The sequence below is a fragment of the Pseudovibrio exalbescens genome (assembly GCF_028737195.1).
Classification (GTDB): Bacteria; Pseudomonadota; Alphaproteobacteria; order Rhizobiales; family Stappiaceae; genus Pseudovibrio; species Pseudovibrio zosterae.
In genome coordinates this window covers 454,909-511,434 of the sequence record NZ_JAQZAJ010000002.1, presented here as the reverse complement: position 1 = coordinate 511,434, position 56,526 = coordinate 454,909, and the positions used below count along the sequence as shown (strand labels likewise).

The window sequence follows — 56,526 nt, the reverse complement described above, 5'->3', positions numbered from 1 at the left end:
GAAAGTTCATCCATGCCAAGGATGGCGATGATGTCCTGAAGAGACTTGTAGCGCTGCAGGGTTTCCTGAACCGCGGTCGCAACTTCGTAGTGCTCTTCACCAACGATACGTGGATCAAGCATACGGGAGTTGGAGTCGAGCGGGTCCACAGCTGGGTAGATGCCCTTTTCCGCGATTGAACGGTTCAACACGGTGGTTGCGTCCAAGTGAGCGAAGGTGGATGCAGGTGCAGGGTCGGTCAAGTCATCCGCTGGTACGTACACAGCCTGAACGGAGGTAATGGAACCCTTCGTTGTGGTTGTAATACGTTCCTGCATGGCGCCCATGTCGGTTGCCAGAGTAGGCTGATAGCCCACAGCAGAAGGAATACGGCCGAGCAGCGCGGACACCTCAGAACCAGCCTGAGTAAAGCGGAAGATGTTGTCCACGAAGAACAGAACGTCCTGGCCCTTGTCACGGAAGTGCTCAGCAACGGTCAGACCGGTCAGAGCAACACGTGCACGTGCTCCTGGAGGTTCGTTCATCTGACCGTAAACTAGAGCGGCCTTGGAGCCTTCGCCCTTGCCAGCTTCCTTGTTCACGCCAGATTCGATCATTTCCCAGTAAAGGTCGTTACCTTCACGGGTACGCTCACCAACGCCAGCGAATACGGAGTAGCCGCCGTGTGCCTTAGCAACGTTGTTGATGAGTTCCATGATCAGAACGGTCTTACCAACACCAGCACCGCCGAACAGACCGATCTTACCACCCTTTGCGTAAGGTGCGATCAGGTCAACGACCTTGATGCCGGTTACCAGGATTTCAGCTTCGGTGGACTGTTCCACGAATGCTGGAGCTTCCTGGTGGATAGCGCGCTTGGTGTCCGCAACGATTGGACCAGCTTCATCAACTGGCTCACCGATTACGTTCATGATGCGGCCCAGAGTGCCGTCACCCACTGGCACGGAAATCGCCTCGCCAGTGTCTTTAACTTCCTGACCGCGAACGAGACCTTCGGTTCCGTCCATAGCGATCGTGCGTACTTCGTTTTCGCCCAGGTGCTGAGCAACCTCGAGTACCAGACGGTTCCCGCCGTTGTCAGTTTCCAGAGCGTTCAGGATCGCAGGAAGCTCGCCGTCGAAGTGTACGTCGACAACAGCACCGATAACCTGCGTGATCCGTCCGACTTTCGTGTCAGCCATCACTTAAATCCTCGTCTCAACTCGGTCAGAGCGCTTCTGCGCCTGAAATGATTTCAATCAGTTCCTTGGTGATCTGTGCCTGACGCTGACGGTTGTAGCTCAGTGTCAGTTTATTGATCATCTCGCCGGCGTTGCGGGTCGCGTTGTCCATTGCGGACATGCGTGCACCCTGCTCGGACGCAGCGTTTTCAAGAATTGCGCTGTAGATCTGTACTGAAATGTTCCGAGGAAGCAGGGTCTCAAGGATTTCCTGCTCATCCGGCTCATAATCGTAGAGCGCATTCTCGCCCGCAGCTGCCTGATCGTCTTCAGCATCAAAAGTTGCCGGGATGATCTGAGTTGCGGTTGGAATCTGACTAATTACTGACCGGAACTTCGAATAGAACAGTGTGCAAACGTCGAACTTTTCCTCATCATACATGGTGAGGATCTTGTCGGCGATCTGCTTAACGCTGCTGTACTCAACGTTCTTATCAGTCAGCTCGATCTTCTCAATAATGTGCTGACCCAAATCACGCTTCAGTGCATCGAAGCCCTTCTTGCCAACGGTGACGATCTTAACCGTCTTACCTTCAGCAATCAGCTTCTTGGCGTGTTCACGCGCCAGCTTGGCGATGGAGGAGTTGAAACCACCACACAAACCACGCTCTGCGGTGCAGACGAGAAGCAGGTGTACCTGTTCCTTGCCCGTGCCTGCCATCAGCTTTGGCGCATCGTCACGACCCTGTACTCCGGAAGCCAAGTTGCTCAGCACCGCCCCCATGCGCTCGGCATAGGGACGAGATGCTTCTGCGGATTCCTGAGCACGACGCAGCTTAGCCGCGGCCACCATCTGCATGGCCTTGGTAATCTTCTGCGTCGCTTTGACCGAAGCGATGCGGTTTTTTAGGTCCTTAAGGCTCGCCATGGGCGCCCCCGTTCCTTATGCCGTTGCTTCGATTAACCGAGGGTCTTGACGAACGCGTCAATAGCAGCCTTCAGTTTCTCAGTGAGTTCTGCATCCAGAGCCTTCTTCTCCCAGATAGCGGAGAGAAGTTCTGCATGGTCTGCACGCAGGAAGCGCAGCAGGCCTTCTTCGAACTCGCGAACCTGGTCAACAGGGATACCGTCAAGGTAGCCGTTCACACCAGCGTAGATCACAGCGACCTGTTCTTCCGTCTTGAGCGGAGAGAACTGAGGCTGCTTCAGCAGTTCAGTCAGGCGCGCACCGCGGGCCAGAAGGCGCTGGGTGGTCGCATCCAGATCAGAGCCGAACTGAGCAAATGCCGCCATTTCGCGGTACTGCGCAAGCTCACCCTTAATTGGACCAGCAACCTGCTTCATTGCCTTGATCTGCGCGGAAGAACCCACGCGAGACACTGACAGACCAACGTTCACAGCAGGGCGGATACCCTGGAAGAACAGATCGGTTTCCAGGAAGATCTGACCATCGGTAATGGAGATAACGTTGGTCGGAATAAACGCCGACACGTCGTTACCCTGTGTTTCAATTACCGGCAGAGCAGTCAGGGAGCCTTTACCGTTCTCTTCGTTCAGCTTTGCAGAACGCTCGAGCAGACGGGAGTGCAGGTAGAAAACGTCACCTGGGAAAGCTTCACGTCCTGGTGGACGACGGAGAAGCAGAGACATCTGGCGGTAAGCCACAGCCTGCTTGGACAGATCGTCGTAACCAATCACAGCATGCATGCTGTTGTCACGGAAGAACTCACCCATTGTTGTACCGGCAAACGGTGCCAGGTACTGGAGAGGTGCTGGATCGGAAGCGGTCGCAGCGACAACGATGGAGTACTCAAGAGCACCAGCGTCTTCCAGTGCCTTAACGAACTGAGCAACGGTAGAGCGCTTCTGACCAACTGCAACGTAGATGCAGTAGAGCTTGGCGTCTTCATCGTCACCAGCGTGCAGAGGCTTCTGGTTGAGGAAGGTGTCGAGAATGATCGCGGTTTTACCGGTCTGGCGGTCACCAATAACCAGTTCGCGCTGACCACGGCCGATCGGGATCAGGGCATCGATTGCCTTGAGGCCGGTAGACATTGGCTCGTGCACGGACTTACGTGGCAGAATGCCAGGCGCTTTAACGTCCACACGACGGCGCTCAGTCGCCTCGATCGGGCCTTTGCCGTCGATCGGGTTACCGAGTGGATCCACGACGCGACCCAGCAGGCCTTTACCTACCGGTACGTCAACGATGGCACCGGTACGTTTTACGGTGTCACCTTCTTTAATGTCACGGTCGTTACCGAAGATAACGACACCGACGTTGTCAGATTCTAGGTTGAGTGCCATGCCCCGGATTCCTCCAGGGAACTCGACCATTTCACCCGCCTGGACTTGGTCCAGACCGTAAACGCGGGCAATCCCGTCACCTACGGAAAGAACCTGACCTACTTCAGTAACTTCGGCTTCTTGACCGAAGTTCTTGATCTGGTCCTTTAGGATGGCGGAAATTTCCGCGGCCCGAATATCCATCAGCCGACCTCTTTCATCGCGAACTTAAGAGAGTTGAGCTTGGTACGCAGTGAAGTGTCGATCATCCGGCTGCCGATCTTCACGATCAGACCGCCAATGATGGATGGGTCCACTTTCACTACCACGTTAACGTCTTTGCCTGTGGAAGCGTTGAGAGCTTCTTTCAGGGCAGCAGTGTGATCAGCCGATAGTTCGGTAGCGGAAGTCACCTCAGCGGTGACTTCGCCGCGCTTGGCAGCAAGCAGCGAACGGAAGGCTGAAATCATACCTGGGATCGCAAAGAGGCGCCGATTCTTGGCAACCAACTTTACAAAATTTGCGGTCAGGCCAGAAATGCCGGCCTTTTCCAATATATCTGTGAGCGCTTTAAGCTGCGCGTCTGCACTAAAAACGGGGCTCTTGATGAGGCGTTCTAGATCAGAGCTCTCTTTGATGAGCGCTTCAAAACGATCGAGTGCAGCCTCAACCTCCGCAATTGCATTCTGCTCTTCAGCAAGGTCTAGCAACGCGGATGCGTAACGCAAGGCCACGCCTGAAATGAGAGATACGTTGTCAGTCACTGGATCCGTGCTCTCCGGCGCATTCAAGGTTGGTAGCGAGACTCGCCAAGATTCCAACACCTTGAAAAGTCGCTTCTAATTCAGTTTCTTGGAAACAGAGTTGAGTGGTCTGTATCCTTAAAGCCGCGCTTCGCATAGCACAGGCATGACAGCCATGCAATACGGGCTAAGTATTCCAACGCACAGCCCATGGATTGTATCGGCGTTGGAGTGCTACATGAAGCTCTGCGGATCGATGTCCACCTGTAGGCGGACTGCATTTCTAGGCTGATCTACTCTTTGTAGCCAAGCTCGCAGAAACCCTTGCAAATCAAACCCTCTACGGGCAATCACTAATACACGAAAACGAAATCTGCCACGCACCTGAGCCATTGCCGCCTCTGCCGGACCAAGGATGGACACCGGGCTATCAACAGGTGCGGCGCGCACCACATGTCGTGCATAACTTTCAGCAGTCGGTCGATCCGGGCCGGAAATGATGAGCGCAGCGAGTCTTCCAAAAGGCGGCAAACCCGCGTGTTCGCGCGACTCAATCTCGACGCCGTAAAAGTTATCTGGCTTACCGGAGAGCAGCGCCTTGATGACGGGCTGGTCGGGATTGTAGGTCTGCAGGAAGCCTTTTCCGCCTCCGCTGATGCGTCCTGCACGCCCTGTCACCTGCGCTAAAAGCTGAAATGTTTTTTCAGCGGCCCTAGGGTCACCATTGGCAAGCCCAAGATCGGCATCAATCACCCCAACAAGCGTCATGAGGGGGAAGTTGTGACCCTTTGCCACAAGCTGAGTGCCGATCACGATGTCCACTTCGCCCTTTTCGATGAGCTCCATTTCTCGTTTGATTCGCTCATTTCCGCCCGGCAGGTCCGACGACAGCACCAAAACACGGGCTTCAGGGAAGAGATCTGCGACATCTTCACCTATTCTTTCCACGCCTGGGCCGCAGGCCACCAGCGTATCAGGCTTGCTGCATTCCGGGCATTTGTCTGGAATCGGCTGCGAATAGCCACAGTGGTGACAAACGAGTCGCCCCTTGAACCGGTGCTCCACCAGCCATGCCGAGCAGTTTTCGCAGTGGAACCGGTGTCCACACGAGCGGCATAGCGTTAGCGGTGCATAACCGCGCCGGTTCAGGAACAGGAGCACCTGATTGCCATCTGTCAGCGTTTCCTGAATCTCACGCACAAGGGTGGGAGCCAGCCAGCGGCCCCGCTCCGGTCCATCCGTTCGCATGTCGATGCCGACCAGCTCAGGCAGCTCAGCGCCGGACGCCCGCTCTGGCAGGGACACTAATTCATAGCGGCCAAGCTGCGCGTTCACCCGGCTTTCCACGGAGGGCGTTGCGCTGGCCAAGATTACGGGAAACCCAGATATGTGTCCGCGAACGACGGCCATATCGCGTGCATTATAAGGAACACGGTCATCCTGCTTGTACGCCCCGTCGTGTTCTTCATCGACCACGGCAAGACCCAGATTGCAGAACGGCAGGAACAACGCAGACCGGGCACCGACAACAACCTTCACCTCGCCATTGGCGACACCTCGCCATGTCCGTTCACGCCGCCTGGCGGGCACTTGTGAATGCCACTCGGCAGGCCGTACACCAAAGCGCCGTTCAAAACGCTCAAGGAACTGACTGGTGAGAGCAATTTCCGGCAGCAAAATGAGAGCCTGCTGTCCGTTGCGCATGGTTTCTGCCAGCGCTTCAAAATAGACCTCGGTTTTACCGGAGCCCGTGACGCCATCTATCAGGAAGCACTTGAAGCCGTGGCCGACGGCAGCCACAAGGCGCTCGGCAGCCTCGGACTGCATCGGGGTGAGCGTTGGTCCGGGCAGGTTGGGGTCAGGATCCGGCAAGGGCGGCGTTGCCGGGAGAAATGTTGTCTCAAGGACACCCTGCTCTTTCAGACCATCCACAACAGAAGGGCTCACGCCCGCAGCACCAGCCAAGCCGGCCTTGGTCCAGGCCATGCCCTCGTCCAACAGCTCAAGCACGCGCTTTCGGGCGGCGGTTTGCCGTTCCGGCTCCTTGCCAGAGATGCGGCGAAAGCCGAGCACCTGCTTTTCAGACTCCAGCGCCTCTTCTGAGCGCAGCACCATGCGCAGCACCATGCCCGGCGCACCAAGTGTCCAATTTGCCACCCAGTCCACAAAGCGGCGCAGGTCTTCTCCAAGAGGAGCGGCGTCGTAAACGTGTTCGATGCTCTTCAATTTCTTGGGGTTAACCGATCCATCCGGCTCCCCGTCCCAGACCGCACCGACAACCGTGCGGGTGCCCAGCGGTACTCGCACGATTGAGCCCGGCCGAACCTGCATTCCCTGTGGGACTTTATAGGAATAAGGGCCTGCGACAGCGACTGGAACCAGCACAGGCACAATTAGCGCTTGATTTCCAAGAGGTAGGTCGCCAAAAATTTCCGCAGTTCCTTCCAAGCCTCAAGTCCTTTTGTTGGTTTGCATATAGAAGACTGTAGGATCAATGCAGTCTAGGCTAAAGAAGGCACGTCATAGACTCATTTCTGGATAACCTCCCCATCTAACAACAGGTTGGGGCTGGAAGAATGAAAACAGGAGCCATTTTGGCATGAAGTTCTTCGTCGACACTGCTGACACTGCAGAAATTCGTGAGCTGGCAGAAACAGGCCTTCTCGACGGTGTTACCACCAACCCGTCACTGATCATGAAGGCTGGCCGCCCAATGAAAGAGGTCATTGCTGAGATCTGCGATATCGTAGACGGCCCTGTCTCCGCAGAAGTGGTTGCCATGGAAAAAGAAGCCATGCTGACCGAAGCGAAAGAGTTGTCTGCCATTGCCGACAACATTTGCATCAAGCTTCCGCTGACCCTTGATGGCCTGAAGGCTTGCCGCGTTCTTTCCGACAAGGGCGTGCAGACCAACGTGACCCTTTGCTTCTCGGCAAATCAGGCACTGCTGGCAGCCAAGGCCGGGGCGACTTTCATCTCTCCATTCATTGGCCGTCTTGACGACATCAACGTCGAAGGGCTGGACCTGATTGCTGAGATCCGTCAGATCTATGACAACTACGCGTTCGAAACCGAAATTCTGGCAGCTTCCATCCGCTCCGTGAACCACGTGAAGGATTGCGCCTTGATCGGTGCCGATGTGGCGACCATTCCACCTGCAACACTGAAGTCTCTCGTGAAGCACCCGCTCACCGACAAGGGGCTGGAAGCCTTCATGAAGGATTGGGAAAAGACCGGTCAGAGCATCGTCTGATCAGCTCGCCGATCACAATTGAGTTTGTTGGAGCGCAGGTTTTCGGGCCTGCGCTTTTTCATTTTGCGACGCTCTTACACAGAAGAATGCAGGCCATTCAAAAGTCAGCGGCATGCTTAACACATTCTTAAGCGCCCTGCGTCCACCTCTCTTGAAAGCAACAAGACTGCACAAGACAGGTTTAAACGATAATGGCAACGTTCCGCCTTTGGCTCTGCACGCTTCTTCTCATCCTGCTGAGCGGCCCCTCACTTGCTCAGCCAGATTTCTCATTCAGCACCGCAAAAAAGCATCTTGAGCGCTCCATCTATAAAGAAGTGTCCGAGCGCACCAGCTTTTACTGTGGCTGCAGCTACTCCGACGAGAAACAAGTAGACGCGGCGTCCTGCGGCTATGAGCCTCGCAAGAATGCAAAACGCGGCAGCCGGATCGAGTGGGAGCACATCGTGCCCGCTTCCCGGTTTGGCAAGGACCGGGTCTGTTGGAGCGAAGGGCATGAGGCCTGCGTCACTTCAAAGGGCAAGACCTACAAGGGGCGTCGATGCTGTGGCAAAGTGGATGATGAGTTCCGAGCCATGGAAGCCGACCTTCACAATCTTGTCCCCGCTGTTGGCGAATTGAACGGAGATCGTTCCAACTTCCGCATCTCTTCTTTGGAAGGCGAGCCACGCGCTTATGGCGCTTGTGACTTCGAGATAGATTTCACGGCTAAGGTCATGGAGCCCCAAGAGGGGATAAGAGGGGACATCGCCCGAGCTTACCTTTATATGAATGCGACCTACAACATGCCGCTGACCGATGAGGAGCGCGACATGTACCTGAACTGGAATGAGATGGATCCGCCCTCCGATTGGGAGCTTGAACGCAACCAACGTATCCTTTTTATTCAAAACAACGCAAATCCGCTCATCGCGCCGGCTTCCTGATTTCGCAAGGCTTCGGTAACCATTCCTAGAGTGTTTTCGGGTTAGCTCGTGTCATGGCAAATCCTGCAGACAACACCGACCAACTGCTGATCATCGCGCAACCGGACCTGAACGCCGGGATTGATGATTGGCTTGATCATCTGGGGTCAGAACGGCGGCTTTCAGAGAACACACTGGAAGCCTATGAGCGCGACGTTCGCCAATTCCTGCGGTTTTTGACGGATCATTTGGGCGGCGCGCCTGCCATCAACGACCTCAAGGACTTGAGACCCTCCGATTTCCGTGGCTTTCTGGCCCGCCGTCGCCAAACCGGGGCGCAGACCCGCACTCTGGCGCGCGGCCTTGCAGGTGTACGCTCATTCCTCTCATTCTTGGAGCGCCGGGGCGAGGTCAATGCTGCCGGAGCAGCGGCTGTCCGCACCCCGCGTCTGCCCCGCAGCCTGCCGAAACCCATCAACGTGGAAGACGCAAAAACGATTGTCAGCAAGGACTTAGCCTTTGAAGACACCCCTTGGGTGGAAGCGCGCAATGCCGCCGTCTTCACGCTGCTTTATGGATGTGGACTTCGTATTTCTGAGGCCCTTTCCCTGACACCGGCAACAGCACCAAAGGCGAGCGACAAGTCCATTCGCATTCGCGGCAAGGGCGGCAAGGAGCGGCTCGTTCCTGTTCTGCCCGTAATTGTTGAGGCAATCGAAGACTATAAGGCTCAGTGCCCGCACACCCTGGAGCCAACGGGACCGTTGTTCGTTGGCGTGCGCGGCGGCAAGCTGAACCCGCGCGCGATCCAGCTCGCCATGCAGAAAATCCGCGGCGCTCTTGGCCTGCCGGACACGGCGACGCCCCATGCCTTGCGCCACTCCTTCGCAACGCATCTGCTTTCTGGCGGCGGCGACCTGCGCTCCATTCAGGAACTGCTTGGCCACGCCAGCCTTTCAACCACGCAGATTTATACGGAAGTCAACAGCGCTCGCTTGCTTGATGCATATGACAAGGCGCATCCACGTCGGTAATCCTCACCTTTCGGGCTGAAGCCCGTTGAATTTCCGGGGTTTCACACCTAGTCTATTCCCTGTGAACCGGGGTGCCCGAAAGGGCTGAGATTAGACCCGTATGACCTGATCTGGATAATGCCAGCGAAGGGAGCGATCACAAACTTAGGCGGCAAATACGCTTGAGCCCTCTTCTTTCTCGCTCTCCTCGCTCACAAAGGAAGTATCGATGAACCTGATCGAGAGCGCTTGTGAGACCCTCACCAAAATTCGACAGACCAGCCCGCTGGTCCACAACATGACCAATATTGTGGTGGCTAACACCACTGCGAACGCTTTGCTCGCCATTGGCGCTTCCCCTGCGATGGTTGATGGCCCTGAGGAAGCGCCTGAACTGGCTTCGGTAGCAGGCGCGCTGGTTGTAAATGTGGGTACCGTGACCCCAGCGCAGGCAGAAGCCATGAAGCTGGCCTGTGCCGCCGCGCAAAAAGCTGGCCGCCCCTGGGTGCTAGATCCTGTGGCTGTTGGCGCACTGACGTTCCGCACCAACCTTGCCAAAGAGCTACTGGCCTTCAAGCCTACCGTCATTCGGGGTAACGCCTCCGAGATCATGGCTTTAGCCGGCGAAGGTTCAGGCGGAAAAGGCGTCGACAGCACCGACAGCTCCGAGGCGGCGTTGGTTGCGGCCAAAACACTGGCCAGAACGAGCGGGGCCGTGGTCGCGGTCTCCGGACCAACCGACTACATCACTGACGGAGAACGTACTCTGACCGTGAAAAATGGCCACGAGCTCATGCCGTTCGTGACGGGTCTCGGCTGTACTGCAACCGCACTGACTGGTGCTGCGGTTGCCGTGGCAGAAGACAAGTTGGAGGCTGCGGCACATGCGCTGCTGTTCCTGGGTCTGGCTGGCGAAACTGCCGCTCAAGACACGGCAGGGCCTGCCAGCCTCCAGGTCGACATCATCAATCAGCTTTATCACCTGACGCCTGAACAGGTGAAGGAAGCCGGCAAACTGGATAGTCTCTGATGCCCCAAATTGACCTTTCCGTCTATCTCATCATTGGCCCTCAGGACTGCCCCGGACAAGATCCAGTGGCAGTGGTGGAAGCGGCAGTGAATAATGGTACGACGCTGGTGCAGCTTCGTGACAAAACTGGCTCTACTCGTGAGCAAGTTGACCTTGCGCGGCGCATGATGGCTGTTCTGGAGCCAAAGGGCATCCCACTCATTGTAAATGATCGTGTGGATGTTGCTCTGGCGGTAGATGCGCCCGGTGTTCATGTGGGCCAGAGTGACATGAGTGCAGCCGATGCGCGGCGCCTGATTGGCCCTGAGAAGGTCTTGGGCCTTTCCGTTTCCAGCCAGGCAGATCTTGATGCCGCTGATCCGGCAATCCTGCAGTATCTTGGCATAGGCGCTTGCTATCCAACCGGCTCCAAGGCTGACGCCGATGATGTTGGAATCAAGTCTTTCGGTGCGCTCACCGTGCAAAGCAGCCTTCCTGTGGTGGGAATCGGCGGAATCAATCACAGCAATGCCGAGGAAGTAATCGCCCATGGCGCGGCAGGAGTTGCTGTGATTTCGGCGATATGCGGGGATCATATGCCAGGAAAAGCGTCCGCTGATCTGGCAAAACTGGTATTTCAGGCAAAACAGCGTTACGCTTGATCAGCACAACTGTCTAGGGGCGCGCCCACGCCCCTAGATGTGCAAGGGGAGCATGACATGATTGGCCTTACGCTTATTTTGACCATTCTCGTGGCAACGAGCTTTTTAGTTGCGGATACGGATAGTGTTCATGCAACGGAGCGCGGCCAATGCCCGACCCATATTGCCGGCGAGTGGTACAATCCAGAGGCGGAACTTCACGATCTGAGCCGAATGCACCTGAAAGTCGACTGCACTGGGTCCGCACCTGAAATCAGTGCACGGGTGCAAACCTCTTGCCGCCCGCGCGATTGTTCTTGGGGCTGGAGTGATGGATTGCTCCATCAATCCGGCATCATGCTGTTCCAGTACGGCGGCATCTTCAAGTCTCAGCACCTCAATGTTTTGCCAGGTCAAGACCGCCTTGAGGTGCACATGAAGACAAGCGTGCATGGCGACGAGAGCAAGAACCTAAAACGTAATTTCATCTTGCTGAGAGACTGAAACCCTTCAGCCTCCGCCCAGAACCGCAAATGCCACAAGGGCCAGACCGCCCAAGATTGCCGCCCACAGCAGCATGTGTGAGAGTGCGCGTAAGACCAGCAAACTGAAAGCGCCGATCCCTGCACCGGCTGCGGCGACCAGAAGCTGGCCATCAGGCTGTGCGTTTGGCGCAAATACAGTTACCGCGACTACTGCTCCGATCGCGGCAAAGACCGCATAAACCCACCAAGGCATCATGTCCCACATGTTGTCGATGGCATCGGAAGTTCCCCCGATTATCGTTGGGGTTTGATGTACTGGAGTACGCTGCCCAGAAGCCGTATCTTCAAGGTAAATGCCCTTCATCGCCGCTTGTGCGCGAACGGCCGGGTCGGCATGCGAATTCGTTCCCGAATGGACCGCTTTTCGTATTTGGTCATCGACATACTTGTCGTACCCATCTGACATTTCCGTTCCCCCGATCTCAGTGCTGAATGCTGATCAACCTAAAGGTGCAAATGTGAACAGGGGATGAAGACAGCCCCCTCATAGAAAAAGGCCGCTACGCATGACGTATCGGCCTTTTCTCTGTCTTTTACTTTTAGGTAGCCAACTACATATGAATTGGCTTGGCGAACACTGCCATAGCAGCTTCCTTGACCGCTTCGGACATGGTCGGGTGCGCGTGACAGGTGCGAGCCAGATCTTCCGAAGACCCGCCAAACTCCATCAGTACGCAGGCCTCATGAATCATGTCGCCTGCGCCATGGCCAATGATATGAACGCCAAGTACCTGATCGGTCTCAGCATCGGAAAGCACCTTGACCATCCCATCGGTTGACAGCATCGCCTTTGCGCGGCCGTTCGCCGTGAACGGGAACTTGCCTGCCTTGTACTTGACGCCGTCAGCTTTAAGCTCGTCCTCGGTCTTGCCAACAGACGCCACTTCCGGGGCCGTGTATACAACGCTCGGAATCACATTGTAGTTCACGTGACCGGCTTGACCGGCGAGGATCTCGGCAACAGCAACGCCTTCATCTTCAGCTTTGTGAGCCAGCATAGGACCCGTGATCACATCACCGATGGCGTAGATACCATTCACGTTGGTCTTGAAGTGCGCATCCGTTTTCACCCGGCCACGCTCATCCAGCTCAACGCCGGCTTCCTGAAGGCCGAGGCCTTCCGTGTAAGGGCGGCGACCGATTGCAACCAGAACCACATCAGCGTCAATGGTCTCAGCATGCGCTTCCCCTTCGGCTGGTTCTACTGTCACTTCCAGACCGCGCCCCTTCTTGGTAACGCCTGTTACCTTGGAAGACATCTTGAACTCGATGCCTTGCTTTTTCAGCATGCGCATGAACTGGCGAGAGACGTCGGCATCCATTGGGCCAAGGATCTTGTCCATGAACTCAACAACGGTGACTTGAGAACCAAGGCGCGCGTAAACAGAGCCCAGTTCCAGACCAATCACACCAGCGCCGACGACAACCAGCTTACCTGGAATCTTCTCCAGTTCCAGAGCGCCCGTGGAAGAAACGATCTGCTTTTCATCGATCTCGATGCCCGGCAGAGACATCACGTCAGAGCCAGTCGCAATGACAATGTTCTTTGTCTCAAGAATAGAGGTTGAGCCGTCTTCAGCGGTGACTTCCACCTTACCGGCACTCAGGATGCGGCCCGTGCCGTGATGCGCTTCAACCTTGTTTTTCTTGAACAGGAAGTCGATGCCGGTCACGTTGCTCTCAACAACGTTTTCCTTGTTGGCAAGCATTGCCTTCCAGTCAACCTTAGGCTTGGAGGTCTTGATGCCGAGCTTCTCAAAATTGTGCGTCGCATCTTCAAACACTTCGGAGGAGTGCAGCAGTGCTTTGGACGGAATGCAGCCAATGTTCAGGCAGGTGCCGCCGTGGGTTTTGCGCTTTTCGACAACGGCCACCTTCATACCAAGCTGAGCCGCCTTGATGGCGCACACGTAGCCGCCAGGACCTGTGCCGATAACGACGAGATCGTAGGACATATTCTAATCCCTATGTAAATCGTGAGCCCGAGGACGGGAAAGCGAGATGCCCGGCGCGAAGGCCGGGCAACGCTGAATTTTCTTAGAGATCCAGAACCAGACGCTGCGGATCTTCGAGGCTTTCCTTGACGCGAACGAGGAAGGTTACAGCCTCTTTGCCGTCAACGATGCGGTGATCATAAGAGAGCGCAAGGTACATCATCGGACGAATGACGACCTGACCATTCATGGCTACAGGACGCTCCTGAATCTTGTGCATGCCCAGAATACCAGACTGCGGTGCATTCAGAATTGGAGACGACATCAGAGAGCCGTAGACACCGCCGTTGGAGATGGTGAATGTTCCACCCTGCATGTCGGCCATGCCGAGCTTGCCATCACGCGCCTTGCGGCCCAGGTTGCCGATCTCTTTTTCAATCTCTGCAATGGACATCTGGTCGGCATCGCGAACGATAGGTACAACCAGGCCCTTGTCCGTGCCAACAGCAACGCCAATGTGGGCGTAGTTCTTGTAGATGATGTCCGTGCCATCGATCTCTGCGTTGACCGCAGGAATTTCCTTGAGCGCATGGGTTACAGCCTTCGTGAAGAAGCCCATGAAGCCCAACTTCACGCCGTGCTTCTTCTCAAAGATGTCCTTGTACTGCTTGCGCAGATCCATCACCGGCTTCATGTCCACTTCGTTGTAAGTGGTCAGCATTGCTGCGGTGTTCTGGGCATCCTTCAAGCGGCGGGCGATGGTCTGGCGCAGCTTGGTCATGCGGACACGTTCTTCGCGAACTTCATCTTCAGGAGACGATGGTGCGCGTGCAACAACAGGTGCGGCCTGTGCTGCCGGTGCGGCGGAGATACCTGATGCAACAGCTGCAATCACATCTCCCTTGAGAACCTGACCACGCTTGCCGGAACCTGCGACCTGATCTGGGGACAGGCCTTTTTCTGCCAGCATCTTGGAGGCGGACGGTGCCGGAGGCATCGAAGTAGACGGCGCAGGGCTGGAAGCAGCAGGTTGCGCTGGCGCAGCAGCTGCGGCGGCAGGGGCAGGTGTACTTACAGCAGCGCCTTCACCCGGGGCGATCTTGCAAAGCAGGTTACCCGGCTCAACGGTAGACCCTGTTGCCTGCGCAATCTCGATGACCGTACCCGCTACAGGGCTTGGCACTTCCTGAGCCGCCTTATCAGTTTCCAGTTCAACAAGGGTATCGTCCGCCTTTACGGCATCTCCTACCTTCACGAACCATTCACCGACTTCAGCTTCAGTGACGCTTTCACCAGCAGACGGCACTACAACGCTAACGGGCTCAGCAGACTTGAGCGCATCAGAAGAGCTTGGAGCTGCTTCTTCTTTTTTCGCAGGGGCAGGTGCAGCAGCGGCTGTGCCTTCCAGAATGGCACCAAGGAGCGCACCAACTTCCACGGTATCGCCTTCCTTGACCACGATGTTTTCTAGAGTACCCGCCGCCGGCGCTGGCACCTCTACAGTGACCTTGTCGGTTTCAAGTTCAACCAGTGGCTCATCCGCGGAAACGGCATCGCCTGGCTTCTTGAACCATTGAGCAATGGTCGCTTCGGTTACGGATTCACCCAGAGTGGGCACACGAATTTCCGTCGCCATAATCTAATCTCTTCTCAATTCAGGGCCCAATGGGCCGCTCGGACTGTATCTGTTAGCGTAGGATCTTACTCAGCGAACGCGTCGTCGAGGAAAGCCTGAAGCTGCGCAAGGTGCTTGGACATGAGACCTGTTGCTGTTGCCGCAGCAGCCGGACGACCGACATAACGCGGACGGCTCACCTTTGCGTTCACATGCTCCAGTACCCACTCGATGTACTCCTGAACGAAGAACCATGACCCCATGTTCTTCGGCTCTTCCTGACACCAGACCACATCTGCGTTCTTGAAGCGAGCCATCTCAACGCAAAGCGATTTGGTTGGGAACGGATAGAGCTGCTCCACACGAAGAATGTAGACATCATCAATACCGCGCTTCTCGCGATCTTCCAGGAGGTCATAGTAGACCTTACCAGTACAAAGGATCACACGGCGGATTTTGTCGTCTGGCTTCAGCGCGATGGTTGAGCCCGGATTGGTCTCGGCATCATCGTGCAGCAGACGGTGGAAGCAGCTGTCCGCAGCCATTTCTTCCAGCTTAGACACGGCGCGCTTGTGGCGCAGCAGTGACTTCGGCGTCATCAGGATCAGCGGCTTACGAATGTCACGCTTCAACTGACGGCGTAGAATGTGGAAGTAGTTGGCTGGCGTGGAGCAGTTTGCCACCTGCATGTTGTCTTCTGCACACATCTGCAAGAAGCGTTCAAGACGTGCAGAGGAGTGCTCTGGGCCCTGCCCCTCATAGCCGTGTGGCAGCAGACAAACGAGGCCGGACATACGCAGCCACTTGCGCTCACCCGAGGAGATGAACTGGTCGAACAGAACCTGTGCACCGTTGGCAAAGTCGCCGAACTGAGCCTCCCACAACGTCAACGCGTTTGGCTCTGCCAACGAGTAGCCATACTCAAAGCCAAGAACCGCTTCCTCGGAAAGCATGGAGTTGATGACTTCGTACCGCGCCTGCTTTTCTGCCAGATTGTTCAGCGGAATAAATCGGTCTTCGTTGTCCTGATCATAAAGAACGGAATGGCGCTGAGAGAAGGTGCCTCGCTCACAGTCCTGACCGGACAGACGCACCGCATGCCCTTCACGCAACAAACCTGCAAAGGCAAGGGCTTCACCCGTTGCCCAATCGATCCCCTCGCCGGTCTCGATCATTTTTGCGCGGTTGTTCTGAAACCGGCGGATTGTGCGGTGTGCATTGAAGTCTTTCGGGATTTCGGTCAGCTTTTGACCAAGTTCCTTGAGAACATCCATGTCGATGCCGGTGCTGCCACGCCGAGGCTCGTCAACCTCTTTCGCCACCTTCATGCCAGACCACTTACCGTCGAGCCAGTCCGCCTTGTTCGGCTTGTAGGCCATGCCGGATTCAAACTCGCGGTCCAGATGAGAACGCCAGTTCTGGCGCGCCTCATCCACACTCTCGGCGGTGACCAGACCTTCCTTGACCAGCTTGTCTGCGTAGAGCTGCAGAGTCGTCGCGTGTTTGCGGATCTTGCGATACATGATCGGCTGGGTAAACGCAGGCTCATCACCTTCGTTGTGACCGTAGCGGCGGTAACAGATCATGTCGATCACCACCGGGCGGTGGAACCGCTGGCGGAACTCGATCGCGACCTTGGCCGCAAAAGTCACTGCTTCCGGGTCATCTGCGTTTACGTGGAAGATCGGTGCCTCAATCACTTTCGCCACATCGGATGGATATGGAGACGAGCGTGAGAAACGCGGATTGGTGGTGAAACCAATCTGGTTGTTGATGATCACGTGAATTGAGCCGCCGGTGCGGTGACCGCGCAGAGCGGACAAACCGAAACACTCAGCCACAACGCCCTGCCCTGCAAATGCGGCATCACCATGGATGAGCAAAGGCAGCACGGAACTTCGGTTTACTTCCGTGGTTTCAACCCAATCAGATAGCTGATCCTGCTTGGCGCGAGCCTTACCCAGCACAACCGGGTTCACGATTTCAAGGTGAGACGGGTTCGCAGTCAAAGACAGGTGAACGTTGTTGTCATCAAAGGAGCGATCGGAAGATGCTCCAAGGTGGTACTTCACGTCGCCTGAGCCTTCCACATCGTCCGGGGCATAGGAGCCGCCCTTGAACTCGTGGAAGATGGCACGGTGCGGTTTACCCATCACCTGCGACAGCACGTTCAACCGGCCGCGGTGGGCCATGCCAAGAACGATTTCTTCAATACCAAGCGCACCACCCCGCTTGATGATCTGCTCAAGTGCCGGGATGAGTGCTTCACCACCATCAAGACCGAAGCGCTTGGTGCCGGTGTACTTCACATCCAGAAACTTCTCGAAACCTTCGGCTTCGATCAACTTGTTCAGGATTGCCTTCTTCCCTTCTGGGGTAAAGGCAACCTGCTTGTCCGGACCTTCAATGCGTTCCTGAATCCAGGCCTTTGCCGCCGGATCCGAGATGTGCATGAACTCAACACCAAGGGTGGAGCAATAGGTCCGCTTCAGGATGTCCAGCATCTGACGAATGCTGGCGAACTCCATGCCAAGCACATTGTCCAGGAAGATCTTGCGATCCCAGTCGTCCTCGGAAAACCCGTAGGTGGCAGGGTGCAGCTCTTCATGATCGCCCGGCTCAGCCAGGCTGAGCGGATCAAGGTCGGCATGCAAGTGACCGCGCATACGGTAAGCGCGGATCATCATGAGCGCACGCACACTGTCTCGGGTCGCCTGAAGCACGTCGGCCTCAGTCATCTCAACGCCAGTCTTTTTCGCCTTGGCCTTGATTTTGTCGCCAACTTCCTTCTCGGAGGGCCAGTCGCCATCCAGAGCGGAAATCAGTTCTCCGTTTGCCTGAACAGGCCAGTCCTTGCGTCCCCAAGTCGCCCCACGGGCCTCCTTGATGACGTCGTCAGGATTGTCCTGCAGTGTAGAGAAGAATTCCTGCCACTCTGGTTCGAGGGAACGAGGGTTCTCTTGGTACTGAGCGTAAAGCTCTTCGATATAGGAAGCGTTGGCGCCGTATAGGAACGACGTCAGCGCGAAGACATTGTTCGCGTCCTGCCGTGCCATGTTTTTTCAAGCGGACTTTTGATCCGCCTTCTTTGCTATGGGCTGGTGTTACCACTCGAGCCCTGACCCGCGACTGGCAGCAGAGTGGGTCTCGGCTACCTCTCATTTTTATCGGCGGCTGGCGCCAAGCAGAGCGCCAACCGCGTGTTCAGTAAGCCATTTGCGCTCAGCGCGGCGGGCTTATGCGGTTTCTTTCAGAAGTTCGACAAGCGTCTTGCCGAGCTTTGCCGGAGACGGAGAAACGCGGATGCCCGCTGCTTCCATCGCCGCAATCTTGTCTTCTGCACCGCCCTTGCCGCCGGAAATCACAGCACCTGCGTGACCCATGGTACGACCTGGAGGGGCTGTACGGCCCGCAATGAAGCCAACCATCGGCTTTTTGCGGCCCTTCTTTGCCTGCTCCTGAAGCCATTCGGCAGCTTCTTCTTCGGCGGAACCACCGATTTCGCCGATCATGATGATGGATTCTGTTTCTGGATCGTCCAGGAACATGTCCAGCATGTCGATGAACTCGGTGCCCTTTACAGGGTCACCACCGATGCCAACGGCAGTTGTCTGGCCGAGACCTTCCTGAGAAGTCTGGAACACAGCTTCATAGGTCAGCGTGCCGGAACGGGAAACGATACCAACCGAACCCTTTTTGAAGATTGAGCCCGGCATGATGCCGATCTTGCACTCTTCAGGGGTCAGAACGCCTGGGCAGTTTGGGCCCAGAAGGCGGGAGTTGGAGTTGTCGAGGCGTGCCTTCACCTTGACCATGTCCGCGACCGGAATGCCTTCGGTGATGCAGACGATGAACGGGATTTCCGCATCAATTGCTTCGATGATCGCAGCGGCCGCGCCTGCTGGCGGGACGTAAACAACGGAAGCATTCGCCCCTGTTGCGTCCTTTGCTTCCTTTACAGAAGCAAAGATTGGCAGCTCGGCTGCGCCTTCGATCCCGCTGGACCAGGTTTCGCCACCCTTCTTAGGGTGTACACCTGCAACCATCTTGGTGCCAAAATACTCAAGCGCCTGCTCAGTGTGGAATGTGCCGGTTTTACCGGTCAGACCCTGAACGATGATTTTTGTGTCTTTATCGACGAGGATGGACATTAGTTGGCCTCCTTCACAGCAGCCACAATCTTCTGCGCTGCATCGTCAAGGTCGTCAGCCGGAATAACATTCAAGCCGCTCTCACTGATGATCTTCTTACCAAGTTCAACATTGGTACCTTCAAGACGAACAACAAGAGGTACCTGCAGACCAACTTCCTTCACCGCTGCAAGAACACCTTCCGCAATCACGTCACAACGCATGATGCCGCCGAAAATGTTAACGAGAATACCCTTAACATTTGGATCGGAAGTGATGATCTTGAAAGCTGCGGTCACTTTTTCTTTAGAAGCGCCACCGCCCACATCGAGGAAGTTGGCAGGCTCTGCACCGTACAGCTTGATGATGTCCATGGTTGCCATGGCCAGACCAGCGCCGTTCACCATGCAGCCGATGTTGCCATCAAGAGCTACGTAAGCCAGATCGTGCTTGGAGGCTTCGATTTCCTTCTCGTCTTCCTCAGTCTTGTCGCGAAGGGCGACAATGTCTTCGTGACGGAAGAGCGCATTGCCATCAAAGGAGACCTTGGCGTCCAGAACGCGCAGGTGACCATCCTTCATGACGATAAGCGGGTTGATTTCGAGAAGAGACATGTCCTTCTCGACGAACGCCTTGTAGAGGATCGGGAACAGCTTCAGGCCATCCGCACGCGCATCGCCTTCCAGCTTCAGCGCATCACACAACTGACCAGCCTTCTCGTCGGTGACACCATCGAGCGGGTTGATTGGCAGGGTGAGGATCTTCTCTGGGGTGGAATGGGCCACTTCTTCAATGTCCATACCGCCTTCGGTAGACGCAACAAACGCCACCTGACCGGAGGAACGGTCTACCAGAAGAGAGAGATACAGTTCGCGCTCGATGTCGGCACCGTCTTCAATGTAGAGACGGTTTACGACCTTCCCTGCGTCGCCGGTCTGAGCGGTGACGAGAGTGTTGCCGAGCATGTCTTTTGCGTTCGCGATGACTTCATCAATGCTGAACGCCAGACGAACACCACCTTTGGCATCTGCAGGCAGTTCTTTAAACTTACCCTTACCACGGCCACCGGCATGGATCTGAGACTTTACAACCCAAAGCGGGCCAGGGAGTTTTTTGGCTGCGGCTTCTGCTTCGTCAGCAGAAAAGATCGCAACACCTTCAGCAACAGGAGCGCCGTACTCTTTCAGCACTGCCTTTGCCTGATATTCATGAATATTCATATGCTCTGCCTATTCCTAGGTGGGTGGAGCGCAGCTTGCACCGCTACGCTCCCGTCAGATCATGGTGTTATGCAAGAGCTGGCTGGATCTTTTTACAAGCTTCCACCAGACCCTCGACTGCGGATACGGAGTTGTCGAACATCGCCTTTTCGTCATTGTTGAGTTCGATCTCGACAATGCGCTCGATGCCGTTGGAACCGATTACGCAAGGCACGCCTACATACATATCCTTCTGGCCATACTGACCATCCAGGTGCGCTGCACATGGCAGAACGCGCTTTTTGTCCTTCAGGTAGCTTTCAGCCATCTGGATTGCAGAAGCGGCTGGGGCGTAGAAAGCAGAGCCCGTCTTGAGCAGGCCAACAATTTCCGCGCCGCCATCACGGGTGCGCTGAACAATTTCTTCCATACGCTCAGCAGTGCACCAGCCCATCTTGACCAGATCGGTGAGCGGAATGCCGGCAACAGTGGAGTAACGGGTCAGCGGAACCATGGTGTCGCCATGACCACCAAGAACGAACGCTGTGACATCTTCCACGGAGACCTTAAACTCTTCAGCCAGGAAGTAGCGGAAGCGTGCGCTGTCCAGAACGCCTGCCATGCCAACAACCTTGTTTGCAGGCAAACCGGAGAACTTCTGCAGCGCCCAGACCATGGCATCAAGCGGGTTGGTGATGCAGATGACGAATGCATTTGGGGCATACTTCTTGATGCCGGCGCCAACCTGCTCCATGACCTTCAGGTTGATTTCAAGAAGGTCATCGCGGCTCATGCCTGGCTTGCGCGGAACACCGGCGGTTACGATGACAACGTCAGCACCTTCGATTGCTTCGTAGGTGTTTGCGCCGGAAAGTGCAGAGTCAAAACCATCTACTGGAGAAGACTCCGCGAGATCGAGCGCTTTGCCCTGCGGCGTGCCCTCGGCGATGTCGAACAACACGACGTCACCCAGTTCTTTCAGGCCTGCCAGGTGAGCAAGCGTGCCACCAATTTGGCCTGCGCCAATCAAAGCAATCTTGTTCCGTGCCATATCAATTAGCTCCCGTTTACGTAATCCCATCACCTTAAAAAGGCGCTTATTTGTCGCAGTGCGTTACCGGGTTTTACGCATACACGCAAGGCAAACCGACGGGACAACCGCGTTATTTCCCGTATATGGCATGTTTTTCGGATAAAAAAGCAGCTCTGAATCGCCAAAACTGAATTTTTTGTATTTTTTTCAGTTTTCGAATCTCGGCTCCTCCTCGAGATACTCCTCCGAACGCATCTCAATCAGACGGGAGGCCGTGCGATCGAATTCAAACACCTCGGTACCAGACGGCGCGCTATAGAGTTTGTCCGGCTCTGCATCCGCAGAGATGATGAGCTTGACCTTGTTGTCATAGAGCGCATCAATGAGATTAATGAAGCGCTTTGCCTCATTTCTAAACCGCGCTTCAAGCACTGGTACATTTGCGAGAATGATGGTGTGGTACGCCTGCGCAATGCGCAGGAAGTCCGACGCCCCTAGCGGCTGACGGCAAAGCTCGTCGAAGGTGAACCACGCCACCCCAGCACAGGTCTTGTCGACCTTTATCTCACGACCGAGGTTCTCCAGTGTTTCAGAGTGTGGTGGCACGTTGTTTGTTAGGCTACGCCAGATCTCATTGAGTTGGCGATCGGACTCCGGCCCAAGCGGACTCACGTAAACTTGGGTGCCTGCCAGCTTTTCAAGCCTGAAGTCCGTTCTAGAATCCAGCTTCAATACGTCGACCTTCTGCTGCAAAAGGTCGATAAACGGGAGTATGTGGCTTCGGTTCAAGCCGTCCTTGTAAAGATCCTTAGGATCCACGTTGGACGTCGCGACAACAACAACACCACGCTCGAAAAGCTTGGTGAACAGGCGCCCCAACAGCATAGCATCCGCGATATCGGTCACGGTAAATTCATCGAAACACAACAAACGTGTTTCTTCCGCAATTGCTTCTGCAACTGGCAAAATCGGGTCTGAATTTTTAGAATTTTTTTCAGAAATTTGTTTACGCGCTTCGAAAACCCGTGCGTGCGTTTCGGCCATGAACTCATGAAAATGCGATCGACGCTTCTTTGGCTCTGTTGCCACTTGATAGAAGAGGTCCATCAACATGGTTTTGCCGCGCCCAACCGAGCCCCAAATGTAAAGCCCTTTTGGCGCTGCAATCTCGGCTTTTCGTTTGCTGAACAGCCATCCCAGCGCGCTCTTTTTTGTGGCGATGCGCGCCTCGGTCAGCGCTGCATTCAATTCGTCCAGATGGCGCACAACAGCCACCTGGGCGCTATCAGCTTCAATTTCGCCCGCGTCTACCATTGCCTGGTAGCGCCCCTTCACGGTTACAGCGCTTGGTATCGCTTCAGTCACAAGGCCCCACTTTAGTTGTGTTGGTTCGATGGAGATCGGGGATCACCCTAGTCGAGTTTTTCAGCCTAGGCATAGTTCCTAGGCAATTTCGCAATCAAGCCAAAATCGCACGGACACCCCTATCAAAAAGTGGGAAGGCCACCTGATAGGTAAGAAAAACCCGGCGCCAGTTAAACTGTGCCGGGCTCAAAATCTCGGATTTTTCGCTTGATTAGCGGCGGAAGGAAATCGGTGCGCCGCTATTTGTCACGCCATTGAAGGAGCTGCCACCACCTGAGAGCTGCGCAATGTCAGAGCCTGCTGCATCTTTCAGAACAACCTGACTGCCGTTCAGATCCCAAGCCGCGATACGAGAGAGGCTCTCGTCGCTACAGCCACGGGTATTGGCGCGGTAACCGCCACTCCATGTGGTCAGCGTCATGAATAGCTTACAGCTGTCCGCGCCAGATGCGACATCCCAACCGCCCAACAGATCGGTACGGCCCACGGAGCTGCCACCTGCTGCGCCTGGCGCTACCGAGGCGACCTGTGTCCCGTCAGCAGTGCCATCAAGAGGCTGGCCGGTGATTTCGCCCTGACCTGCACCCGGTTGCTGATCGAGAGGAGATAAGGAATCCCCTGCTACGGGTGTGGATGGTGTCGCTGGCAGCGGTGATACATAGCTGCGCGTATAGGTGGTGCGCTGGCACGCCATCGTTGAGATTGCGAGAACGGATACCAGTGCAATTGTCAAACCGCGGTTCATAGTGTCTTTCACCCTGCCTCAGTATGAGCGTGCATTAACCATAACTGTCGTAAAGATTGACCCGAAAAGGTAAACAGACCAGTAACAAATTGGCCTAAATGCCTCGTTTCCCCAACACCGTCGCCGACAAAACTGGTTAATGCCGCCTACCTTTGCACAGAAACCAACTGTTTCACAAGTTAACCAGCCACCCGCCAGAGCATATGGTTTGTTTCAAACTGGCCAGACAAAAGCGCACGATCAATTGATTCACGAATCCGCCGGAAAGCAGTCTTTGCATCTTCCAGAGAAGTGATCCGGTGATTTCCCGGAACAACCTGCCACTTGGAAACGACTGGGTCGTTCGCCCACTTTGGCGGCGTCATCATCAAAGCGTCGCTTTGCAGCTCGACGACGAAGTCCGGCTGCGGGGCATGTGGAAACGCAAAAATGTTCCACGATTTCGGTTCGAGGCCTTTATCAGCAATGCCTTTGTCTGCGAGAATCTTGCGACCATACTCGTTCATTCCATCGACAGGCATGGGGCCACCAGAAAAGGCGCGCACAACACCATTGGATTTCGCGTTCGCATAGGCTTCTGCCATCAGGCTCAGCAGCGCATTATCGACACAGACAAATAGAACGTTTGCTATTGCCATTCTATGTCTCCTAGGTCCGTTTTGGGACACCATTTCGTTCAGGGCCCGTTATCAATTTGGTGCCGGATGTAACTCGTTAACCCTTCGGTTCTGTGACACAGTTCAACGAAACTGAAAAATTCCAAAAGTATTGTGGGAAAAGTCGACTAAAGAACTAGGGCACCTTTAAGCAGATTAAACTTTAAACTGCATTGCATTAGAAAATTTGAACATAACTACTGAAAAGTACTAGTATCTTGCCGCCACCTCTAATACGCCTATCTACTTAATAATGCGAAGCTTTTAGAACAGGAGCACATTCAATATGCCATTTGCCATCTGGTCGATTCTGATTGCGGGCCTGCTTCCTTTGGTTGCATTACTTCCGGGAAAAATGTCCAAGTCTTTCGACAACTCTGATCCTAGAAATCCAGAGTACTGGTCCGAGCCATTTCGGCGAAGAGCGCAGAGCGCGCATTACAACAGCCTAGAGGCGTTCCCATTCTTCGCTGTCGCCGTTTTCGTGGCACTCGGGCAAGGCGGAGACCCGGAATGGATCAACAGCCTGTGCGGCCTCTTTCTTTCCATGCGCGTTCTTTACATCGCCTGCTTCTGGCTTAACCGCGCTTCATTACGCTCGCTCACGTGGACTGTTGGCTTTGCATGCACAATCGCCATCTTCACAACACCTGTTTGGACCTAACAGTGCAGACACGCAGGGTAAACCTGCAATAACAAGGGGGTTAGTTGCCGCAAGGGCTGCGCCTGGTTCCGGGTTTAGCGCTGGTTAAGGACCGACCACCTGAGGAAGAAACGGTCCGCTTCCTGCATGATTTCGCGAGTAAACGGACGCCGTTTACGAGTCGCAAGTGCAGGACCGGCCTCAATTTCTGCAAGCAAAAGCTCTCCCACGGCGGTGGGAATCGGCTCCAGGTCCTTGAGTTGTCCCTGTCGCTGCCGATCCAACAACTCCACGATCTCACCACGAAGAACAGGGCGGATAAATACATCATCAAGAAGATGCGCGAGCTGAGCGGGCGGCAGGCCTTGCAGTTTGTGCTGTGAATACCAACGCAGCGATAGAGCCGGCCGGAGCAAATCAATCAGCTTTTCCGGCACCATTTCGCCCTGCGGCTGCCCTTTGAACCGACGATGGAATTTCAGCAGTAGTTGAAGATGACTTTGCGCAAAACGTACAGGATCGCCGTGCTCTTGTGCGAACCCAACGAAACTATCCTTGAAGCCTTTCACTGAAATCTGAGTAGGGGTGATGCGCAGCCAGTCAACCGCTGTAGGATCACCTTGCAAAACCGCAACTAGCGCCTTGCGCAAATCCCAACCGATGATGTCGGTTGGCTCAATGCCCTCATCTTCGATGTGTTCTTCTTTGGGAAACAGCGAGAGGTAATGCTCAACCGAACGAACAAAGACAAACCGTGAAGAGGGAAACCCTGTGCTGCCTTCACCAAGTTGGGTCAAGCAGACAGGATTGGCAGCTTGGAGGATGCAGATTGAATGCGCAGTAGCCAGCCGCTCCAAATGAGGAAGAACCTCTTTGGTCGCAGCGGATATGTTGGCATCTGTTTTTTCTGGCACACCCACAGCTTACATGCTCACAGCTCGATTTCTAGCAGGACTTACCTGCAAGACCATTCAAGAGCAAGTATGTAAGCTGCGCATGCTGTCAATTGGCGCTGCCATCAACGGGAATAGTAACTTATCCCTCGTTCTTAAAGGTATCGTAAGCGGAAAGCGCTTCCGCACCATACATTACTGAAGGCCCCCCGCCCATGTAGATTGCAACGCCGATTGCCTCCATGACTTCCTCGCGTGTAGCGCCATACTTGATCGCCGCCTTTGCGTGATAGCCCAGACACCCATCACAACGGGCTGCAATTCCGATGGCGAGCGCAATAAGCTCCTTGGTTTTGGAATCGAGGGCGCCTGGTGCAATGGCGTTTTTGGCAACTTCACCAAATCCTTTCATCACACCGGGAATTCCGGGGCGCATTTCAGCAAGTCGGCCATCGGTCTGGGCGATGAATTCTTTCCAGTTATCTACGGACATGGGTCTCTCCTACTTATTTTAGATAGATCTAATATAAAGGGGTGAATAGTGATCGACAACCGGATTTAAGTGCGTTCTTGTCGCAGTAAAACTATATAAATTATGAGTTTTTTCGTATATAACTGACTTTGGTAATCACGCGGGCGCGAGACGTTTTGTAACGCTGTGCCTTGTGGTTTGAAGTCTCAGGCAGTTCACCTTCACGAGAAAACAATGGCCATTGGAGAGATCCTAGCTGCAAGGGGGCGGGCAGCTGATGTCCTTGAAGCAGCAAGCAGCGCGTTCCTGAAAAATGGCTACGCGAAGACATCTCTGGCTGAGATCGCCAAGGGATCAGGCATCTCCATGGCCCACATCTATAACTTTTACCCCGGCAAGCTCCACTTGGTCTGCGCAGTTGTTGATGCGGAAATCGCTCGACTTGTCGCACGGCTTGAGACAGCAGTGGACCCCAATGCCAGCGCGGCAGCGCGCCTGAGCATGCTGCTTCTGCTAGAGCTTGAGGAGACCCACCGCCTCATCGATCAGCACAAGGGAATGCGAAGCTGCTTGCAGGTGATTATGAGCAAGCGGCCAAGGCATACTGAAGAGCTGCTGCGCCTGACGCGCCATCCCATCGAAACCATTTTGAGGTCCGGCGTACTTGCAGAAGAGTTCGACATCCGCAACTCCAAAAAGGCTGCCATTACCATTCAGTCTGCGACGACCAAGTTTCGCTTTCCGCAGCTTTGGAGCGATACGGACTATTCCATTTTGCGTGAGCAATGCGTCAGCGTCATCCGAATGCTGCTTAAGGGCATTGAGCGCCGGTAGACCAACGCGACGCTGCGTTATCAATGTTTTATAAAAATTTTCGTATTACCCTGCGGGTAGGTCAGAGGCATCCTCTGACTGGCTTAGGGCCTCAGCCCGCAAGGGGGTTCCCATGTATCGCGTGTTTGTATCTGCGTCTGCGATCATGGCCTGTGCGTTGCTTGCTTCCAACGCTCAAGCACAGCAGGTCATTGAAGACATTGGAATTGAAGAAGAACAAGAGATTGCAGAGACCGAAATATTTTTGGAGCCTTTGCTTTATGACTGGTCCGGTGCTTACGTCGGTGCCTCGGCTGGGTACGCCCACTTGAGAGGGCAAGACCGATTTGACTCCAGCAGTGGCTATGATGGCGCGGTTGGTGGGCTTTACGCTGGCTACAACTATGTTTATCAGGATGTTTTCATTGGCGCGGAGATTGAAGGCAATCTTTGGGGGTTCAGCGGGCATTCATCCTCAGGTCTGGACCTTGATTCAGACTACCTGCTCGCAGCCAAGGTGCGCGCTGGCATCATCTGGGAGTACATTCTCGCCTATGTGGATGCAGGTGTCGCAACAAGTCGGATAAGCGCAGAAAACCCGAACTTCGGTGGCGGCAGCGATTCCAATCAAATGACAGGCTGGATGGTTGGCGGCGGCGTTGAGGCGATGGTGGCTGACAACCTGTCCTTACGCCTTGACTATCAGCATATAGACTTTGGCTCTGACACCTTCCGGATTGGCTCCACGTCCTTCAGCGAAGATGTGACGAGCGACATCGTGCGTATCGGCATCACCTATCACTTTGAGACCTTCTAGCAAAAAAGCCGCCCGAAGGCGGCTTTGAAAGCTTATCGACCTGCGTAGCTGCCTATACGCGGCGCTCAACCATCATCTTCTTGATCTCAGCAATTGCCTTTGCCGGGTTGAGACCCTTCGGACAGGTCTGAGAACAATTCATGATGGTGTGACAACGGTAGAGGCGGAATGGATCTTCGAGGTTGTCCAGACGCTCGCCTGTAGCTTCATCACGGCTGTCGATCAGCCAGCGGTAGGCCTGCAACAGAATAGCAGGGCCAAGATAGCGGTCCCCATTCCACCAGTAGCTTGGGCAGGAAGTGGAACAGCATGCGCACAGAATACACTCGTAGAGGCCGTCCAGTTTCTGACGATCCTCGTGAGACTGCAGCCACTCTTTCGCCGGCTCAGGCGTTGTTGTCTTGAGCCATGGCTCAATGGACCGGTGCTGAGCGTAAAAGCGGGTCAGGTCTGGCACCAAGTCCTTGACCACGGGCATGTGCGGCAGTGGGTAAATCTTGACGATCTCGTCCTGACATTCGTCCGCGCCCTTGGTGCAGGCCAGCGTGTTTGTGCCGTCGATGTTCATGGCACAAGAACCGCAGATGCCTTCGCGGCAAGAGCGACGGAATGTGAGGGTCGGATCGATGTTGTTCTTGATGTAGATCAGTGCATCAAGAACCATAGGACCGCAGTCGTCCATGTCGACATAATACGTATCGATGCGTGGATTGCGTCCATCATCCGGCGACCAACGATAAACCCGATATTCACGCAGGTTCGTGGCGCCCTCCGGTTTATCCCAGACTTTACCCTCGCCCATGCGGGAATTCTTAGGCAACGTCAGCTGAACCATTTTTCTTGCTCCGCGTCTGTTGAGGCCCTTTTCGCGTCGAGGCCCCGTTCTTGCTCGAAGTGGGGTTACCTCACGAGCACCAGATTATCTTGTGTTTCCGCATGAACCCGATAGCCGCATTCTTCCAGAACCTGAAGACAGTCCTCCTCCCAGAAGTCGCGGCAATTGGTTTCAAGCAAGATTACGCGCGGCCAGGCTTCCTGTGTCCGGCCACGCAAGAAAGGCAGAAGAACACGGTCCTCAAACCCTTCCACGTCGATCTTTAACAAGTCTACAGTCTCGACCTTCGCATCGCGCAGGATGGCTTCCAGTGGACGCACTTGAACTTCAACGGGCTTCCAATCCCCTGCCCATTGCCCTGTGGTCAGATCTTTGACCATGGTGGCAAAGCCAGAGTTCGTTGGCTCCAGCCAAAGGTTCAGCGTGCCCTCTTGTGCACCCGCGCCACAAACGATCACAGTGAGATCGTCCATACCGTTCGCATCTGCGTTAAATTGCAGTTTGCTGGCGGTGACAGGGTTTGCCTCCAGAGACACAACCTTCATGCCCGCTTTCGCCGCGAACAGGCTGTAGGTGCCCACATTGGCTCCCACATCCACGAAGGTTTCACCCTGCTTCAAAAGTTCCTGAAGAAACTTGTGCTCTTGCTTTTCCGGCAAGCGGCCTTTTGCCAGCATCTTGCGATCATCATAGTTCTCGCCCGGATAAATGCGAAAACGAAGGCCCTCCACTTCCGTATCATAGGGCCCAGCATAAAACCGCGCGCTGATGCGCCGGAAAAACTTGCGAAGGCTTTGCCGGAATTTATGTTGATCAGCCAACCGCCACATGAAGCGCACAGCATCGCCCGCCTGGTAGGTACCAAACGGAGACTGTGTATCAACGTGGGGCGCTATGCTGTTCAACTCGCTCAACTCCGGCAACTGCACTTAGTATACGCGTGCTTTTGGTGCGATCTTTTGAGGATCAATGCCGCCCTGATCGTAGGTGGTCAAAGGATCCAGAACGACCGGGCGATAACTCAGTTCGACCTTGCCGTCTTCAGATACACGAGAGATTGTGTGTACGCGCCAGTTTTCATCGTCACGACCGCCAAGTGGGCCGTCCTTGAAGTCCTCACGAGCGTGAGCACCGCGGCTTTCCTTGCGCGCTTCAGCACCGTAGACGGTGGTGATCGCGTTTGCCATCAAGTTCTCCAACTCCAGCGTTTCCACAAGGTCAGAGTTCCAGATCAACGAGCGGTCAGAAACCTTGACGTCTGCCATTTCATCCCAGATCTGAGAAATGCGCTGACAGCCCTGCTCCAAGCTTTCCTGAGTACGGAACACCGCTGCATCTTCTTGCATGGTCTTCTGCATCTTTGAGCGCAGCTCTGCGGTCGGCGCAGAGCCGTTCGCGTTACGCAGGCGATCGAAGCGCGCCATGATTTTCTCGCAGGATGCTTCGTTCGGTGTTGGAATTGGCGCGCTGCGGTCAATCACTTCACCTGCCCGGATGGCAGCCGCACGGCCAAACACCACAAGGTCGATCAGCGAGTTGGAACCAAGACGGTTCGCGCCATGAACAGACGCACAGCCTGCTTCGCCCACAGCCATAAGACCCGGTGCGACTGCATTTGGATCCTCGGCGGTTGGGTTCAGCACCTCACCCCAGTAGTTGGTCGGGATGCCGCCCATGTTGTAGTGAACGGTTGGTAGAACCGGGATTGGCGCTTTGGTCACATCCACGCCTGAGAAAATGCGGGCGCTTTCGGAAATGCCAGGCAGACGCTCAGCCAGCAGGTCTGGATCCAGATGGTCCAGATGCAGGAAGATATGGTCCTTGTTCTTGCCAACACCGCGACCTTCACGGATTTCCATCGTCATACAACGGGACACCACGTCGCGAGATGCAAGGTCCTTGGCAGAAGGTGCATAACGCTCCATGAAGCGCTCACCCTCTGAGTTAACGAGATAACCGCCCTCGCCGCGCGCACCTTCCGTGATCAGACAGCCTGAGCCGTAGATGCCGGTTGGGTGGAACTGCACGAACTCCATGTCTTGAAGCGGAAGACCGGCGCGGGCAATCATGCCACCGCCATCGCCCGTACAGGTGTGAGCGGAAGTCGCCGAGAAATATGCACGGCCATAACCACCCGTCGCCAAAACAACCATCTTGGCCGAGAAGCGGTGAATAGTGCCGTCATCAAGGTTCCATGCAATCACGCCCTGACACACGCCGTCTTCGGACATGATCAAGTCAAGCGCAAAATACTCGATGTAGAACTCGGCATTGTTCTTGAGTGACTGACCATAGAGCGTGTGCAGAATAGCGTGACCTGTTCGGTCAGCTGCTGCACAGGTACGCTGCACCGGGGGGCCTTCACCATAGTTTTGCATATGGCCGCCGAACGGGCGCTGGTAAATCTTGCCATCCTCTGTGCGAGAAAATGGCACGCCGTAGTGCTCCAGCTCATATACAGCTGCAGGCGCTTCACGGGCGAGGTATTCCATGGCGTCGGTGTCGCCGAGCCAATCAGAACCTTTTACGGTGTCGTACATATGCCATTGCCAGCTGTCTGGCGTCATATTCTGCAAAGATGCTGCAATTCCGCCTTGCGCCGCCACGGTGTGAGAGCGGGTCGGGAACACCTTGGTGATACACGCGGTTTTGAGACCCTGCTCTGCCATGCCAAGCGTCGCACGCAAGCCAGCGCCACCGGCGCCAACAACGACAACATCAAAGCTATGATCGACGAACTCATAGGCCTGACCGGATGCACCCGGTGCTGCGGCCCCACTGGTTTGTCCAGCCATGTATTCAGCCTCCGAAGCTGATCTTAAGCACTGCTACAGCGGAAGCTAGTGCGATGAAGGATGAAAAAAAGATGTTGCCCATCAGAGCAAGCAGTTTCAGCCCTTCGGTGTGTACATAATCTTCGATGATCACCTGCATACCCAATTTCATGTGGTAGCAGCCAACAAGGATTACCAAGAGCATCAGCACGGAAACGAGCGGGTTTTGCATCGTCTCAACGAAGGTCTGATAATCGGACCCCTGCAGGGAGATAACCAGAAACACAAAGAAGGTGATCAAGAACACGTTGGCAACCGCTGTAACGCGTTGACGCCAAAAATGTTGGGTTCCGTCTTTTGCAGAACCCAGCCCGCGAACCTTCCCGAGTGGAGTGCGCATGTCAGTCATCGGCTCTCTCCTTTTAACGGACCACGTAGCCGATAATCCATAGAAGGATCGTCAAGCTTACGGAACCAATGATGGTGGCCTTGGCCATCCAGTTTGCTGCTTCGAGCTGGAAACCGCGGCCCATGTCCCAAACGAAGTGGCGCAACCCACCTAGCATGTGGTGCACCAGAGCCCAGGTGAAGCCGAATAGGATAAGCCGGCCGATCCATGATCCGAACACGCCATTGGCAAATTCATAGGCTTCCGGGCCCGATGCCGCGCAGATAAGCCAAAACGCCATTAGGATCGTACCGAAGTACAGACCTGCGCCCGTTATACGGTGCAGGATCGACATAAGCATCGTCAGGATCAGGCGATAGACCTGAAGATGGGGCGACAGTGGCCTGTTGGCCTTAAAGTCAGCATTCGCCATTTAAACCTCTCCCGTCCCTTGCCTACGCTGACGTTTACGTAAGCGTAAATAAAACAAGGCGTTGCACTGGTGTCTAATAACTCCAACGAATGGGTGCGTCAAAGCATCCGAAGGGATTAGATTGCGCATCTCTCGAAAACCTTTGATTTTTCAGCGCATTAAGCGCAAAAAAACTGTACAGAAACGCCATCAAGAATCAGGGAAAACACTGAATCCAACCACCGCAAAAACTAGAGTTTTTGCCTCATAATTTTCATTTCTGAAAATTGTAGCTATTTTTCAGGACACTCATATCCAGTTTACCCTGCGCCACAAGGAGCAAGCACGCGCGTGTAGCGGCGTACCGCAGACCCATCAGCACATCTTTAAACGATGGAAGCTGAGGTCTGGATCTAGAACCTAAGTCGCACACAAAGTGAACAAGGCACTAAGCGGCCACGGGGGCGCGTCCTCGCAACTGCTTGAAGATGTGAACCATATAGATTGTGGCAAACATCGGCGTGATCAGGTTCAGGATTGGCACGGCAAGCACCAATGCGATGAGAAGGCCACCGAAGAACACTGTGCCCCCATTCGCCCTTCTCAATGCGCGGGCATCTTCTGGCGACATGAACCGCATCGCTGCGAACTCGAAGAATTCTCGACCGAGCAAATAACCATTGACGAGAAAGAAGGCGACCAGATTCACACCCGGAACCAAAAGCAAAAGCAACGCGCAAATATTGCCCAAAATGACCACACCAAGAAACTTTAAGGCGATCCCGAGTGACTGTAGGACGGGCAGCGCTTTGCCGGAGGGATCATATGGGTAATCACGCTGTTCAACCAGCTCGGCAATGTCGTCCTGGTAAAAGGCCACAAACAAAGCTGAAGCGGGCGCGATCAGGAACCCCAACCCGATAAAGGCACCCACACCCGTGAGAATGCCCAAAACAGTCTCCAACCATGGGTATGGCAGCTCGACGAAGTTTGCAAACAGCGCCTGAATTACGATCCAGATCACCGCCAGCAAGCCAATGGTCAAGCCGATAGACTTCAGCAGGATATGTCGATATTCCGGCTGGAATACCTGAGAGAACGACCGCAACGCAGCAGCAATCATTGGTTTCAACTCTTCACAAAACAGCTTCGACAGTGGACATAAGCTGCCAAACCGCATTTCTCAAGTCACGCCAAGAGCCTTAACCGGCCAGCTCGGATTCAAGATCTTCAATCCGGCGCCACTCGGTTGCCTTCACGCTTGCACGTTTCGCAGTGAGATCGGCACTGTCAAAAAAGAAGTAGCAGCCTCCGCCAGCGTACTGGTCATATTCGCGGGAAATGCCGGTGTTGGTAAGATGGCAGCGCAACAGGCTGCCCACACCGCCATGTCCGGCGAACAAAACCGTTTCGTCATCAGGAAGTTTGGCGAGCGCCCCTTTGATGGCTGAGACGATGCGCGTTTGTGCATCGAGCGCGCGCTCCCAACCACGAATGTTGACCGCAGGCCGAGCAAAAAACTCGTTTGCCACTTCTTCAAACTCTTCTTCCGGCAGATAGCCAGTTGAGGAGCGGTCGTTTTCTTGCAATCCCGCCTCACTCCAACATTCGACACCCAAGTGATTGGCGATGATGCGACCGGTTTCTATTGCCTTTTTCTCGGAGCTCGTGATGACATGGTCCACGGAGAGCAACCAAGGCTGCCGCAGACCCGCCTTCATGCGTGTGATGCCCTCATCGGACAGATCCCAGCTTGCAACCGGAATCGCCGGATCAACATCCACATTCGGGTGCGTAAGATAAATGCAAGTCGCCATATCACCTCCCTCTAATAGCGCGGCGATCTTATACCGGCTTGCGTTTAGCTTCCTTGCACAAATAGTCTGATTAAGTGATGCGCTATTGAGATTTCTGGCGGGCAAAAATAACCAGTTTTCGTCGTTCCATTTAGCATTTCTTCGACTTCACTCTTCGTAAACCATCGACAATCGAACATTTCTTCATAGTCTACGTTCAACTCTGTTGTCAGTGCTTCACCAAAAAAGCCCATCATAATGTTGGATGGAAACGGCCACGGCTGGCTGGCGATATAGCGGACATTGCCCACGCGAATGCCCGATTCCTCGAAAGTTTCACGGCGCACCGCGTCTTCGAAGGTTTCGCCGGGTTCCACAAAACCCGCAAGTGTCGTGAAGAGGTTCTCCGGCAAGTTATGCGGACGCCCGAGAAGAGCCTCCCCCTTCTGGTTTTGTATCAACATGATGACGCAGGGATCGGTACGGGGAAAATGCTGTGCCTCACACGAGGGGCAATCGCGGCGATATCCTGCCTCAGACATTTTCGTATCACCGCCGCATCTTGAGCATTTGGGATGCGTACGATGCCAATTCAGAAGCGCGTTCGCCTGCGCCAGCACACCCATATCTTCATGACTGATCATCTGACTAACGGCGATGCCACGTAGTGGTGCGAGCTCAAACAGTCCGTCTACAGCGAGTTGTTCCTTCAACACTTCCGGATCCGACTGGAACTGGAGTGCAAAGACCGGGCGGCCGTTTCGGCTGTTGTCAAAGCCCAGAAAAGCTCTTTCAGCCCCGGAAACTGGAAATGCGGCCAGCTCCTCCTTGCTTAGAAAGCAGGATGTGCCTCCGCTCTTTGACAGAACGAAATGACCGGCAGTTGCGAGTGCATAAACGGTGGAGGCCTGCGCCTCCACTTCCGAAATCCAGGCACTCTTGGACCTTGACCCAGCTCTTCTATCAAGCTGGTTTCCGGAGAAACAAAGGAAGGACGAGGCCTCCTGCGGTGTCCATGGCACAGTCATTTCAGAGCAATTCCTCAAAATATTCAAAGCGCCTCACTGAACTCCTTCAGAGCCTCAAGCGCAACCCCTTCCATGAACAAGCTGTGTGAAGGTCTCTTGAACATGCCATGAGTTCAAATCGTCCACATTCCTCCACGAGGCCACTTGCAAAGCTAATAAAAAACGACCATACAGGGGCCGGGAGGTTGGTGGTGGACGAGCCACTCGCCAACCGGGTCAGGTCCGGAAGGAAGCAGCCCCAACGAGCATCGGTACGGGTCACCGTGCCAGCCTCCCACCTCTTTTTCCCCGCGCCTTACCTCGACAAGCGGCCGGTCTTCGTCTTGAATGGCCGGGGTAGTGGCAGCTGCTTTTTCAGTAGCGTTTATTGCGGGGCCTTATGGACGACGTTCAGGTAGACCAGACCAGCCAACCACACAACGCCGATGCGCCAGCCAGCTCTTCCAAGACAACGGAGAGCGGATATCGTGTTCTTGCGCGCAAATATCGCCCCAGCACCTTTGATGACCTCTATGGTCAGGAGCCCATGGTCAAAACGCTGCAAAATGCGTTTGAGACCGGACGCATTGCTCAAGCCTGGATGCTGACGGGTGTTCGCGGTGTTGGTAAAACCTCCACCGCCCGTATTCTGGCGCGAGCGCTGAACTATGAGATTCCGGGGGAGGTAGACCGCCCAACCATCCATCTCGACAAGATGGGGGCTCACTGTCAGGCCATTATGGAAGGCCGGCATGTTGATGTCATCGAAATGGACGCCGCCTCTCACACTGGCATTGGCGACATTCGCGAGATCACCGAGGCGGTGCGTTATCGCCCAGCAAATGCGCGCTACAAAGTCTACATCATCGACGAAGTGCATATGCTCTCCAATGCAGCGTTCAACGGCCTTTTGAAGACGCTGGAAGAACCGCCAGAGCACGTAAAATTTATCTTCGCGACCACTGAAATCCGGAAAGTACCGGTGACCGTGCTCTCGCGCTGCCAACGCTTTGATTTGCGCCGCATTGAGTCCGGGACGCTCCTCAGCCTGCTGCGTCGCATCTCCACAAACGAAGGCATCGAGATTTCCGATGAAGCGCTGACGCTCATCGCGCGCGCTGGTGAAGGCTCTGCGCGTGACTCGCTTTCTCTGCTGGATCAGGCTATTGCCCATGGGGCAGGCCATATCGGCGAAGAAGATGTGCGCCAGATGCTGGGCCTCGCCGACCGTTCTCGCATCATTGATCTGTTCGATCACGTGATGAAGGGCGACATCGCCAGCTCACTAGAAGAGCTGAAAGCGCAATATGATGTTGGCGCAGATCCGGCCGTAGTCCTTTCTGATCTTGCTGATTTCACTCACCTTGTAACACGCCTGAAGGCCGTGCCTCGCGCGGGTGACGACGCCAGCGTGACCGAAGCAGAGCGAACCCGAGGCCAACAGTTTGCTGAGCAGCTCTCTATGCGCGTGCTGTCTCGCAGTTGGCAAATTCTGCTGAAGGGCATCACTGAAACCCAAACCGCACCCAAACCTCTGGCAGCGGCGGATATGGTGTTGGTGAGGCTGTGTTATGCTGCGGACTTGCCGGATCCGGAGGAAGCCCTCAAGCTTCTCAAATCCGGGGGTTTTAATTTAGGCGGAGCACCAACTGCTGGCGGTGCAGCTTCGTCTTCAAACACCGCCACCTCTGCTCCGTCCGGTTCAAATGCCAGCCCTACCCCACCGCGCTTGCAAAGCGTGGCTGGCACCGGGTCGGCAATTGCGGCAGTTGCTCAGGCACAGCCAGCCGCGGGACCTGAGGTTGTCGAGAAGATCGCTCTGCGAAGCTGGCAGGATGTGGCCGAGTGCGCCGCAAAAATGCGCGACATTCCCATGAAGGTGACGATCGAGCGCGCACTACGTCTTGTAAACTTTGAGCCCGGCCGCATTGAAGTTCAGCCAACTGAAGAAGCCTCACCAGATGCAGCGGGCGAGCTGGGACGCAAGCTTACCGAATGGACGGGCCGCCGTTGGATCGTGGCAGTGAGCCGGGAACAGGGGCGCCCGACCCTTTATGAGGAAAAGCAGGCCAACCAGCGCCAGCTGGTGACCGCCGCTCATTCAGACCCAGAGGTCGCCGCCTTGCTGAAGGCCTTCCCAGGTGCGAAAGTGGTGGACGTGAAGGTCCTCAAAAAGGATGAGGATGAACAGAGTCTCGAAAGTGACTTACTGCTTGACGAAGCTCTTGATGGCCTCGATATGGATGAAGAGCTTTAGTTCGCAAATCCAATTTGCCTAAGAACTAAAAAGAAAAGGCAGCGAACCAGTGTCTGCCGCGATTCCAGTTGTAAGGAGATGTCCCATGGACTTTCTGAAAATGATGAAGCAGGCCAAACAGATGCAGCAGCAGATGGGTGACCTCCAGGCAGCGGTGAATGAGCTGTCTGTTGAAGGTACCGCAGGCGCAGGTCTGGTCGTTGTAACGCTGAACGGCAAAGGCGAAATGACGGGGCTCAAGATCGACCCGTCTTTGGTCAAGCCAGAGGACGCTGAAGTCTTGGAAGACCTGATTCTGGCAGCACACAACGATGCAAAGGCCAAGGGTGAAGCTTTGGTTCAAGAAAAAACGCAGGAAATGATGTCTGACCTTGGTCTGCCTGCCGGTATGAAACTGCCATTCTAAACCCACAGGTCTGATTATGCCGCGCGGCAGACATCCTGCCGCGCCAAGTTATCTATCCCAAAGCGCAAGCAGTTTCATGAGCACACGCAAAGTCGCCGGCCCCGAAATCGAACGCCTGATCCAACTGCTTTCCAAATTGCCAGGTTTGGGGCCACGATCTGCCCGGCGCGCAGCACTGCACCTCGTGCAGAAAAAAGACCAGCTGCTTATCCCCCTGGCTGAAGCAATGGGCGTTGCCGTTGAGAAAGTGTGCGTTTGCTCAACCTGCGGCACGGTAGATACCTCCGATCCCTGCACCATTTGCACCGATCCTCGCCGAGATGCCTCCACCATTATTGTCGTTGAAGATGTCTCGGACCTTTGGGCCTTGGAGAGGGCTTCCGCGCTCAGCGCCCAATATCACGTGCTCGGCGGCACGCTATCGCCGTTGGATGGCGTTGGGCCCGATGACCTCAATATCAACAAGCTCGTTGAGCGTGTCGAAGAAGGTCGTGTTGCGGAAGTTATTCTGGCTGTTAACGCGACCGTGGAAGGCCAAACGACAGCGCACTACATCACCGACCAACTCGCTCGGTTTGACACAGTAAAGGTTACGCGCCTTGCCCATGGCGTCCCGGTCGGGGGTGAGCTGGACTATCTGGATGAAGGCACGCTGTCGCAGGCGATGCGAGCCCGCACCAACTTTTAGGCATGATCAAAGCGCTGTGTATATGCTTGAAAACGCCTCGTAGCGCCTGCGATTGAGCCCCAGATCCGAGGTGCCGCTTCTGGATTTGGATCGATATTGAATGAGCGCTGTGTCCTGATCAAAGTAGAGTTCCAGATCATCGTGAAAGCGCAAGGTCGGCGTTGTGAACACCACATGCCAGAATGAATCCGTTTGCGATAAAATCTCATTGCCACCGAGCTGGGTGAGCGCCGTTCGAACAGCTTCCTGAGTGTCAGAAAGACTGCCCTTGAATGGCAGTGGTGCAACGCGCTTGTTTCGGTGTTGGGTTTGACTGCTAACCCAGTTCGGCTTGCCATCTAGCTCCGAGAAGCCACTCTGACCGTAGCCGAGATGCACAGGAAAGCGGCGATTTTGTATGACAATGCGCGCGACAAACAGTAAGAGCAGCGAGAAAACAGCAATAAATGCATAAAACATAATAAACCCATGAAATGCCTGTCGCTTCCGTTCTACCGTCATTCACAGAGGAAGCTTAGAATTCTGACTAACTCAAGAAGGGGCTTGACCTTTAGGCGGGGCAACTCCTATCTGCTCTACAACATAGCTCGCAAAACCAGAGAGTGAAGTATGGAATTTGAACACGCGCCCAATGAAAAAGGTCACAAGGAAGTCGCACCGCTTCTCAAGCTTGCACTGGAACTTGGGCCACTCGCCGTGTTCTTCATTTCCAATACTCGCGGCGAACAGCTAATGGAGGCTTTCCCAGTCTTGAACAGCCTCGAAGAGCCCATTTTCCTCGCAACGGCTGCATTCATGATCGCAATCTCAATCTCTCTGGCCGTTTCCTACTATCTCATGCGCTCTCTTCCGGTGATGCCGGTTGTTTCCGGCGTTGTGGTGCTGGTGTTTGGTGCTCTGACACTTTATCTGCACAATGAACTCTTCATCAAACTGAAGCCCACCATCGTGAACGTCATGTTTGGCAGCATTTTGCTTGGCGGGTTGTTCTTTGGGAAATCGTTGCTTGGCTACGTCTTCGACAGTGCATTCAAACTGACTGACGAAGGATGGCGAATCCTCACCCTGCGTTGGGGGATGTTTTTCTTTGTGCTCGCCGTTATCAATGAGATTGTCTGGCGAAACTTTTCGACCGATTTCTGGGTCGACTTCAAGGTTTTCGGCTTTATGCCAATTACCATGGTCTTCACGCTGGCTCAGCTGCCGCTGATCAACAAGCACAGCTTGGAAAATAAAGATCAAGGTTCATCGGCAGGCTGATCTCTCAGCCTGCGCGTTCCATCACCAAAGATTTGCCTGTACTCAGCGTGGCGCGCGTTTCGCCAAGATTCGCTGCAGCGTACGGCGGTGCATGTTGAGACGGCGGGCCGTTTCAGAAACGTTGCGATCGCACAGCTCATAAACGCGCTGAATATGTTCCCAACGAACGCGATCTGCGGACATCGGGTTTTCAGGCGGAGCGGCTTTTTCATTCGGGCGACGCATCAGCGCTGAAAAGATGTCATCTGCATCAGCTGGCTTGGCCAAGTAGTCCATTGCGCCGAGCTTTACAGCAGTTACAGCGGTTGCAATGTTGCCATAGCCGGTCAAGACAACGACCCGCGCCTCCGGCTTCTTCATGCGGATTGCTTCAACCACATCCAAACCACTGCCATCTTCCAGACGCATGTCGCAAACTGCGAAGTCGGGCGCTTCGGCGGCAACCTTGCTGAGGGCTTCCTTCACCCCATCAGCAGTGTCTGTTTCAAAGCCGCGCTTTTCCATGGCACGGGCCAACCGCTGCTGAAAGGCCTTGTCGTCATCCAGAATCAACAGACGGCCCAGGGGTGCACTTTCAAGTTCGTTCATTTCCAATGGGTCCAAATTACTCTGCGTAGGTCCTTCTTATAATGACTGGGCCTATATTGGGAAGGGATCTTCCATTTTTATTAGCAGCATCAGTCACCTGAGAATTAATCTAAGGCATTTTTGTGCGTTATGATTGATCCATCGCATTTTTCGGCCAACGAATCCGAACAATTGCACCTGTTTCTGGGGGTTTTCGATTACCGAAGCTCAGGCGGGCACCCGTTCGCTCCAGAAGAGTCTTGGCGATAAAGAAGCCCAAACCCAGCCCGCCGCCTGCCTGCCCGGAGGGCGCACTCTTTTTTTCCTTGCTCAATGGCTGAATTTTCTTCGCCAACCCCCGCTTCGACACATACGGCTCACCCATGCGCGCAATCACATCGGGCGCAAAGCCTGGACCGTCGTCGCTGATGGTAATCTCAACTCTTTCATCGTCCCAACTGGCTTTCAGCTGCACATTTCGCCCGGCGAAGTCCACCGCATTCTCTAGGATATTCCCGAGACCATAGGCGATGCCTGGATCGCGCCGCCCAACCGGCTCAGGTCCCTCACCTTCCAACTGCACATCGATATGAACCCCGAGCCCCCGATGGGGCTGAGAAACCTCCTCCAACAACTGAGAGAGCGGCATTCGCTGGAAATGCTGGTCCGTATCCGAGGAGAGCGACGTCAGTTTCTGCAGAATTTCGCGGCATCGGCGCGCCTGAGCGTAGACCAGCTCCGCATCTTCACGCAGCGGGTCTCCTTCTTCAAACTCTGTGGCCAGTTCTTTCGCGGTCAGATAGATGGTGCCGAGCGGCGTTCCCAGCTCATGGGCCGCCGCGGTGGCCAAACCATCGAGCGCGGAAAGGTGCTGCTGATGCGCAAGCACCATATCGGAGGCAGCCAACGCATTGGACAGTTGGCGTGCTTCACTGGCAATCCGAAGAGCATATGTCGCCATGAAGAACATGCTGCACAGCAGGGACACCCAAACTCCAACCGTATAAACTGGCGGCATTTGAAGTGCCTGACCGCCATACCAAGGCAGCGGCATGTGATAGATGCCGATTACCGTAGCAAAAAAGCCAGCCAAGGAGGCCAACATGATGGTGTTCTTGAAGGAAAGCGCAGTGGCTGACACCATGACCGGAGCCAACAGCAGAAAGCAGAACGGGTTGCCAAGGCCGCCCGTCAGGTAGAGCAGGCCAGCCAGCTGGAGAATGTCGTAGGCCAATTGGATTGCCGCGCCGTTTTCATGAAGGCGCGTACTAGCGGGCCAGCGAATCTTCAAAATCACATTAAGCCATGCTGAAACCGCAATCAGAACATAGCAGTATCCAATAGGTAGCGGAAAACCGAGGCCGTAATACACAACGATCAATGATATTGTTTGCCCAGCAATAGCCAGCCAACGCAAGCGGACAAGAGTGTCCAACTTGACTTGCAAATCAAAGCTACGGGATTGATCAGTTGTTGCGAATGCCATCTGGCCGGCTCCAGAGTTCCGGATCTTGCGAATTGTTATGCCCAAAGAAGCAATATAACTATTAGTGCCTAGGCGAAAGAGTTCAGTTGTTTAGGTCCATAATTGATCACACAGCCTTGTATCCTCTGGTATGTCATGCTAGCCACCCCAAGGACACATGTGCGGTCGAGGGGAATTTTGCCGTACATGCCAAATTTAACCGTGAACCGGGAACACTATTATGAGTGATAATCAGGAAGCTCAGGCACAAGCACCAGCTCCAGGCATGAACATTCTTGCCCAGTACATTAAGGATTTGTCTTTCGAGAACCCAAATTCTCCCAAGTCCCTTCAGCCAGGTGAGCAGCCAAAGCTGGACATCAACGTAAACGTTGGTGCAAATCCTCTGTCTGACGACCAGTTTGAAGTTGTTCTGACCCTGAATGCGAAAGCCAACACTGCTGAGCAGGTTATGTTCGCTGTTGAGCTTATCTACGCTGGCGTGTTCCAGATCACCAACGTTCCTAAAGAACACATGCATCCATTCATTCTCATCGAATGCCCACGCATGCTGTTCCCATTTGCACGCAACATTCTGGCTGACACCACCCGCAACGGCGGTTTCCCGCCACTGATGCTGGACCCAATCGACTTTGCCGCTCTGTACCGTCAGAACCTGGCACGCATGGCGAACCAGCAGCAGGAAGGCCAGCAGCCTAACTAATTCTTTCTCACTTTCGAGAAGCAGAAAACCGCGCTCCATCCAGCGCGGTTTTTTGTTTTCTGCTCGAATTTGCGGCAATCAAATAGCATTTTTTAAAAGAAACTTCCCTAAGGTCACCTCAAAACAAATTGGAACGATAGAGGTGTCCCTTGAAGCCTTTCCTCGCTGCCCTGGCCGCGGTCCCCCTGCTCACGACGTCATTTGCCAGCGCAGACACACTTGCCGGAACAAAATGGCGCCCTCTCAATTATTCAGCACAGTCCACGACCGGCAACCTTGCAATTGACGAGAACCACCTGATCTTCAGTGATCGAGAGCATCTTCCGATCAGCGCGGTGGGCGACCGAACCTCATCTATCTACAAGTTCACCGAGGCTGCTTCACTGCGCTTCACAGGCGGACGAACCTTCTGCGCAAATGGCGTAAACACCGGCTATCTTCAGATCAATCTGAGAAAGATCGAAGATCAGGAAACGCTTGAGCTGCTCGTTTTTCGAGGACCAAAACCGCCAGATCCCGCTGAGACCAGTGAAACTCAGCGAGACCTATGCTCAACTTACCTCTATGTTCGCTAAGCGTTACGCCAACGCTGCTTCAATTTCGCGGCAGATGGCTTGTGCGGCCGCGCGGCGGTCTGCCGCTTTCAGGATTGGCCGACCGACCACCAGATAATCCGCGCCCGCCGTTACGGCATCACCAGGCGTCATGATCCGTTTCTGATCACCGGCATCGGCTCCAGCAGGACGCACCCCCGGTGTGATGATGGCAAGGCTATCGCCCACAGCAGCGCGCATGGCGGCTGCTTCGACAGGTGAACACACAATCCCGCCCATGCCGGTTGCGCTGGCTTGTTTGGCGCGAGCTTCCACCAGATCCGCGATGGGGCCAACATATCCCGCGTCGCCAATATCGCGCTCATCCATAGAGGTCAGAACAGTTACCCCAAGCAGGCAAAGATCCTTGTTGCCAACCTCTGCAAGCGCATCCACCGCCGCGCGCATGGTCTTTGGGTAGGCATGAAGCGTCATGAACTTCATACCCATCTTGGCCACGTTCTTCACCGCACTTGCGATGGTGTTGTCGATGTCGAGCAGCTTTACATCCAGAAAGATGGAGTGTCCTTCGCGCGCTAGTTCTTCGGCAAAGGTCAGACCGCCGGCGAACTGAAGCTGCATGCCGATCTTGTAAGTACCTACGGCGCCTTTCGTTTCGTCGACAATGGCTCGCGCCTCCTCCACCGTCGGGACGTCCAGAGCGAGGATCAGGCGATCCCGTGCAGTTGTAGGTTTGAAAGACATGAAGGGCTCCGCAGCTTGAGGCTAGATAAACGGCTGAGGTCGTATCACCTAAACCGCCAAAATACTAGGCCCAACAGGCGCATGGCGAACCAAAACGCCAATTGAGAAAGCCGAAACGATCTTTTTCATTTTCGGGTATTTTCACAATACAATCAGCCTGCTAAAACGGCCCGTCTCTTGCTGACCTTCAACCAGACTAGTTTGCCATATAAGCTGAGCTACAACACGAGGATGAGCCATGCGCCAGGCGACCATTACGCGCAAGACAAAAGAAACCGATGTGAGCGTTTCTGTGAATCTTGATGGCACCGGCACCTACGACATCGACACCGGCGTGGGTTTCTTTGACCACATGCTGGAGCAGCTCTCCCGACATTCTTTGGTCGATATCACCATTCGCGCCAAGGGTGATACCCATATCGATGATCATCACACCACTGAAGATGTGGGCATTGCGCTCGGCCAGGCCTTCAAGCAAGCACTTGGCGACATGAGCGGCATCACCCGGTATGCAGACACGCATCTGGCAATGGACGAAGCTTTGACTCGTTGCGCGCTGGACGTTTCCGGACGCCCTTTCCTTGTCTGGCAAGTGGAGTTTCCGAAAGACAAGATCGGAAGCTACGACACTGAGCTGTTTGAAGAATTCTTCCGCGCGTTTGCGATGAATGCAGGCTTCACTTTGCATCTCGCTACGCTCTACGGTACAAACAGTCATCATATCGCTGAAACCTGTTTTAAAGCTGTCGCTCGAACCATGCGAACAGCTATGGAGCTTGATCCACGACAGGCCGGGCGCGTACCAACCACCAAGGGTCAGCTGGGCGGCTGACAGCCAAAGCGGGGAGTGTGAGACGTGGCGACCTATGTTGTTATGGCACCGCCCGAGGTGACAGCAGAAAAGCTGACCGAGGCTGACGCACAGCGCATTACATTTGTCAAAGATGGCTTCTCATGGGGCGCTCTTCTGATCCCAATCATCTGGCTTTTGTACAACCGCATGTGGCTGGCTTTTTTGGGTTATCTGGTAGCAGTAGCCGCCATCCAAATTGCTGCGGACTCCGTCGGGGGCGCAGCACCCGGAGTTTTTGCCATTGGCTTTGCGCTTTTGTTTGCCATAGAGGGCAGCGCCTTGAGGGTCTGGAGCCTTGAACGCAAGAACTGGCAGACATTGGGCATCATAAGTGCCCGAAACCGGGACGAGGCCGAGGTGCGTTTCTTTGATTTCTGGCTCAATGACGTTGGCGCACCGGTCAATGCAACGCCATCGCCTGCGCATGGGGCAACTGCACCCCGGTTCAGTGAGCATAGTGTTGTTGGCCTGACCTTGAACGACTAACCAAAAAAAATTTAAGAGCTTTTGTAGAAGGAGTACGCTTGATGAGCGTCGCAATCATCGACTATGGATCAGGTAATCTTCGCTCCGCCGCCAAGGCGTTTGAGCGAGTAGCCCATGGTCATGCGCACGCCCATCATGTTCATGTGACTTCTGATCCAGACGTAGTTGCCAAGGCAGACCGAATTGTTCTCCCGGGTGTAGGTGCCTTTGCTGATTGCCGCCGAGGCCTTCAAGCTGTGTCCGGCATGGAAGAAGCACTGCAAGAAGCTGTAGTTGGTAAAGGCCGTCCGTTCTTTGGCATTTGCGTTGGCATGCAGCTTCTGGCGGAGCGCGGTCTGGAGTTTGAAACCAGTGACGGCCTTGGCTGGATTCAGGGAGATGTTTCGGCCATGGAAGTTCAGGGGGACAGCCTGAAGATCCCGCATATGGGTTGGAACACAATCGACGTACGCGATGGCAGTCATCCAGTACTGGATGGCATTGCCACCGGCCCGGATGGGCTTCACGCCTACTTCGTGCACTCCTACCATTTTGCTGTGGCGCGTCAGGAAGATCGTATCGCAAGCTTTGATTATGGCGGCACTTTCACAGCGATGGTTGGCCGCGACAATATGATCGGGACACAGTTCCACCCGGAAAAGAGCCAGAAGCTGGGCTTGCAGCTGATTTCCAATTTCCTGAGCTGGGCGCCATAAACGGCCGCCGCCAGACAACAACAAGGTCCAGAGGACAGCACGATGATCATTTTTCCCGCAATCGACCTCAAAGAAGGTCAATGCGTTCGCCTGAAGCTGGGTGACATGGCGCAGGCAACCGTGTTTAACGACAGCCCCGCCGCTCAAGCGAAAGCCTTTCAAGATCAGGGCTTTGAATGGCTGCATGTGGTGGATCTGGATGGCGCTTTCGCTGGCGAAAGCCGCAATGGCGACGCCGTAGACGCCATTCTTTCTGCAACGACCAATCCTGTGCAGCTGGGTGGCGGCATCCGCACCATGAAACACATCGATAGCTGGCTAGCCAAGGGCATTGCCCGCGTGATCCTTGGGACAGTCGCGCTGCGCGACCCTGATCTGGTGCGTGAAGCCTGCAAGAAGTATCCAGATCGGATCGCTGTGGGCATTGACGCGAAGGGCGGCAAGGTCGCCGTTGAGGGCTGGGCGGAAACCTCCGAACTCACCGTCATTGAATTGGCAAAGCAGTTTGAAGACGCGGGCGTTGCGGCAATCATTTACACCGACATTGATCGGGACGGAGTGCTGAAGGGCCTGAATATTCCTTCTACACTGGAACTGGCCAACGCCGTCTCCATTCCGGTGATCGCATCCGGTGGCCTGGCAGGCATCGAAGACATCGAGCGCCTGATCCAACCAGACTGCGATATTCTGGAGGGAGCGATTTCCGGTCGTGCGCTTTATGACGGCCGCCTTGATCCGAAAGAAGCCCTCGATCTCATCCGAAAGAGCCGGGAGGATCTGGCATGACGCTGAAGGCCCGCATCATTCCATGTCTGGATGTCAAGGACGGCCGTGTGGTGAAAGGCGTCAATTTTGTTGACCTCATCGACGCGGGCGATCCGGTTGAGGCCGCAAAAGCCTACGATGCCGCTGGCGCAGATGAGCTGACCTTTCTGGATATTACCGCGTCCAGTGACAACCGCGACACAATCTATGACGTGGTACAGCGCACCGCAGAAGCGTGCTTCATGCCGGTGACCGTTGGCGGCGGTGTGCGCACCGTGGAAGACATTCGCAAGCTGCTTAACGCAGGTGCTGACAAGGTTTCCATCAACACCGCAGCGGTCAAAAACCCTGAGTTTATTCGCGAGGCCGCAGAAAAATTCGGCAGCCAGTGCATTGTGGTTTCCATCGATGCCAAGAAGGTGTCGGCTGACGGTGAAGAAGATCGGTTCGAGATTTTCACGCACGGAGGCCGAACCCCGACAGGTATCGACGCCATCGCGTTTGCCAAAAGGGCTGTTGAACTGGGTGCTGGTGAGTTACTCGTCACGTCTATGGACCGGGACGGCACGAAAGAGGGCTATAACATCCCACTGACCCGCGCCATTGCTGACGCGGTGACTGTGCCGGTGATTGCCTCGGGCGGTGTAGGCACTCTTGATCATCTCGTTGAAGGCGTCAGGGACGGACATGCCACGGCAGTGCTTGCAGCATCAATCTTCCATTTTGGAACCTACTCCATTCAGGAAGCCAAGGCACACATGGCCAAAGCCGGCGTGCCGATGCGGCTTGATCCATAATCGAGTGTAGTAAATGGAACGAACTAGGCTATCCCTATGACTAGATTTACCCTGGAAGACCTCGAAGCTATTGTGGATCAGCGCGCGACGAGTGATGACGAGCTTTCATACACCCGGAAGTTGATCGGCAAAGGCGTTGCAAAATGCGCTCAGAAGGTCGGGGAAGAAGCGGTTGAAGCTGCCATTGCAGCGGTAAAACCGGACAAACAGGAATTAACGGGCGAGGCTGCTGATTTGCTGTACCATCTGCTGGTCCTTCTAAAGGTCAGCGATGTGCCGCTCGCTGACGTGATGGCTACTTTGCAGTCTCGCACAGCGCAGACAGGTTTGCAGGAAAAGGCCTCTAGAGCCAGCGACTGATCCTCTGTGAAACGGAACGGCCAGTTGCATCAGCTGATGGCAATGCAGTGATGAACCAAGACTTAAGCAACGTATCCGAGCTGGATCTTTCTCCCTATTCCGTCTTTAGCGAGTCGGAGTGGGCAAAGCTGCGCGCGGATACGCCAATGACGTTGACAGCGGACGACATCAAAGATGTTCAAAGTTTGAATGACTATGTGTCGATCGAACAGGTAGAAACCATTTATCTGCCGCTTTCCCGTCTGCTCGCGTATTACGTCGAAGCCACGCAAAAACTGCACCGTGCGACCAAGCGTTTTCTTGGCACCAACGGCCGCAAAACACCGTTCATCATCGGGGTGGCGGGCTCTGTTGCCGTTGGCAAGTCCACGACCGCACGTCTTATTCAGGCATTGATGCGTCGCTGGCCTCAAAGCCCAAAAGTAGACCTTCTGACCACGGATGGTTTCCTGTTCCCGAACGCGGTGCTTGAGAGCGAAGGCCTGATGCGGCGCAAGGGGTTCCCGGAAAGCTATGACCGACCTGCTCTCCTGAAGTTCCTGACAGACCTGAAAGCCGGCAAATCATCGGTGCAAGCACCAGTCTACTCGCACTTTTTCTATGACGTGATGCCCGGCCAGTACATCACGGTGGATCAGCCTGACATCCTGATCGTCGAGGGCTTGAATGTTCTGCAGACCACAGCACTCTCCCGCGGCGCGAAGGCTGTTCCGTTCGTTTCGGACTTCTTTGACTTCTCGGTCTATATTGATGCGGAAGAAGCAGCACTGCAGCGCTGGTACCTTCAACGCTTCATGCGCCTGCGGGAAACAGCCTTTCAGGACCCAGACTCTTACTTCCACAAGTTCTCAAAGGTCACAGATGAAGAAGCACAAGCCATCGCAAAGGACCTCTGGCAGAACATCAATTTACAGAACCTGCGGCAGAACATTCTGCCGTCCCGGCCTCGGGCGGATCTGATCATCACCAAGGGTGCAGAACACCGGATTACTTCGGTCGCCCTGCGAAAGATTTGATCGCTCTATCCGGACCGATGAAAAAGGCGCCCCAACGGAGGCGCCTTTCTGATTTCTAGCCTGCAAGCTCTGCCAGCATGCTGGCGGCAACCGAGAACTTGGAAACAGTCAGATCCTTCTCAAGGATTTCCTGAACTGCGACCTTCGTGCGGTCCACCTTCGTCTTGCGCTCATCCAGCCAACCACCAACGCCGTCTGGGTGGACAATAGCTTGTGCGGTCAACTCGCGGTGGGCTTCGGCCAGGATTGAACGGGCCCGGTCCAGAGCAAGTCCGTCGTAATAGTCACGAATATCGAACTCACGGGCCAGCTCATCGATACGGCTGAAGCTGAACTCATTGGCGATATGGAAGAAGCATGCAGCCACATCTGTAGTCTGCTTGCCGGTCTTTTCAGCCACCAATACGATATCCGGGATCATCACTTCACCGGGCAGGCGTGCAATGCGCCCTGCGATCATGACCGGAACTCCTGCCATCACCAGACGCTCCGTTTCCTCTGTAAGGGACTTGGCGTCGTTTTCCGGCAGGAAGGTTTCAAGGCGTGGAGACAAGGTTTCAACGTTGTCCTTGAACCGCTTGACAGCAGCCTCGATGCCATCGGCAAAGGAAACATTGCGCAGGAACCACAGAACCTGACCATGGAACAGGTTTTGAATGGCCAGATAAAGTTCAAGCTGCAACTCGCCTGGAATGATGGTGTCGAGTGCGTTGATCTCCTCGTTCAACTCAGTCAGCCCATAGGCATCACGAACTGCTGCGAATGCCATGGCAAGATCCGCTTCAGTTGAACCAGACTTGTCGACCAGGCGGGTCACGAAAGTTGGACCGCCCCGATTGATGATGGAGTTGGCCAGCATGGTTGCGATGATTTCGCGGCGCAGACGATGACCCTCGATTTCGTCAGCGTACGCCTCTCGCATCTGCTCAGGGAAATATCGATACAGCTCTTTAGCCAGATAAGCGTCATCAGGTACCGAACTTTCAAGCAACTTGTCGTAAAGCGTCAGCTTGGCATAGGCCAGCAGCACTCCAATCTCTGGACGAGACAGACCCTCGCCCTGCTTCACGCGTTCCTCAATCGTCAAATCATCCGGCAGATCCTCAACAGCCCGGTCGAGCAAGTCCTGGCTTTCGAGCTGGCGCATGAGACGCACCTGATAGCCGGTATCTTCAAGCCCGCGAAGTTCCGTCAGCGATATGGCGAGCGTCTGCAGATAGTTGTTCCGCAAGACCAGAGACGCTACGTTGTCGGTCATACTCGCCAGCAGCTCATTACGGCTTTCTGTATTGAGCTTTCCGGATTTCACAGCCGAGCCCAGCGCAATCTTGATGTTCACCTCAACGTCCGAGGAGTTCACGCCTGCGGAGTTGTCGATGGCATCGGAGTTACACCGGCCACCTCTTCGGGCAAACTCGATGCGTGCCTTCTGGGTAATGCCGAGGTTCGCCCCCTCTCCAATGACCTTTACGCGAAGATCAGAGGCCGTAACACGGATGGCATCGTTCGCACGATCGCCCACGGAGGCGTCCGTCTCGGAGTTTGCACGCACGTATGTGCCGATGCCGCCGAACCACAGAAGGTCAGCTTCCATCTTCAAGATGGCTGTCATGAGTTCTTGCGGCGAACATTTGGCCTTGTTCAGCCCCAGCAACTTTTGGATCTGTATGGAAAGCTCAATGGATTTTGCTGAGCGGGGGAAGATGCCACCTCCCTCGGAGATCAAAGACTTGTCATAGTCCTGCCAAGAGGAGCGCCCCAAATCAAAGATGCGTTTGCGCTCTGACCAACTGGCGGCTGGATCCGGATTCGGGTCAATGAAAATGTCGCGGTGGTCGAACGCCGCGACCAGACGTGTTGCCTTGGAAAGCAACATTCCGTTTCCGAAGACATCACCTGACATGTCGCCCACACCGCAAACGGTGAATGGCTCCTTCTGAATATCGCGGTCCATTTCGCGGAAATGGCGCTTCACGGCTTCCCAGCCACCGCGTGCCGTGATGCCCATCTTCTTGTGATCATAGCCCGCAGAGCCACCGGAAGCAAAGGCATCCCCCAACCAGAACTGACGCCCCTCGGACAGGCTGTTTGCTGTGTCTGAGAAAGTCGCGGTGCCCTTGTCCGCAGCCACCACAAGATACGGATCATCGGCGTCATGGCGAACCACTTCCTTAGGCGGAGAAATAACATCTCCATCCAGATTGTCCGTCACATCGAGGAGGGATGAAATGAAGATCTTGTAGGCTTCCGTGCCCTCCTTGAAGATTTCATCGCGAGTGCCAGCTTTGGGAAGCTGCTTCGGCAAGAAGCCGCCTTTGGCGCCTACCGGAACAATAACTGCATTTTTAACCTGCTGTGCTTTCACAAGACCCAACACCTCGGTGCGGAAGTCCTGAGCGCGGTCTGACCAGCGCAAGCCGCCTCGTGCAACGGTGCCGAAACGCATGTGAACGCCTTCAACCCGCGGGCTGTAAACGAACATTTCGCGGTAAGGCAACGGCTTCGGCAGTTCTTCCAGCATGTGCGGTGCCAGCTTGAAGGCGAACGTACCTTTAGGCATTCCCTTGTCGTCGAGCTGGTAGAAGTTGGTGCGCAGCAAACCCTCAATCAGGTTCTTGAACCGGCGAATGATCCGATCGTCATCCAAGCTGTCAACGCCATCCAGCGCTGCCATGATGCGTTCATCAATTTTCGCCGCCGCTGTGCTGCGGTCACCTTCGCTGATGCCCGGGTTGAAACGCGTATGGAAGTACTCAAGCAGGTCTCTGGAGATCTCTGGATAGCGGTTCAGTGCGCCCCACATGTAGTCCTCGGAATAGAGGATACCTGCCTGACGCAAATACCGGGACAAAGCGCGCAGCACGGCGATATCCCGCCATGCAAGGCTCGCCTTAAGAGCCAGAGCGTTATAGCCATCGCTCTCTGCTTGACCATTCCAAACGGCCAGAAACAATGCGCCCAGCCGCTCAATATCGGCATTGGTAAGATCGTGCGCATCATCCCCTTCGACCTGTAACGTCGTATCGTGCAGATAGCGCATTGGCTTGCCATTTGGGTTTATGCGGTAGGTTCGCTCGTTGATGACCCGAAAGCCCATATTTTCAAGCAGCGGAACCCGCGTTGAAAGGGCAAGTGGGGATTCGCTGTGATACGTGCGCAGAGAAAGCTGACGACTGGAGGACGCCTCGCGCTTGTAGAACTTGATCAGCAGGGGACGGGCCGATGTGATCTTCTCCATATGGCGGATATCATCAAGCGCCATATGCGGAGAGGTGACCGCCGAGTAACTGCCGTCAAACGCACTGCTGTAGCGTTTGAGAAGGGAACGGGCCACAGAAGGTTCATGGCTGTCGTTAAGCGCATCAGCCAGCAGATCCTGCCAAGAGCTGATGATCTCTTCGACCGCTTCTTCAAGGTCTTTCTGCTGCGGGTTTGGCGTTTCACCACTGTCGCGTCCAATAATGTAGTGCACGCGAACCAACGGTCCTTCCGGATACGAAATGTACCATGCAGAGATGCGGCCGTCGAAAGCTTCGGCCATGTAGGCGCCAACGCGTTCCCGTATTTGAGTCGTGAAACGATCTCGCGGGATAAACGTCAGGATGGAGGCGAAGCGCTCGAACTTGTCTCGACGTGACAAAACACGAACGCGAGGGCGTTCGCCGAGCTGCAGAATCGCTTTTGAAAACTCGTAGAGAGTTTCCGCATCAATCTGGAACAGGTCATCACGGGGATATTCTTCCAGCACGTTTCTTAGTGCGCGGCCACTGTGACTTTCGGGATCGAAGCCATGCATCCGCATGACCTGCGCCACTTTTTGGCGGATGTATGGTATCGAAGAGGTGGAGCGGGTGTACGCGGTGGAGGTGAACAAGCCCACGATGCGCAGCTCGCCAGTGAGTACGCCGTTTTCGTCAAAAAGCTTTACGCCGATGTAGTCCATGTGAACGGGACGGTGCACGCGGCTCTTCACATTGGCCTTGGCGATGATCAGCGGCTCTGGCTTGAGCAGGAAATCGCGAATTTCAGGTGTCATCACGACAAACTCGGAGCCACGTCGCAACACGCGAACATCCGGATCGGCCAGCAATCCCAAACCGGTGCCCTGAATAAACTCAAGATCGCCCTTTTCTACACCACCTTCGAAAATGAACTCACGCATGCCGAGCAGCGTGAAGTTATCTGCTGCCATCCATTCAAGGAACTGAATCGCTTCATCCAGCTGGGCCTTGGAATAAGGCGTGCGGGTATTGGTGTAAGCTTCAATCGCCTGCTGCAACCGGGCACGCATCGGCTGCCAGTCGTTCACGGCGCAGCGCACATCGTCCATGATCAGACGCAGGGCGGCGGTCAAGTCATCGCGCTGTTGGTCCGTGTCGAGGCGAGGAACGTGAATGTGGATGAAGCTTTCACGCCGAACCGCATCTCCGCTTGGTCCAACCGACCCATGAAATTCTTGAAGGTTTCCGTCCGCATCGCGCTCTACCGTAAACAACGGATGCAACACGAGCTGCGGGTCGTAGCCGTTTACGGTCAGGTGGCCCATCACTGACGAAACGAGAAACGGCATATTGTCGTTCAAAATTTCAACGACAGTCACATTCTCGAGCCGGGAACCCTTCGGCGCTTGCGGATTAAACACGCTGATCCGCTGGAGGCCTTTGGGGTGGCTTTGAAAGTCCTCCCACGCCACGTTGACGAGCGCGGACAGATCTTCGGAAGTGTAGTGTGCCAGATCTTCTGCATCTGCGAGTTTGAATAGATCGCTGGCAAACCTGGCCAGCGCGTCGTTCTCGTTCTTCAGCAGCTTGCAGGTGCTATCAATAAGGGTTTCTTTTGTTAGCGTCATGGCATCGGACATGTTTGGGCCTCTCGTCCGGTTTAGGGGAGACAAACATGGCTCGGCTTTGCCAACAGAATTCCAAGAGCCGGATCGTGCGCACGTTTGTCCAACTGGTGCCTTAAGGTGGGCGCGGTATCGAACACTATCAAGCGACAGACCTTTGACTTTTATGAGATTCTGCCTCGAAAAGTCCGCTGCCTGATCCTGCGAAGCTACCTCAGACGCCCACGGCAAACCACTCTAACGCAGACTGCGATGTAAGTTGATCACCGTATTTTTTGCTTGAGACGCACTCAACGCCCACTTGAGGACAGAGCGCTACCTTTTCGAGCCCGCTTATAGGACAATTCAAATTGTGACATTTTGGGCGTTTAAGTGTAAAAGGCTCGGCAATTCAATGTTTACGAGCCAAGGAGTTAGGTCGTCATGACAGCGCGTGTATTTATCGACGGAGAAGCCGGAACAACGGGTCTGCAGATCCGCGAGCGTCTGGCCGGCCGCCGTGACATCGAGCTGATCAGCATCGACCCTGCACGCCGTAAGGAACTCTCCGCTCGTGCCGAGCTCCTGAATGCGGCAGATGTTGCCATCCTTTGCCTTCCAGACGACGCTGCGAAGGAAAGTGTGAGCCTGATCGAGAACTCAAAGACCAAGGTCATTGATGCCTCGACAGCGCATCGCGTGGACCCTGAATGGAACTACGGCTTTGCTGAAATGGCAAAGGGCCAAAAGCAAGCTATTGCTGAAGGACGCTTTGTTTCAAATCCAGGCTGCTATCCTCAGGGCTTGATTGCCACGGTGCGGCCGCTTGTTGAAGGTGGTCTGATCCCTGCAGACTTCCCCCTCACCATGAACGCCATCTCTGGGTATTCGGGTGGCGGGCGGCAAATGATTGAAACCTATGAAAGTGAGGCGCAGCCAGCGCCTTACATGCCCTATGCGCTTGGCTTCAATCACAAGCATCTGCCGGAAATGCAGCTGAATGCAAAACTGGATGTGGCGCCACTGTTCCAACCGGCTGTTGGCAACTACGCGCAAGGCATGGTGACCTGCGTTCCTTTGCAACTGAGCGCATTGAAGAGCGCCCCTAGTGGCAAGACCCTTCACGAAGCCATCTCTGATTACTACGCAGATTCAGAGGGTTTTGTGGAAGTTGCGCCATTTGAGGCTGTGCAGAAAGTTCCTGAACTTAACCCCGAAACCTTTAACGGCACCAACACAATGCGCCTTTACGTCTTTGCTAATGACGACCGCGCGCAGGCTGTGTTGATGGCGGTTTATGACAATCTGGGCAAGGGCGCTTCGGGCGCTGCTGTCCAGAACCTTAATCTGATGCTGGGCATCGATCAAAAAAGCGGTCTGACTGTCGACTGACGGCAGAACCAAAAGAACCAGAGTTTCGAGGAGAACCTGCTCGTGGAAAAGTTCACTAAATTAACTGGGGTTGCGGCTCCGCTGCCATTGGTCAACATCGACACCGATATGATCATCCCGAAGCAGTTTCTGAAGACCATTAAACGCACCGGCCTTGGAACTGCGCTGTTTCACGAAATGCGCACACATGAGGATGGCTCCGAAAACGCTGAGTTCGTTCTGAACAAACCGGGCTACCGCGAAGCACAGATCCTTGTGGCAGGCGACAACTTTGGTTGCGGCTCGTCCCGCGAGCACGCCCCATGGGCCTTGCTGGATTTCGGTATCCGCGTTGTTATCTCCACTTCATTCGCGGACATCTTTTACAACAACTGCTTCAAAAACGGCATTTTGCCGATCGTGGTTTCCGAAGCAGAACTGGAAAAGCTTCTCGATGACGCAAACCGCGGAGCCAATGCAACGCTGACGGTCGACCTTGAAGTACAAAAGATTCACGGCCCGGACGGCGGCGAAATCAGCTTTGAGATTGATGAGTTCCGTAAGCACTGCCTGCTGAACGGCCTTGACGATATCGGCCTCACTCTTGAGAAGACCGCCCATATCGATGCTCACGAGGAAGAAAAAGCCAAGACCCATCCTTGGCACTAGGGTCCGTCGGCATAAACAAGTTAAAGCCCCTGCCACTGGTTGGGGCTTTTTGTTTATGACTTGATGAAAAGGTGCTTGTTTTACTCGCCACTTCCTGACAGATGCCTACAGGGGCATCCACCTCATGCCGACAATTTACAAGACCTACTCGCCTTTGGAGCGTTTGGCTTTTTCTTGTAAGCGTTGCTGATCGATGCGTTCCGCATAGTCCAAACGGGATCCGACACGTTTCAGCGCTTCTGTTGTTGCGGCAAAGCGTTCACTACGGGTCTTGAGGAGCTCAACAGCAATCTCAGGAAACTCAGAGAGCATACGGGCGAACAACGCCCGGCGAATGCGGATCAGAGTGCAATCTTCCAGAGCTACAGCACGCACGGGACGGAACCCCTCGGCTAGCAGCGCGCTTTCACCCAGAAGTGTGCCTTCTCCATAGGTCCCATGCTGAACCGCTTGATCGCCCATGCCTGTTTCGAGGCGCACTGAGCCTTCTGCGATAACAATACCGCCTTCTGCGCGCTCTCCCTCTTCGAAGATCGCACGACCTTTGGGAACGGATACCGACTCAGCACTAAAGGCCAGCAGACGAAGCTGGTCATCCGAGAAAGTCGACAACATGGGCACGCGTCGCAAGACGCTGATATCGCGGGCTAAGCTCATACCTTTGAATTACCGCTGAACGGTTCAAGGCACAAGCTTATATCCACCGGCTTCTGTAACCAACAGCTCAGCATTTGAGGGATCGCGCTCAACCTTTTGACGCAAACGGTAAATATGCGTTTCCAGCGTGTGCGTTGTCACCCCTGAGTTGTAGCCCCACACCTCATGCAGGAGGACGTCTCGGGTGACCGGCTTTTCGCCAGCGCGGTACAGGAACTTCAGGATCGATGTTTCCTTTTCCGTCAGACGCACCTTGGTTCCACCTTCATCCACCATCACCTTGGC

Annotated in this window: 56 protein-coding genes, 1 other RNA gene and 1 riboswitch (2 of these 58 cut by a window edge); of the genes, 25 read left to right on the top strand and 32 right to left on the bottom strand. The window is 54.8% G+C overall.

The features are described from left to right. From atpD to PUV47_RS07495, 5 genes are all read right to left on the bottom strand, one after another. Window positions 1-1,181, bottom strand: the 5' portion of a protein-coding gene (atpD, locus tag PUV47_RS07515) for a F0F1 ATP synthase subunit beta (protein WP_274217899.1). The gene continues 247 nt to the left of window position 1, outside the view; the window shows 1,181 of its 1,428 coding nt (coding positions 1-1,181); the start codon lies at window positions 1,179-1,181; its stop codon lies beyond the left edge, outside the window. 25 nt (window positions 1,182-1,206) lie between these two features. Further along, window positions 1,207-2,088, bottom strand: a complete 882-nt coding sequence (locus tag PUV47_RS07510) for a F0F1 ATP synthase subunit gamma (RefSeq protein WP_274217898.1) — start codon at window positions 2,086-2,088, stop codon at window positions 1,207-1,209. A 32-nt stretch (window positions 2,089-2,120) separates the two neighbouring features. Beyond that, on the bottom strand, window positions 2,121-3,650 hold the full coding sequence (gene atpA, locus PUV47_RS07505) for a F0F1 ATP synthase subunit alpha (RefSeq protein ID WP_274217897.1): 1,530 nt from the start codon (window positions 3,648-3,650) through the stop codon (window positions 2,121-2,123). Then, window positions 3,650-4,210, bottom strand: coding sequence for a F0F1 ATP synthase subunit delta (locus tag PUV47_RS07500; RefSeq protein WP_274217896.1), 561 nt, complete (start codon window positions 4,208-4,210; stop codon window positions 3,650-3,652). Before PUV47_RS07500 ends, atpA begins: the two co-directional genes overlap by 1 nt. A 213-nt stretch (window positions 4,211-4,423) precedes the next feature. After that, window positions 4,424-6,637, bottom strand: a complete 2,214-nt coding sequence (locus PUV47_RS07495) for a primosomal protein N' (RefSeq protein ID WP_425313742.1) — start codon at window positions 6,635-6,637, stop codon at window positions 4,424-4,426. A gap of 151 nt (window positions 6,638-6,788) precedes the next feature. Between PUV47_RS07495 and fsa the strand changes: the two genes are divergently transcribed. From fsa to PUV47_RS07465, 6 genes are all read left to right on the top strand, one after another. Continuing rightward, on the top strand, window positions 6,789-7,442 hold the full coding sequence (fsa, locus tag PUV47_RS07490; RefSeq protein ID WP_274217895.1) for a fructose-6-phosphate aldolase: 654 nt from the start codon (window positions 6,789-6,791) through the stop codon (window positions 7,440-7,442). A gap of 191 nt (window positions 7,443-7,633) precedes the next feature. Continuing rightward, the gene (locus PUV47_RS07485) at window positions 7,634-8,368 is read left to right on the top strand and encodes an endonuclease (protein ID WP_274217894.1); all 735 of its coding nucleotides are present in this window, start codon (window positions 7,634-7,636) and stop codon (window positions 8,366-8,368) included. A 53-nt stretch (window positions 8,369-8,421) separates the two neighbouring features. Next, window positions 8,422-9,381 carry a tyrosine recombinase XerC gene (locus PUV47_RS07480; RefSeq protein ID WP_274217893.1) on the top strand — a complete coding sequence of 320 codons (960 nt, stop codon included), beginning with the start codon at window positions 8,422-8,424 and terminating at the stop codon, window positions 9,379-9,381. Between the two features lie 57 nt (window positions 9,382-9,438). Continuing rightward, window positions 9,439-9,532, top strand: a riboswitch (TPP riboswitch). Window positions 9,533-9,589: 57 nt separating this feature from the next. Continuing rightward, entirely contained in the window at window positions 9,590-10,390 is an 801-nt protein-coding gene (gene thiM, locus PUV47_RS07475) for a hydroxyethylthiazole kinase (protein WP_274217892.1), read from the top strand. Beyond that, window positions 10,390-11,031, top strand: a complete 642-nt coding sequence (gene thiE / locus PUV47_RS07470; RefSeq protein WP_274217891.1) for a thiamine phosphate synthase — start codon at window positions 10,390-10,392, stop codon at window positions 11,029-11,031. Before thiM ends, thiE begins: the two co-directional genes overlap by 1 nt. Window positions 11,032-11,088: 57 nt before the next feature. Beyond that, a complete protein-coding gene (locus PUV47_RS07465; protein ID WP_274217890.1) occupies window positions 11,089-11,514 on the top strand; it encodes a hypothetical protein in 426 nt (141 codons plus the stop codon). 6 nt (window positions 11,515-11,520) lie between these two features. Here the strand turns inward: PUV47_RS07465 and PUV47_RS07460 are convergent, their stop codons facing one another. The 10 genes from PUV47_RS07460 to PUV47_RS07415 form a co-directional block, all read right to left on the bottom strand. Continuing rightward, the gene (locus tag PUV47_RS07460) at window positions 11,521-11,961 is read right to left on the bottom strand and encodes a hypothetical protein (RefSeq protein WP_274217889.1); all 441 of its coding nucleotides are present in this window, start codon (window positions 11,959-11,961) and stop codon (window positions 11,521-11,523) included. A 145-nt stretch (window positions 11,962-12,106) separates the two neighbouring features. Beyond that, window positions 12,107-13,510, bottom strand: a complete 1,404-nt coding sequence (lpdA, locus tag PUV47_RS07455; RefSeq protein WP_274217888.1) for a dihydrolipoyl dehydrogenase — start codon at window positions 13,508-13,510, stop codon at window positions 12,107-12,109. Between the two features lie 82 nt (window positions 13,511-13,592). Next, window positions 13,593-15,125, bottom strand: coding sequence for a 2-oxoglutarate dehydrogenase complex dihydrolipoyllysine-residue succinyltransferase (odhB, locus tag PUV47_RS07450; RefSeq protein WP_274217887.1), 1,533 nt, complete (start codon window positions 15,123-15,125; stop codon window positions 13,593-13,595). A gap of 65 nt (window positions 15,126-15,190) precedes the next feature. Continuing rightward, on the bottom strand, window positions 15,191-18,160 hold the full coding sequence (locus PUV47_RS07445; protein WP_274217886.1) for a 2-oxoglutarate dehydrogenase E1 component: 2,970 nt from the start codon (window positions 18,158-18,160) through the stop codon (window positions 15,191-15,193). Window positions 18,161-18,340: 180 nt separating this feature from the next. Continuing rightward, window positions 18,341-19,255: a succinate--CoA ligase subunit alpha gene (gene sucD, locus PUV47_RS07440; protein WP_274217885.1), complete on the bottom strand. Its 915-nt coding sequence runs from the start codon at window positions 19,253-19,255 to the stop codon at window positions 18,341-18,343. After that, window positions 19,255-20,454, bottom strand: a complete 1,200-nt coding sequence (sucC, locus tag PUV47_RS07435; RefSeq protein ID WP_274217884.1) for an ADP-forming succinate--CoA ligase subunit beta — start codon at window positions 20,452-20,454, stop codon at window positions 19,255-19,257. Before sucC ends, sucD begins: the two co-directional genes overlap by 1 nt. A gap of 67 nt (window positions 20,455-20,521) precedes the next feature. Further along, on the bottom strand, window positions 20,522-21,484 hold the full coding sequence (gene mdh / locus PUV47_RS07430; protein ID WP_274217883.1) for a malate dehydrogenase: 963 nt from the start codon (window positions 21,482-21,484) through the stop codon (window positions 20,522-20,524). Window positions 21,485-21,673: 189 nt separating this feature from the next. After that, the gene (zapE, locus tag PUV47_RS07425) at window positions 21,674-22,831 is read right to left on the bottom strand and encodes a cell division protein ZapE (protein WP_274217882.1); all 1,158 of its coding nucleotides are present in this window, start codon (window positions 22,829-22,831) and stop codon (window positions 21,674-21,676) included. Window positions 22,832-23,042: 211 nt separating this feature from the next. Next, the gene (locus PUV47_RS07420) at window positions 23,043-23,576 is read right to left on the bottom strand and encodes a protease inhibitor Inh/omp19 family protein (protein WP_274217881.1); all 534 of its coding nucleotides are present in this window, start codon (window positions 23,574-23,576) and stop codon (window positions 23,043-23,045) included. Between the two features lie 179 nt (window positions 23,577-23,755). Then, window positions 23,756-24,214, bottom strand: coding sequence for a low molecular weight phosphatase family protein (locus tag PUV47_RS07415; protein WP_274217880.1), 459 nt, complete (start codon window positions 24,212-24,214; stop codon window positions 23,756-23,758). Between the two features lie 304 nt (window positions 24,215-24,518). Here PUV47_RS07415 and PUV47_RS07410 point away from each other — a divergent pair, with 304 nt between their 5' ends. After that, entirely contained in the window at window positions 24,519-24,896 is a 378-nt protein-coding gene (locus PUV47_RS07410) for an MAPEG family protein (RefSeq protein WP_274217879.1), read from the top strand. A 74-nt stretch (window positions 24,897-24,970) separates the two neighbouring features. On the opposite strand, the gene PUV47_RS07405 is transcribed toward PUV47_RS07410, so the two are convergent. Both PUV47_RS07405 and PUV47_RS07400 read right to left on the bottom strand, forming a co-directional pair. Beyond that, a complete protein-coding gene (locus PUV47_RS07405; RefSeq protein WP_274217878.1) occupies window positions 24,971-25,789 on the bottom strand; it encodes a DNA polymerase beta superfamily protein in 819 nt (272 codons plus the stop codon). A gap of 121 nt (window positions 25,790-25,910) precedes the next feature. Further along, window positions 25,911-26,261, bottom strand: coding sequence for a carboxymuconolactone decarboxylase family protein (locus PUV47_RS07400; RefSeq protein WP_274217877.1), 351 nt, complete (start codon window positions 26,259-26,261; stop codon window positions 25,911-25,913). 213 nt (window positions 26,262-26,474) lie between these two features. Here PUV47_RS07400 and PUV47_RS07395 point away from each other — a divergent pair, with 213 nt between their 5' ends. After that, window positions 26,475-27,074, top strand: coding sequence for a TetR/AcrR family transcriptional regulator (locus PUV47_RS07395; RefSeq protein WP_274217876.1), 600 nt, complete (start codon window positions 26,475-26,477; stop codon window positions 27,072-27,074). 112 nt (window positions 27,075-27,186) lie between these two features. Continuing rightward, a complete protein-coding gene (locus PUV47_RS07390) occupies window positions 27,187-27,870 on the top strand; it encodes an outer membrane protein (protein ID WP_274217875.1) in 684 nt (227 codons plus the stop codon). 52 nt (window positions 27,871-27,922) lie between these two features. Here PUV47_RS07390 and PUV47_RS07385 read toward each other — a convergent pair whose 3' ends face one another. The 8 genes from PUV47_RS07385 to nudC all read right to left on the bottom strand — a co-directional run bounded on the left by PUV47_RS07385 (window position 27,923) and on the right by nudC (window position 35,103). After that, a complete protein-coding gene (locus tag PUV47_RS07385; RefSeq protein ID WP_274217874.1) occupies window positions 27,923-28,705 on the bottom strand; it encodes a succinate dehydrogenase iron-sulfur subunit in 783 nt (260 codons plus the stop codon). Window positions 28,706-28,770: 65 nt separating this feature from the next. After that, window positions 28,771-29,610, bottom strand: coding sequence for an FkbM family methyltransferase (locus PUV47_RS07380; protein ID WP_274217873.1), 840 nt, complete (start codon window positions 29,608-29,610; stop codon window positions 28,771-28,773). Between the two features lie 24 nt (window positions 29,611-29,634). Next, complete coding sequence (gene sdhA / locus PUV47_RS07375) at window positions 29,635-31,500, bottom strand: succinate dehydrogenase flavoprotein subunit (protein ID WP_274217872.1); 1,866 nt, start codon at window positions 31,498-31,500, stop codon at window positions 29,635-29,637. 4 nt (window positions 31,501-31,504) lie between these two features. After that, window positions 31,505-31,888 carry a succinate dehydrogenase, hydrophobic membrane anchor protein gene (gene sdhD, locus PUV47_RS07370; protein WP_274217871.1) on the bottom strand — a complete coding sequence of 128 codons (384 nt, stop codon included), beginning with the start codon at window positions 31,886-31,888 and terminating at the stop codon, window positions 31,505-31,507. Window positions 31,889-31,901: 13 nt separating this feature from the next. Beyond that, window positions 31,902-32,300, bottom strand: a complete 399-nt coding sequence (gene sdhC, locus PUV47_RS07365; RefSeq protein WP_274217870.1) for a succinate dehydrogenase, cytochrome b556 subunit — start codon at window positions 32,298-32,300, stop codon at window positions 31,902-31,904. Window positions 32,301-32,727: 427 nt separating this feature from the next. Next, entirely contained in the window at window positions 32,728-33,402 is a 675-nt protein-coding gene (locus PUV47_RS07360) for a sulfate transporter family protein (protein WP_274217869.1), read from the bottom strand. 79 nt (window positions 33,403-33,481) lie between these two features. Further along, window positions 33,482-34,096 carry a histidine phosphatase family protein gene (locus PUV47_RS07355; protein ID WP_274217868.1) on the bottom strand — a complete coding sequence of 205 codons (615 nt, stop codon included), beginning with the start codon at window positions 34,094-34,096 and terminating at the stop codon, window positions 33,482-33,484. 44 nt (window positions 34,097-34,140) lie between these two features. Next, window positions 34,141-35,103: an NAD(+) diphosphatase gene (gene nudC, locus PUV47_RS07350; protein WP_274217867.1), complete on the bottom strand. Its 963-nt coding sequence runs from the start codon at window positions 35,101-35,103 to the stop codon at window positions 34,141-34,143. A 180-nt stretch (window positions 35,104-35,283) separates the two neighbouring features. Here nudC and ffs point away from each other — a divergent pair. The 4 genes from ffs to recR all read left to right on the top strand — a co-directional run bounded on the left by ffs (window position 35,284) and on the right by recR (window position 38,433). Further along, window positions 35,284-35,381: signal recognition particle sRNA small type (gene ffs, locus PUV47_RS07345), an RNA gene on the top strand. A gap of 101 nt (window positions 35,382-35,482) precedes the next feature. Further along, window positions 35,483-37,339 carry a DNA polymerase III subunit gamma/tau gene (locus PUV47_RS07340; protein WP_274217866.1) on the top strand — a complete coding sequence of 619 codons (1,857 nt, stop codon included), beginning with the start codon at window positions 35,483-35,485 and terminating at the stop codon, window positions 37,337-37,339. A gap of 85 nt (window positions 37,340-37,424) precedes the next feature. After that, a complete protein-coding gene (locus PUV47_RS07335) occupies window positions 37,425-37,745 on the top strand; it encodes a YbaB/EbfC family nucleoid-associated protein (protein ID WP_274217865.1) in 321 nt (106 codons plus the stop codon). Between the two features lie 76 nt (window positions 37,746-37,821). Then, a complete protein-coding gene (recR, locus tag PUV47_RS07330) occupies window positions 37,822-38,433 on the top strand; it encodes a recombination mediator RecR (protein WP_274217864.1) in 612 nt (203 codons plus the stop codon). Window positions 38,434-38,439: 6 nt separating this feature from the next. On the opposite strand, the gene PUV47_RS07325 is transcribed toward recR, so the two are convergent. Next, entirely contained in the window at window positions 38,440-38,892 is a 453-nt protein-coding gene (locus PUV47_RS07325; RefSeq protein WP_274217863.1) for a DUF1499 domain-containing protein, read from the bottom strand. A 150-nt stretch (window positions 38,893-39,042) separates the two neighbouring features. Here PUV47_RS07325 and PUV47_RS07320 point away from each other — a divergent pair, with 150 nt between their 5' ends. Beyond that, window positions 39,043-39,693, top strand: coding sequence for a septation protein A (locus PUV47_RS07320; protein ID WP_274217862.1), 651 nt, complete (start codon window positions 39,043-39,045; stop codon window positions 39,691-39,693). Window positions 39,694-39,735: 42 nt separating this feature from the next. On the opposite strand, the gene PUV47_RS07315 is transcribed toward PUV47_RS07320, so the two are convergent. Both PUV47_RS07315 and PUV47_RS07310 read right to left on the bottom strand, forming a co-directional pair. Further along, window positions 39,736-40,281, bottom strand: a complete 546-nt coding sequence (locus tag PUV47_RS07315; protein ID WP_274217861.1) for an ActR/PrrA/RegA family redox response regulator transcription factor — start codon at window positions 40,279-40,281, stop codon at window positions 39,736-39,738. A 127-nt stretch (window positions 40,282-40,408) separates the two neighbouring features. Then, the gene (locus tag PUV47_RS07310; protein WP_274217860.1) at window positions 40,409-41,746 is read right to left on the bottom strand and encodes an ActS/PrrB/RegB family redox-sensitive histidine kinase; all 1,338 of its coding nucleotides are present in this window, start codon (window positions 41,744-41,746) and stop codon (window positions 40,409-40,411) included. Window positions 41,747-41,966: 220 nt separating this feature from the next. On the opposite strand from PUV47_RS07310, the gene secB reads away from it, so the two are divergent. Further along, entirely contained in the window at window positions 41,967-42,449 is a 483-nt protein-coding gene (secB, locus tag PUV47_RS07305) for a protein-export chaperone SecB (protein ID WP_274217859.1), read from the top strand. Between the two features lie 149 nt (window positions 42,450-42,598). Next, complete coding sequence (locus PUV47_RS07300; protein WP_274217858.1) at window positions 42,599-43,024, top strand: hypothetical protein; 426 nt, start codon at window positions 42,599-42,601, stop codon at window positions 43,022-43,024. Between the two features lie 3 nt (window positions 43,025-43,027). Here the strand turns inward: PUV47_RS07300 and pyrF are convergent, their stop codons facing one another. Next, on the bottom strand, window positions 43,028-43,747 hold the full coding sequence (pyrF, locus tag PUV47_RS07295; protein ID WP_274217857.1) for an orotidine-5'-phosphate decarboxylase: 720 nt from the start codon (window positions 43,745-43,747) through the stop codon (window positions 43,028-43,030). Window positions 43,748-43,985: 238 nt separating this feature from the next. Here pyrF and hisB point away from each other — a divergent pair, with 238 nt between their 5' ends. The 7 genes from hisB to coaA are packed head-to-tail and all read left to right on the top strand — an operon-like array spanning window position 43,986 to window position 48,719. Next, on the top strand, window positions 43,986-44,579 hold the full coding sequence (gene hisB / locus PUV47_RS07290; RefSeq protein ID WP_274217856.1) for an imidazoleglycerol-phosphate dehydratase HisB: 594 nt from the start codon (window positions 43,986-43,988) through the stop codon (window positions 44,577-44,579). Window positions 44,580-44,603: 24 nt separating this feature from the next. After that, complete coding sequence (locus PUV47_RS07285; RefSeq protein WP_274217855.1) at window positions 44,604-45,086, top strand: DUF2628 domain-containing protein; 483 nt, start codon at window positions 44,604-44,606, stop codon at window positions 45,084-45,086. A 41-nt stretch (window positions 45,087-45,127) separates the two neighbouring features. Beyond that, window positions 45,128-45,781 (top strand): imidazole glycerol phosphate synthase subunit HisH, encoded by a 654-nt coding sequence (gene hisH / locus PUV47_RS07280; protein WP_274217854.1) that lies wholly within the window; start codon window positions 45,128-45,130, stop codon window positions 45,779-45,781. 42 nt (window positions 45,782-45,823) lie between these two features. Beyond that, window positions 45,824-46,567, top strand: coding sequence for a 1-(5-phosphoribosyl)-5-[(5-phosphoribosylamino)methylideneamino]imidazole-4-carboxamide isomerase (gene hisA, locus PUV47_RS07275; protein ID WP_274217853.1), 744 nt, complete (start codon window positions 45,824-45,826; stop codon window positions 46,565-46,567). Beyond that, window positions 46,564-47,343 carry an imidazole glycerol phosphate synthase subunit HisF gene (hisF, locus tag PUV47_RS07270; RefSeq protein WP_274217852.1) on the top strand — a complete coding sequence of 260 codons (780 nt, stop codon included), beginning with the start codon at window positions 46,564-46,566 and terminating at the stop codon, window positions 47,341-47,343. The genes hisA and hisF overlap by 4 nt, the downstream gene beginning before the upstream one ends. 36 nt (window positions 47,344-47,379) lie before the next feature. Continuing rightward, window positions 47,380-47,703: a phosphoribosyl-ATP diphosphatase gene (locus tag PUV47_RS07265; RefSeq protein WP_274217851.1), complete on the top strand. Its 324-nt coding sequence runs from the start codon at window positions 47,380-47,382 to the stop codon at window positions 47,701-47,703. Window positions 47,704-47,753: 50 nt separating this feature from the next. After that, window positions 47,754-48,719 (top strand): type I pantothenate kinase, encoded by a 966-nt coding sequence (gene coaA, locus PUV47_RS07260; protein WP_274217850.1) that lies wholly within the window; start codon window positions 47,754-47,756, stop codon window positions 48,717-48,719. A 55-nt stretch (window positions 48,720-48,774) separates the two neighbouring features. Here coaA and PUV47_RS07255 read toward each other — a convergent pair whose 3' ends face one another. Further along, window positions 48,775-53,580: an NAD-glutamate dehydrogenase gene (locus PUV47_RS07255; RefSeq protein WP_274217849.1), complete on the bottom strand. Its 4,806-nt coding sequence runs from the start codon at window positions 53,578-53,580 to the stop codon at window positions 48,775-48,777. A gap of 408 nt (window positions 53,581-53,988) precedes the next feature. On the opposite strand from PUV47_RS07255, the gene argC reads away from it, so the two are divergent. Together argC and leuD are read left to right on the top strand one after the other, a co-directional pair. Continuing rightward, the gene (gene argC / locus PUV47_RS07250) at window positions 53,989-54,936 is read left to right on the top strand and encodes an N-acetyl-gamma-glutamyl-phosphate reductase (RefSeq protein ID WP_274217848.1); all 948 of its coding nucleotides are present in this window, start codon (window positions 53,989-53,991) and stop codon (window positions 54,934-54,936) included. 42 nt (window positions 54,937-54,978) lie between these two features. Further along, complete coding sequence (leuD, locus tag PUV47_RS07245; RefSeq protein WP_274217847.1) at window positions 54,979-55,584, top strand: 3-isopropylmalate dehydratase small subunit; 606 nt, start codon at window positions 54,979-54,981, stop codon at window positions 55,582-55,584. Between the two features lie 144 nt (window positions 55,585-55,728). Here the strand turns inward: leuD and PUV47_RS07240 are convergent, their stop codons facing one another. Continuing rightward, window positions 55,729-56,241: a cyclic nucleotide-binding domain-containing protein gene (locus PUV47_RS07240; RefSeq protein ID WP_274217845.1), complete on the bottom strand. Its 513-nt coding sequence runs from the start codon at window positions 56,239-56,241 to the stop codon at window positions 55,729-55,731. A 24-nt stretch (window positions 56,242-56,265) separates the two neighbouring features. Beyond that, window positions 56,266-56,526, bottom strand: partial view of a response regulator transcription factor gene (locus tag PUV47_RS07235; RefSeq protein ID WP_274217844.1) — the end only. Its footprint extends 423 nt past the window's final position; only the last 261 of its 684 coding nucleotides appear in the window; the start codon falls outside the window, past its right edge — the gene reads right to left on this strand; its stop codon occupies window positions 56,266-56,268.

Bases quoted from the DNA above. Each gene is read 5' to 3' on its own strand.
- PUV47_RS07510 (WP_274217898.1), bottom strand. From the start codon at position 2,088: ATGGCGAGCCTTAAGGACCTAAAAAACCGCATCGCTTCGGTCAAAGCG.
- atpA (WP_274217897.1), bottom strand. From the start codon at position 3,650: ATGGATATTCGGGCCGCGGAAATTTCCGCCATCCTAAAGGACCAGATC.
- fsa (WP_274217895.1), top strand. From the start codon at position 6,789: ATGAAGTTCTTCGTCGACACTGCTGACACTGCAGAAATTCGTGAGCTG.
- PUV47_RS07485 (WP_274217894.1), top strand. From the start codon at position 7,634: ATGGCAACGTTCCGCCTTTGGCTCTGCACGCTTCTTCTCATCCTGCTG.
- PUV47_RS07480 (WP_274217893.1), top strand. From the start codon at position 8,422: ATGGCAAATCCTGCAGACAACACCGACCAACTGCTGATCATCGCGCAA.
- thiM (WP_274217892.1), top strand. From the start codon at position 9,590: ATGAACCTGATCGAGAGCGCTTGTGAGACCCTCACCAAAATTCGACAG.
- thiE (WP_274217891.1), top strand. From the start codon at position 10,390: ATGCCCCAAATTGACCTTTCCGTCTATCTCATCATTGGCCCTCAGGAC.
- PUV47_RS07465 (WP_274217890.1), top strand. From the start codon at position 11,089: ATGATTGGCCTTACGCTTATTTTGACCATTCTCGTGGCAACGAGCTTT.
- PUV47_RS07460 (WP_274217889.1), bottom strand. From the start codon at position 11,961: ATGTCAGATGGGTACGACAAGTATGTCGATGACCAAATACGAAAAGCG.
- lpdA (WP_274217888.1), bottom strand. From the start codon at position 13,510: ATGTCCTACGATCTCGTCGTTATCGGCACAGGTCCTGGCGGCTACGTG.
- odhB (WP_274217887.1), bottom strand. From the start codon at position 15,125: ATGGCGACGGAAATTCGTGTGCCCACTCTGGGTGAATCCGTAACCGAA.
- PUV47_RS07445 (WP_274217886.1), bottom strand. From the start codon at position 18,160: ATGGCACGGCAGGACGCGAACAATGTCTTCGCGCTGACGTCGTTCCTA.
- sucD (WP_274217885.1), bottom strand. From the start codon at position 19,255: ATGTCCATCCTCGTCGATAAAGACACAAAAATCATCGTTCAGGGTCTG.
- sucC (WP_274217884.1), bottom strand. From the start codon at position 20,454: ATGAATATTCATGAATATCAGGCAAAGGCAGTGCTGAAAGAGTACGGC.
- mdh (WP_274217883.1), bottom strand. From the start codon at position 21,484: ATGGCACGGAACAAGATTGCTTTGATTGGCGCAGGCCAAATTGGTGGC.
- PUV47_RS07420 (WP_274217881.1), bottom strand. From the start codon at position 23,576: ATGAACCGCGGTTTGACAATTGCACTGGTATCCGTTCTCGCAATCTCA.
- PUV47_RS07415 (WP_274217880.1), bottom strand. From the start codon at position 24,214: ATGGCAATAGCAAACGTTCTATTTGTCTGTGTCGATAATGCGCTGCTG.
- PUV47_RS07410 (WP_274217879.1), top strand. From the start codon at position 24,519: ATGCCATTTGCCATCTGGTCGATTCTGATTGCGGGCCTGCTTCCTTTG.
- PUV47_RS07400 (WP_274217877.1), bottom strand. From the start codon at position 26,261: ATGTCCGTAGATAACTGGAAAGAATTCATCGCCCAGACCGATGGCCGA.
- PUV47_RS07395 (WP_274217876.1), top strand. From the start codon at position 26,475: ATGGCCATTGGAGAGATCCTAGCTGCAAGGGGGCGGGCAGCTGATGTC.
- PUV47_RS07390 (WP_274217875.1), top strand. From the start codon at position 27,187: ATGTATCGCGTGTTTGTATCTGCGTCTGCGATCATGGCCTGTGCGTTG.
- PUV47_RS07385 (WP_274217874.1), bottom strand. From the start codon at position 28,705: ATGGTTCAGCTGACGTTGCCTAAGAATTCCCGCATGGGCGAGGGTAAA.
- sdhA (WP_274217872.1), bottom strand. From the start codon at position 31,500: ATGGCTGGACAAACCAGTGGGGCCGCAGCACCGGGTGCATCCGGTCAG.
- sdhD (WP_274217871.1), bottom strand. From the start codon at position 31,888: ATGACTGACATGCGCACTCCACTCGGGAAGGTTCGCGGGCTGGGTTCT.
- sdhC (WP_274217870.1), bottom strand. From the start codon at position 32,300: ATGGCGAATGCTGACTTTAAGGCCAACAGGCCACTGTCGCCCCATCTT.
- PUV47_RS07360 (WP_274217869.1), bottom strand. From the start codon at position 33,402: ATGATTGCTGCTGCGTTGCGGTCGTTCTCTCAGGTATTCCAGCCGGAA.
- PUV47_RS07355 (WP_274217868.1), bottom strand. From the start codon at position 34,096: ATGGCGACTTGCATTTATCTTACGCACCCGAATGTGGATGTTGATCCG.
- nudC (WP_274217867.1), bottom strand. From the start codon at position 35,103: ATGACTGTGCCATGGACACCGCAGGAGGCCTCGTCCTTCCTTTGTTTC.
- PUV47_RS07340 (WP_274217866.1), top strand. From the start codon at position 35,483: ATGGACGACGTTCAGGTAGACCAGACCAGCCAACCACACAACGCCGAT.
- PUV47_RS07335 (WP_274217865.1), top strand. From the start codon at position 37,425: ATGGACTTTCTGAAAATGATGAAGCAGGCCAAACAGATGCAGCAGCAG.
- recR (WP_274217864.1), top strand. From the start codon at position 37,822: ATGAGCACACGCAAAGTCGCCGGCCCCGAAATCGAACGCCTGATCCAA.
- PUV47_RS07325 (WP_274217863.1), bottom strand. From the start codon at position 38,892: ATGTTTTATGCATTTATTGCTGTTTTCTCGCTGCTCTTACTGTTTGTC.
- PUV47_RS07320 (WP_274217862.1), top strand. From the start codon at position 39,043: ATGGAATTTGAACACGCGCCCAATGAAAAAGGTCACAAGGAAGTCGCA.
- PUV47_RS07315 (WP_274217861.1), bottom strand. From the start codon at position 40,281: ATGAACGAACTTGAAAGTGCACCCCTGGGCCGTCTGTTGATTCTGGAT.
- PUV47_RS07310 (WP_274217860.1), bottom strand. From the start codon at position 41,746: ATGGCATTCGCAACAACTGATCAATCCCGTAGCTTTGATTTGCAAGTC.
- secB (WP_274217859.1), top strand. From the start codon at position 41,967: ATGAGTGATAATCAGGAAGCTCAGGCACAAGCACCAGCTCCAGGCATG.
- pyrF (WP_274217857.1), bottom strand. From the start codon at position 43,747: ATGTCTTTCAAACCTACAACTGCACGGGATCGCCTGATCCTCGCTCTG.
- hisB (WP_274217856.1), top strand. From the start codon at position 43,986: ATGCGCCAGGCGACCATTACGCGCAAGACAAAAGAAACCGATGTGAGC.
- hisH (WP_274217854.1), top strand. From the start codon at position 45,128: ATGAGCGTCGCAATCATCGACTATGGATCAGGTAATCTTCGCTCCGCC.
- hisA (WP_274217853.1), top strand. From the start codon at position 45,824: ATGATCATTTTTCCCGCAATCGACCTCAAAGAAGGTCAATGCGTTCGC.
- hisF (WP_274217852.1), top strand. From the start codon at position 46,564: ATGACGCTGAAGGCCCGCATCATTCCATGTCTGGATGTCAAGGACGGC.
- PUV47_RS07265 (WP_274217851.1), top strand. From the start codon at position 47,380: ATGACTAGATTTACCCTGGAAGACCTCGAAGCTATTGTGGATCAGCGC.
- coaA (WP_274217850.1), top strand. From the start codon at position 47,754: ATGAACCAAGACTTAAGCAACGTATCCGAGCTGGATCTTTCTCCCTAT.
- PUV47_RS07255 (WP_274217849.1), bottom strand. From the start codon at position 53,580: ATGTCCGATGCCATGACGCTAACAAAAGAAACCCTTATTGATAGCACC.
- argC (WP_274217848.1), top strand. From the start codon at position 53,989: ATGACAGCGCGTGTATTTATCGACGGAGAAGCCGGAACAACGGGTCTG.
- PUV47_RS07240 (WP_274217845.1), bottom strand. From the start codon at position 56,241: ATGAGCTTAGCCCGCGATATCAGCGTCTTGCGACGCGTGCCCATGTTG.